The organism is Bordetella genomosp. 6 (assembly GCF_002119705.1).
Lineage (GTDB): Bacteria > Pseudomonadota > Gammaproteobacteria > Burkholderiales > Burkholderiaceae_B > Bordetella > Bordetella bronchiseptica_F.
In genome coordinates this window covers 4,048,934-4,103,922 of record NZ_CP021107.1, presented here as the reverse complement: position 1 = coordinate 4,103,922, position 54,989 = coordinate 4,048,934, and the positions used below count along the sequence as shown (strand labels likewise).

Genomic DNA, 54,989 nt, shown 5'->3' with positions numbered 1-54,989 from the left:
ACCAATCACAGGCTGTATGGCGAGGGGTGATTCTCCCGCGACGCCTCACGTGAACAGCGCCTGCTGCCCGAACCCGGCCGCCGGGCCGGGGGCGCGGGCCTGGCGCCGCGCCGGGCGGGGCGGCGGCGCCGGGCGCGGCGTGTTCGACAGGCGGCTCGCGTCGAGCAGTTCGCGGGTATAGGGGTGGCCCGGGCTGGCGAATACGCGGGCGGCCTCGCCGTGCTCGACCACGCGGCCGCGCCGCATGACGAGGATGTCGTCGACCAGCGACGCCATCACGCCCAGGTCGTGGCCGATGAAGACCAGCGTCAGGCCGTGCTGGTCGCGCAGCCTGGCCAGCAGCGCCAGGATCTGGTTGCGTACGGTGGCGTCCAGCGCCGAGACCGGTTCGTCGCAGATGAGCACGCGCGGCTGCATGGCCAGCGCGCGGGCGATGACCACGCGCTGGCGCTGTCCGCCCGAGATCTGGTGCGGAAAGCGCGCCAGCAGCTCGGGGGCGAGGCCGACGTCGTCGAGCATGGCGATGCAGCGCTCGCGCAGGCTGGCGCGCGGCAGCCCGCGCGCCAGCAGCGGCTCGGACAGGGCCTGCAGCAGGGTGCGGCGCGGGTTGAGGCTGCCCGACGTGTCCTGGAAGACGTACTGGCACGTGGCTGCGAATGCGCGCCGGCCGCGCCGGGCGGCGGGGTCCATGCCGAACACGCGCACCGAGCCGGCGCTGGGTTCGAGCAGCCCCATGATGGCCTGGGCCAGCGTGCTCTTGCCCGAGCCGGATTCGCCGGCGATGCCCAGCGTGGCGCCGGCGCGCACTTGCAGCGTTACCTGTTCGAGCGCGCGCCTGGGTTTCCAGCGTCCGTAGTCCACGCATACGCCGCTCAGTTCGATGGCGGTTTCGGCCGAGGCCGGGGCGTGCTGGCGCTTGAGCGGCTGCGGGGCGTGCGCGGCCATCAGGGTGCGCGTGTAGTCGTGGCGCGGGGCAAGCAGGACGTCGCGGGCGGGGCCCTGTTCGACCAGGCGTCCCGCGCACATGACGGCGACGCGGTCCGACATGGCGCGCACCGCGTCCAGGTCGTGCGAGATGAACAGCATCGCCATCCGCCGCTGGCGCTGGATGCCGCGCAGCAGGCCGAGGATCTGCGCCTGCGTGGTGACGTCCAGCGCGGTGGTGGGCTCGTCGGCGATCAGCAGGGCGGGCTCGGCCGCCAGGGTCATGGCGATCATCGCGCGCTGCTGCTGGCCGCCCGACAGCTCGAAGGGGTGGCGCGCGAGCATGGCGGCGGGGTCGGGCAGGCCGACTTCGTCGAGCAGCTTGATGGCGCGCGCGCGGCGGTAGGCGCGGCTGTCGCCCGGCATGGGCTTGAGGTTCTCCAGGATCTGCGCGCCCAGCGTCATGATGGGGTTGAGCGAGGCCATGGGGTCCTGGAAGACGATGCCGATCTTGCGCCCGCGCACGGCCCGCCAGCCGTCCTCGTCCAGCCGCATCAGCTCGATGTCCTGGTAGCGGATGCTGCCGACCGGGTCGATGCCGTCCGGCGTCAGGCCCAGGCAGGCCAGGGCGGTCAGCGACTTGCCGCTGCCGGACTCGCCGATCAGGCCCAGCGACTGGCCGGCCTGCAGGTCGAGGTTGATATCGTGCAGCACGCGCGCCGGGCCGTGGCTGGCGCAGAGATTGCGGATGGAGAGCAGGGGGGCGGGCATGGCGGTCCTCAGGCGGCGCGGCGCGCCAGGCGCGGGTCGGCCCAGCGTTGCAGCGCGGCGGCGGCGATGTTGACGAGGATGACGAAGGTGGCCAGGGCCATGACGGCGACCTGGATGACGGGATAGTCGCGGCTGCGGATGGCTTCCAGCGTCAGCCCGCCCAGCCCGGGCTGGGCGAACAGCGCCTCCATGGTGAGCGCGCCGCCCACCAGGCCGCCCAGGATGACGCCGGACAGCGCGATGACCTGCGACAGGCAGTTGGGCAGCACGTGGCGCCAGATGATGCGCCAGCTGGACAGCCCCTTGGCGCGCGCCGTGCGCACGAAGCCGGCGCGGGCCGTCTGCTTCAGTTCTTCGTGCAGGGGCTTGGCGATCTGGCCGGCGATGTCCAGGCCCAGGATGATGACGGGCAGCAGCATCTGGCCCCGGATGGGCAGCCATTTGAGCCAGATCGAGAAAACCAGGATGCCGAGCACGCCGGTACAGAAGCTGGGCACGGCGATCGACCAGATGTTCAGGCCCTCGATCAGCGCGCCCAGGCGCAGGCGCCCGAAGGCCTGCGCGGCGACGGCCAGCCCGACGCCCAGCGCCAGGCCGAAGGCCAGGCTGGCGGCGGCCAGCCGCAGCGTGTGCGGCACGGCCTCGGCCAGCATGGTGGCGACCGGCGAGCCGTAGCGCATCGATTCGCCGAAGTCGCCGTGCGAGGCGTGGGCGAGCCAGCGCTGGAATTGCACCGCCAGCCCGTGGTCCAGCCCCAGGTCGGCGCGCAGCTGGGTCAGCGCGGCGGCGTCGTAGTCGCCGCGCGCGGCGTAATAGTCGGTGATGTCGCCGGGCGCCGCGCGCACCAGCAGGAAGATCGTGAAAGCGATCGCGGCGATGGAGAACAACTGTCGCGCGGATTGCGAGGCGCAGGTCAGCAAGGCATTCACGGTCAGGCTCCGGCGGGGCGGGAAAGCGGATCGAAGCGGCGGCGCAGCCGGTTGCCGGCCACCGACAGGGCCAGTGAGGTCAGGGCGAGCGCGAGCACGGGAAAGAGCAGGGCGGTCGGCGCTTGCTCGGCATACGGTACGGCGGTGGCGATGATGCGGCCCCAGGTCGGCACGTCGGGCGCCACGCCCAGGCCGAAGAAGCTGAGCACCGATTCGGTGACCACGGCGCGCGGCACCACGATGGCCAGCTGGGTGAGCAGGGTGCCGGCGATGTTGGGCAGGATGTGGCGCCATGCGATGGCGGCCGGCGCCACGCCCAGCACGCGCGCGGCGCGCACGTAGCCCGACGCGGTTTCGCGCTCGTAGGCGGCCCGCGCGACATAGCCGAACAGCGGCATGAACGAAATGCCGACCGCGACGATGACCGAGCCCGTGCCCACGCCCAGCGCCACCATCAGCGCCAGCGACAGCAGGATGGGCGGCAGGGTGCGGATCAGGTCGAACGCCAGGTAGACCGCGGCGCGCACGGCGCCGCCCAGCGCACAGGCCAGCAGGCCGACGGCGGCGCCGCCCAGCAGGGCGATGGCGCCCGAGCAGAACGCCACCAGCAGGGTCAGGCGGGTGCCCATCACCAGGCGTGCGAAGACGTCGCGGCCGAAGTTGTCGGTGCCCAGCCAATGCGCGGCCGACGGCGCCAGGTTGCGCGCCAGCAGGTTCTGCGCGTAGGGGTCGTGGGACAGCAGGGCTGGGCCGGCCGCCGCCAGCAGCGCGGCGGCCAGCAGCAGCGCCCACGGCCAATGGCGGACCAGCCGGGCAGGCGCCGCCGCCATCACGCCGCCAGCCAGGCGCGGGCCAGCCCGCCGTCGACGCGGTTCTGGCTCCAGGTGTAGCCGGTGGCGTAGCCGCGCACCGCGGGCGCCACGCCGATGGCGTCGGCCGCGTGGCCGATCCCCACCGTGTACAGGCGCTCCATGACGTGCTGCCATGCCCGCAGGTAGCCGTCGCGCGCCTGCTGCGCGTTGGGGGCGGTGACGGCCGCGGCGATCCTGGCGTCGAGTTCCTTGTCCTGGATGCCGCCCCACAGCATGGGGCTGGGGCCGTCGGAGAGCAGGCGTGCGTAGCGCAGGTAGACGTCGGCGCGCGGGCCCGAGTGGAACGGCGCCAGGTCCCAGTCGTACAGGGCGAGGGCGCGCTGCGCGCCGATATCGTCGAGCGACTGGTGGTCGATCCTGAAGCCGAGCTCGCGCACCATCTGCACCGCGACCTGCGCGTAGTCGTTCTGCCAGGACACCAGCTTCAGGGTGTGCCGGGCCGGATCGACGCCGGCCTCCTGCAGCAACTGGCGCGCCCGCGCCAGGTCGGGCTTGGCGTAGGGGTCGCGCGCCTCGACGGCGCGGTCCCAGTAGAAGGTGTCGGGCCGCATCGGCTGGTTGCTGGTCAGGGCGCCCTTGAGCACGAAGTCCATGTAGACGCGCTTGTCCAGGCTCAGCGCGATGGCCTGGCGCACGCGTGCGTCCTGCATCAGCTTGCCGGGCTTGCGGTTGTTGAACGACATGAAGTACCAGGCGGTGTCCTTGAGGTGCTGCACCTCGATGTTCTCGGCGCGCAGCGCGGCCAGCTTGTCGTTGCCCACGTAGGCGACGTGCAGGTCTCCCGAGCGCAGCGACAGGCTGTTGTCGCGATCGCCGCGCAAGTCGAATTCCACCGCCTGCAGGTACGGCAGGCCGGGCTGCCAGTAGTGGTCGAACGCCGGCGCGTGAAAGCGCACGTCGGGCTGCCATTTGCCGAAGGTGAACGGGCCGGTACCGATGGGCTGGCGGATGGTGTCGTCCCAGCCGGGCGATTCCGGCGCGATGATCCACAGTTCGGAAAGCAGGTTGAGGAAGGGGGCGTAGGCCTCCCGCAGCTCCACCTGCAGGGTGTCCGGGCCGGCGACGGTCAGGCTGTTGACCTGTTTCATGGCGCCGCTCAGCCAGCCGCCCTTGATCTTGTCGCGCACACGCTCGAAGTTGGCCTTGACGTCCTGCGCGGTCAGCGCGCGGCCATTGTGAAAGCGCACGCCCTTGCGCAGCACGAAGGTGTAGCGGCGGCCGTCGGCCGACAGGTCGAAGCGTTCGGCCAGGAAGGGCTTGACGGTGCCGTCGTCGGCGATGCTGGTCAGCGTTTCGGCGTAGACCTGCTGCACGGCGATCGAGCCGGAGTGGCGGTGCGGATCGGAGGTGTCCAGGCCGAGCAGGGCGATTTTCAGCGTGCCGCCACGGCGCGGCTCGGCCGTCTGGGCGCGCAGGAAGGCGGGGTACATGCCGCCGATGCCGGCGGCGCCAAGAAGTTTGAGTAGGGTACGGCGTTGCATGTGCATGGGAATCGAGTGCGGGGTCAGAGGGCTCGATGAGCCGGGGAGGGGGCGGGGAATGAGTGGGGCAGCGGGCGGCCGTCCATGCCGTCGGCGGGCAGGCCGAGATGGCGCAGCACGGTCGGGGCGTAGTCGATCAGGCTGACCGCCTGGTCGCACACCGCGCCGGCGGCGAAGCCGGCGCCTTGCACGATGAGAAAGGGCGCCTGTTCGTTGGGGCCCAGGCCGCCGTGCTGGCCGCGGCCGTCGTAGCGCTTGGCGTCGCCGCGGTCGGCGGCGATCCAGGCGGCGCCGGGCACGCCATGGGCATTGGGGTCGGGGTCGTGGCGCATCGTCACGACCAGGGCGCAGGCGGGATCGTCCTGGGGCATGCCGATGCCGGCAAGGTCGGCGCCGCCGAAGACCTGGCCGCACCACGCCTGGCGGCGCAGGAAGGCTGCGACGGCGGCGGTGCGCGCCGCCGCGTCCGGCGCGATGCCGATCACGCACGAGGTGCCGTTGGGCGCGACCACCAGTTCGCGGCTGTCCAGGCTGTCTTTCAGCCCGGCCTCGACCAGCGCGGCGGCGACATCGATTTCGCCCAGCACGGTCTCCATGCCGTGGTCCGAGCCCACCATCAGCAGGATGTCCTCGCCCTGGGCGCGCAGCGCGTCGACCGTGACCAGCACTTGCGCCACGCAGCGCTCGGCGTGGGCGATCGCCTCCAGGTGGGCGGGGCTGCCCAGCGCATGGCCGTGCCCGGAGTGGTCGGGCTCGGACAGCCAGAGCGTGGCCATGGCCGGCGCGCCGGGCGCTTGCAGCATGGCGCAGAAGCGCCGCGTCATCTCGGCGTCGCCCGCCGCGCCGCTGGCGATTTCCAGCGCCTCGGCGCCGTGGTAGGGCCGGCGGCCGGGGCCATAGGAGCCGGCGCGGTGGTAGACGCGCCCGTGGCCGTCCGGGTCGTTGAAATAGGCGGCGCCCGGCGATACGTTGGAGTAGATGGCGGCGCCGCCGTGCGCGGCCAGCCGTTGCGCCAGGGTGGGCACGCGCAGGGCCTGCCCGGTGGCCGCGCGCAGGCGCTCGACGAAGCCGGGGTCGCCCGCCGAATGATTGGCCAGGCCGTCGGCCTCATGCAGCAGCATGCAGTTGCCGAGCAGGCCGTGGCGCGCCGGCCGGCAGCCGGTGGCGATGCTGGCCGAGCTGACGCGCGTGGTGGACGGAAACACGCTGCCGGCGCGGCTGAACCAGGTCGATGCCCGGGCCAGCCCGGTCAGCACCGGACAGGTCCGCGCGGTGACCAGGTCGCGGCGCAGGCTGTCGCAGATAATCAGGATTGCACGCTTGCTCTTCATGCCGAAAATAATAATTTTCCAGTGTTACCGTGCGATGACTCCGGACAAAATAAATCATCGCAACATGTTGTTTTTAAAAAGAAAAAGGCATTCCACGGAAAATGGAATGCCTTTACCCGGAAGGCCCGGGTATTAATCGCGCGGGGATACTCCTATGCGCTGGCCGCGGCCTGCGGCTGGACCCCGTTCAACGCAAAATCGAAGATATCGAAGTTGCGCAGGCCGCCTTGCGCGGCGCGCGCGCGATAGGCCGGCGACAGCGGCTGCGACAGGAAGAACGGCACCGGCTGTTCGGAGTAGCCGCCATGCGAGCGCAGCGGATGGTCGCCGACCGTGGACAAGTCATGTTCGTCGGCGCGCGAGCCCAGCACGTACGATTCGTGCGAGATGACGACGAAGTCGGCCTCGCGGTCCAGCGGCAGGCCCAGCCGCTGCGCGGCCTGCTCGCGCGACAGCACTTCCTGCACGCCGTCGATGGCGGCGGCCGCCTGCATCATGGGCGCGATGTCGGCGGGATTGCGGGCATACCCGCGCACGAACGATCCCAGTGCGCCGTGGTGGCGCACGAACGGATCGGTGATCGGGCAGATGATGCGCGCGCTGCCCGCGCCGAACCGGGCTTCGAGCAGATCCTGCAGGAAGATCGCGTTGGGCCGGCCCTGGGCGTCGGTCTTGTGGGACATGCCATGGTCGGCAATGCAGGCCACTACCGCGCCGGCGTCGACGAAGGCCTGCAGGCGGGTGTCGATGGCGCGCAGGAATGCATCGGATTCCGGCTCGCCGGGCGCGTGCTTGTGCTGGATGTAGTCGGACAGCGACAGGTACAGCAGCCGGGCGCGGCCCTGGCGCAGCAGGGCCAGGCCGGCGTCCAGCACGTACAGGGACAGGTCGCCGGAATACATGTCGGGCCTGGGCCGGCCGACCAGCGCCGCCACGTCGGCCACGCCGTGCTCGGCTTCGCTGCATTGGTCGGCCTTCTCGGACGAGAAGCAGATGCCTTGCAGGCCATGGCCCAGCACCTTGCGCAGCTTGTCCTTGGCGGTGATCGCGGCGGTGGGCACGCCGGCCTGCGACATCAGCCCCAGCAGGGTGTCGCCGCGCAGCAGGGCCGCGTCGGTCATCATGATTTCGCGGCCGGTGTCGCGGTCGAGGTAATAGTTGCCGCCGATGCCGTGCACCGCCGGCGGCGCGCCGGTCACCACCGAGACATTGTTGGGGTTGGTGAACGAGGGCATGACGCAATCGGCCACGGCGCCAAACCCTTCCTCGAAGAAGCGCGCGATGGTCGGGCAGACGCCGTCGGCGATGCCGCGGGCGATGTATTCCGGGTCGCAGCCGTCGATGCAGACGACGACGGTGGGACGTTGGGGCAAGGCGTAATGACGGCCGTGCAATGCAATGGGTGCGGACATGTGGGCGTGAAACTCATGAATCAGACAGTGCGCCCAGCATATCGTGCGTAAAATGGCTTTGCTGTGATAGGTTTTGCCGGTTTCGTGAGTTTTGCTCACGCCTTTGGTCATTGATTGGTCATATTCGCCGTTTCCGCCGATGTCGCGTATTCCCCCCTTGCCGGCGCTGCGCGCCTTTCTCGCCGCCTGCCGCCGCGGCAGCTATACGGCCGCCGCCGAGGAATTGAACGTCACGCATGGCGCCGTCAGCCGCCAGGTGCAGCAGCTGGAGGAGTGGCTGGGGCAGAAGCTGTTCGTGCGCACGGGCCAGCGGATGGCGCCGACGCCGCACGCGCTGGCGTTCGCGCAGGAAGTCAGCGCGGCCATGCAGCGCATCGAGGACGCCGCGCGCCGCTACGGCCGGGGCAGCGCGTCGCGCCTGCTGCGCGTCAATGCGCCCGCCACCTTCGCCATGCGCTGGCTGATTCCGCGCCTGCCGGATTTCTATGCGCGCAATCCGGACATCCTGGTGCAGGTGCAGACCGCGACCACGCAGCAATTGACGCTGGCCGGCAGTTTCGACGCGGCCATCCGCATCGGCCCGGTCAACGCCGGCCACTTCTCGGCCTTGCCGTTCCTGGACGAATGGCACACCGTGCTGGCGGCGCCCGCCCTGCTGGCGCGCCAGCCGTTGCACACGCTGGAGCAGCTGGCCGATCACGTATTGCTGGATACCGAGACGCGGCCCGGCATCTGGCAGCAATGGCTGAACGCGGCCGGCTGCGCCGGCGCGATGCCCGCGCGGCGCCAGCGCTTCGACCACTTCTACGTGACCTACAGCGCGCTGGTCGACGGCCTGGGCATCGCATTGGGGCCGCTGCCCACGCTGGACCACGATCTGGAAACCGGGCGGCTGGTGCAGCCGTTTCCCGATCTGCGCACCCCGCCCCAGCGCTATGCGTGCCTTACGCCCGCCGGCGTGGTCAAGACGGTCGCGCATCGCCGCTTCGAGGACTGGCTGCTCGAGCGCGGCGCCTTGCTGGGGCGGGACTGAAGGCCGGCCGGGCCGCGGCTCAGGCCGTCTCGTAGACCAGGATGGCGGCGGCCAGGTCTTCCGAGGCGGTGCCCACGGCCTTGTAGACGGTGATTTCGTCGTCCGAGCGGCGTCCCGGGTGCGCGCCGCGGCACAGATCCTCCAGCGTCGCCCGCAGCTTGCCGGCGTCGAACAGGCCCAGCGCCATGGGCGAGAGCAGGTCGCCCGATTTCTCCAGCGCTTCGCCGGTGTCGACGAAGACGGAAGTGTCGGCGAAGGTGGCGTCGTCGGCTTCGCGCATGCCGGGCTGGAAGCTGCCGATGAGATCCAGGTGCGTGCCGGGCCGCAGCCACTCCCGATGGATGAGCGGCGCGCGCGACAGGGTGGCGCAGGTGATGATGTCGGCCTGGCGCGCCGCCGGCTCGAGCTCGGCGACGCAGCGGGCGCGCAGTCCCTGGTCGCGCAGGCCGGCGGCCAGGGCCTCGGCCTTGCCGGGGTCGATGTCCCAGATCTCCACGGTGTCGATGGCGCGCACGGCGGCGTAGGCGGGCGCCAGCGCGCGCGCCACGTTGCCCGCGCCCACCACCAGCAGGCGGGCGGCGTCCTGCCGCGCCAGGTAGCCGGCGGCCAGCGCCGAGGCGGCGGCGGTGCGGCGCACGGTGATCTGGTCGCCGTCGATGATGGACAGCGGCCGGCCGTTGCGCGCGTCGAACAGCGTGTACGACGAGTGCAGGCCGGGCCAGCCCCGGGCGCCGTTCTCCGGGTAGATCGTCACGTGCTTGATGCCGAGGTAGCGGCCTTCCTGCCAGGCCGGCATGATGAGCAGCGTGTCGGCGATGTCCGCGCGCCGGGCCAGCGCGTGGCTGTGGCGGCGCGGCACTTCGCAGCCGTCGACGAACATCTGGCGCAGGGCGGGGATGAGGCGGTCAAAGGGCAGGCGCGCTTCGGTCGCCTTGCTGTCGAATGTCTTCACGAGTGTGCTTCCGTCTGGAGTGTGGCGGGCCGGGTCAGCGCAGCGTGGCGGTGGGCCGGTGGTGCTGGCAGAAACCGTCCAGGAAGGTGGCGAGGTTCTCGCCCAGTTCGTCGGACAGGTAGCCGCCTTCCTGGACCAGCACGGTGGGCAGCGCCATGCCGGCGATGGCCTGGCCGATACGGGCGAAGCCGGGGGTGGTGATGCGGAAGGCGTTCAGGGGATCGCCTTCGTAGGTGTCCAGGCCCAGCGCCACGACCACCACGTCCGGCTTGAACTCGAGCACGCGCCGGCAGGCGATGCGCAGGGCCGCCAGGAAGGCCTCGTCGTCGGTGCCGATGGGCAGCGGCAGGTTCAGGTTGCAGCCCGCGCCGATGCCGCGGCCGGTCTCCTGCGCGTAGCCGGTGAAGAATGGATAGAAGTAGGCGGGGTCGGCGTGCAGCGAGACGTGCAGCACGTCGTCGCGCTCGTAGAAGATGTCCTGGGTGCCGTTGCCATGGTGCACGTCCACGTCCAGGATGGCCACGCGCGCGACGTGATGGCGCAGCCATTGCGCCGCGACCGCGGTGTGGTTGAGAAAGCAGAAGCCGCCGGCGCGGTCGCGCGTGGCGTGGTGGCCGGGCGGGCGCGACAGCGAGTAGGCCGCCGGCGCGCCTTCGATCACCAGTTGCGCCGCGGTGCAGGCCGAGTGGCTGGCCGCCAGGGCCGCTTCCCAGGTGTGGGGGCCCATGGGGCTGGACGTGTCCGCGATATGGAAGCCGGCGCGGCCGATGATGTTGACGGGATAGCCGGACTCCTCGCGCGGCGGGTGGACGTGGGGCGTGATCTCCTGGCTGGCGCCGGGCAGCGCGCGCCATTGCGCATAGCCGTTCTTGAGGAAGTCGAGATAGCGCGGGCAATGCACTTCGGCCAGGATGGCCTCGCCGAAGTCGCGCGCCTCGACGCGCTCGTGGCCGCGGCGCTGCGCGGCCGCCAGCAGGCGGTCGGCGCGCTCGGGCTGCTCGGTGCTGCGGGTGATCTGGCCGCGCACGATGAAGAACTGCGGGTCATGGCGGCGGTGGGTTTCGCTGTGGACGAATTTCATGGCTTGGACCTGTCGAACGGGAAGGGCGGGGATGCGGGCGGATCACGCCGCCAGGGTTTCAAGGGCCTGCAGCACGGCGTCGGCCATGGCGCGGGTCGACAGCGCCGGCGCGGCCGCGCCGGCCAGCAGGTCGAGCGTGCGCGCGCCGCCGGCCAGCGCGCGCTCCACGGCGCGTTCCAGCAGGTCGGCCTCGGCCGGCTGGCCGAACGTCCAGCGCAGCGCCAGCGCCAGGCTCAGTATCGCGCCCAGCGGGTTGGCCACGCCCTGGCCGGCGATATCGGGCGCGCTGCCATGCACCGGTTCGTAGAAGCCGCGGCGGCGTCCGCCGTCGTCCGCGCCGAACGAGGCCGAGGGCAGCATGCCCAGCGAGCCGGCCACCGCGCCGGCGGCGTCGGACAGAATGTCGCCGAACAGGTTGTCCGCCAGCAGCACGTCGAAGCGCGCCGGGCGCAGGCACAGTTGCAGGGCGCAGTTGTCGACCAGGATGTGCTCAAGCGCCACGTCCGGATACTCGGCGTCGCGGCAGGCCTGGACTTCCTCGCGCCACAGCAGGCCGCTTTCCAGGACATTGGATTTGTCGACCGAGCAGACGCGGCCGCCGCGCGCGCGGGCCAGTTCGAAGGCCACCCGGGCGATGCGGCGGATCTCCCGGTCGTCGTAGCGCTGGGTATTGGTGCCGACGCGGCGGCCGTCGGCCGCCTGGGCTATGCCGCGCGGCGACGCGTAGTAGATGCCGCCGGCCAGTTCGCGCACGATCATCATGTCGACCTTCTCGACGCGCTCGGGCACGAAGGGGCACAGCTCGGCCAGGGCCGGCCAATAACGCACCGGCCGCAGGTTGGCGTACAGGCCAAGTTCGCGCCGGATGCGCAGCAGGCCTTCCTCGCGCACCTGCTCCAGCGGCAGCCGGTCGTATTCCGGCCCGCCGATGGCGCCGAACAGCACGGCGTCGGCTTCGCGGATCCGCGCCAGCGTATCGTCGGTCATGATATGGCCGGTACGGTTCAGCACCTCGACGCCGAACGCCGCCTGCCCGATCGACAGCGGCAGGCCGCGCCGGGCGGCGAACCATTGCGCGACGCGCCCGGCCTCGTGGACCACTTCGGCGCCCACGCCGTCGCCGCCGATCAGCAGCAATCGATTCTGCTCGCTCAACTTCTACTCCTGGATTTGGGTATCGTAGGCCCAGGGCGCGCGCGCCCGGTGGGCCTGCTGGAACGCGTCGATGCGGTCGCTCAACCGCAGCGTGCGCTGGATCTGGTCGGCGCCGGCCATGAGGGCCTGGCGCCAGAAATCGTCGATATCGAACGGCTGCGCCAGGCGCCCGGCGGTATCGGTGATGAGGCGCTGGCGCAGGTCCACCAGCAGCGCGTGGCCAGGGGCCGCCTCGGCCGCCCGCCGCACCCCGTCCAGCGCGACGGCGTCCAGGCTGATGGGCAGCACGCCGTTCTGCAGGCAGTTGGCGCGGAAGATGTCGCCGTACGTGGTGCCGATCACGCAGCGGATGCCGAAGTCGGCCAGCGCCCAGACGGCCGATTCGCGCGAACTGCCGCAGCCGAAATTGGGCCCGCACAGCAGGATGGAGGCATGCCGCCAGGGCTCGCGGTTGAGCACGAAATCGGGGTTCTCGCTGCCGTCGGCGCGGTAGCGCAGCACCTCGAAGGCATAGGGGCCGAACTGGCCCGGGTCCAGGGCCACCAGCCGCTCGACGCGCACGATCACGTCGGTGTCGATGTTGGCCATGGGCAGGCTGGCCGCCACGCCTTGGTGTTGGATGAAAGGAGTCATGTCAGGGATGGCCGCGGTGGCGCATGGAACAGGAGCGGGGTCAGGGCAGCGGCGCGGCGATCACGCCGGCGATGGCGCAGGCGGCGGCGGTGGCGGGGCTGGCCAGGTGGGTGCGCACGTCGCGCCCCTGGCGGCCGACGAAATTGCGGTTGGAAGTGGCCACCACGCGCTGTCCGGGTTCGGCCAGTTCGCCGTTGGCGGCCAGGCACATCGAGCAGCCGGGCTCGCGCCAGTCGAACCCGGCGTCGGTGAACACGCGCGCCAGGCCTTCGGCCTCGGCCTGCCGCTTGACCGCCTGCGAGCCCGGCACCACCCAGGCGGTCACGTGCCCGGCGACGCGGCGGCCGCGCACCTGCGCCGCGGCGGCGCGCAGGTCGTCGATCCGCCCGTTGGTGCACGAGCCGATGAAGACACGGTCCACCGCCAGGCCGGCCAGCGGCGCGCCGGGCGTGACGCCCAGGTAGGCCTGGCCGGCGGCGGCGGCGCGCTGCCGCGCCGGGTCGGCATAGCCGCGCGGGTCGGGCGCGACGCCGGTCACGTCCATGGCGTCCTGCGGGCTGGTGCCCCAGGTGATCTGCGGCGCCAGCGCGCCGAGGTCCAGGTCCAGCTCGCGGTCGAACACCGCGTCCGCGTCGCTGCGCAGCGTGCGCCAGGCGGCCAGCGCCTGCTGCAGCCGTGCGCCGCGCGGCGCGTGCCGGCGGCCCGCCAGCCAGGCGAACGTGGTTTCGTCGGGGGCGATCAGGCCGATCTTGGCGCCGAACTCGATCGACAGGTTGCACAGCGTCATGCGTTCTTCGATGTCCATGGCCGCGACGGCCTCGCCGGCATATTCGACCGCATGGCCGCTGCCGCCGGCCGCGCCGATGACGCTGACCAGGTGCAGGGCCACGTCCTTGGCCGTGACGCCGGGACGGCGGCGCCCGTGCAGCCGCACGCGCAACTGGCGCGGCTTGCGCTGCACGATGGCCTGCGTGGCCAGCACGTGCTCGACTTCGCTGGAACCGATGCCAAAGCCGATGGCGCCCAGCGCGCCATGCGTGCACGTATGGCTGTCGCAGCACACCACGATCATGTCGGGCAGGGTCAGGCCCTGCTCCGGCGCGATGACGTGCACGATGCCGTGCGCGTCGTCGTCGGCGGCGATGTAGCGGATGCCGGCGGCCTGGCAGCGCGCCTGCAGGTCGTCGACCAGGCGCAGCACGATATGCGGAATGGGGCTGACACGCCCCGGCCCGGTGGCCACGGTATGGTCGGGGATGGCCACGGTCAGGTCCGGCGCGCGCACCGCCAGGCCGCGCGCGGCCAGCGCCTTCAAGGCCGGCGCGCCGCCCAGGTCGTGCAGGTAGTGGCGGTCCACGTGCAGCACGTCGCCTTCCTCGGTGGAGGCGATGACGTGGCTGTCCCAGATCTTGTCGAACAGTGTGCGTGCGGCCATGTCGTCACGGTTTGGCGGCGGCCAGGCTGGCGGTTGCGCGCGTCACGAAGTCGTTGGTGTAGGTCTGGTGCAGATCGAAGTCGCCCGCCTTGGCCACGCTGTTGTCGAACTTCTTGAGCACGCGGTAGGCCGTCTCGGCGTCTTCCTGGCGCATCAGGCCATCGGGCGAGTACAGGTGGATGCTTTTCTCGATCACGGCCAGGTACAGCGCCTTGTCGCCCAGGTAGTAGTCCGACGGCATGGCGTCGACGATCTGCTGCGGCGTGGCGGCGGCGATCCATTGCAGGGTGCGCACCATGGCGCTGGCCAGCTTCTGCGCGACTTCCGGCTGCTTTTCCAGCAGGCCGTTGCGCGCGTAGAGCACGGCGGCCGGATAGATGCCGTCGTAGACGGCGCGTGTGCCGGCCTCGGTGCGCGTGTCGGCCACGACCTTGATGTCGCCGTCGCGCTCCATCATGGTGGTGACCGGCTCGACGTTGACCACCACGTCGACCTTCTGCTGCTTGACGGCCGCCACGACCATGGGGCCCACGCCCACCGCGACGATGGACGGCGCGTCCAGGGCGACGCCTTCCTTCTGCAGCAGGTAGTTCAGCATGAAGTGGGTGCTCGAGCCCGGGCCGATGACGCCCACGCGCGCGCCTTTCAGGTCCTGCAGGCCGCGGTACTTGTCGGCAAAGCCCTTGGTCACGCCCATCACCAGGCCGGGATAGCGGCCGGTCTGCACGAAGGCGCGGATATCCTGGTTCTTGGCGTGCATCTGGATGGTGTGGTCGTAGTAGCCCATGACCACGTCGGCGCTTCCGCCCACCAGCGACTGCAAGGCCTTCGAGCCGCTGGCGAAGTCGGTGATCTTGACGTCCAGCCCTTCGTCCTTGAAGTAGCCCAGCCGCTCGGCCAGGGTCAGCGGCAGGTAGTTGACGGACGATTTGCCGCCGACGGCCAGGGTCACGGCGATGGGCTTGGCGGCGCCGGCCGAGGCGGGCAGCAGCGCCGCGCCCAGCAGGGCGGTGCAGGCGAACAGGCCGCGGGCCATCCCGCGGCGCAATGGTTGGAGCAAGTCGTGCATGATGTGTTTTCCCTTGTTCTGCTCGTCATGGAAGGACGAGACGCGTTGGCGAGGGCCGCGACGGGGCAGCCCGCGGTGTTGCGGCAAGCCGGCGTCAGGGCCGGTTTGCGGGTTGCCAGCTGAGCAGGCGCTTTTCGGCGATCGAGACCACGAAATCCAGGATGACCGCGAACAGCGTCAGCACCACGATGCCGGCGAAGACGGTATTGATGTCGAAGACGCCTTCGGCCTGCAGGATCAGGTAGCCCACGCCCGCCGACGAGCCCAGGTACTCGCCGATGACCGCGCCGACGAAGGCCATGCCCACGGCGTTGTGCAGGCTGGAGAACAGCCAGCTGGTGGCCGAGGGAAGGTAGACGTGGCGCAGCAGGTCGCGCGGCCGCGCGCCCAGCATGCGGGCGCTGGCCACCACGTTGGGGTTGACGTCGCGCACGCCCTGGTAGACGTTGAAGAACACCACGAAGAACACCAGCGTCACGCCCAGGGCCACCTTGGAGCCGATGCCCAGGCCGAACCATACGGCGAAGATGGGCGCGAACACCACGCGCGGCATCGAGTTGATGGCCTTGATGAACGGGTCGAACACGGCGGCCCAGAACGGGTGCAGGGCCAGCCACAGGCCGACCGCCAGCCCCGTCACGCTGCCCAGCCCGAACGACAGCAGCGTCTCGGCCAGGGTGACCAGCAGGTGCGGATAGATCTCGCCGCTGGCGAACCAGTCGGCCACCGTGCGCGCGACTTCCACGGGCTGGCCGAAGAAGAACACGGGCAGCACGCCGGTCTCGCTGAGCAGGTGCCAGGCGGCCAGGAAACCGGCCAGGATGGCGAGCCGGGTGACGGCCACCAGCGTGGCGCGCCGGGCGGGGCGCGGCCGGCGCGCGGCCGGCAGGGATTCAGTGCGTGCGGCCAGCATAGGCTTTCAGGACCTCGTTTTTCATGGCGTCCCAGATCTTCCGGTGCAGTTCGGAGAACTCGGGGGTCAGGCGGATTTCGGACACGTCGCGCGGGCGCGGCAGGTCGATGGCGAATTCGGCGATGGGGCGCGTGGCCGGGCCGGCCGACAGCACCACCACGCGGTCGGACAGCGAGATCGCTTCCTCCAGGTCGTGGGTGACGAACAGCACGGTCTTGCGGCTGGACATCCACAGGTCCAGCAGCTCGTTTTCCATCAGCAGGCGGGTCTGCACGTCCAGCGCGCTGAACGGCTCGTCCATCAGGATGATGTTGGGATCGAGCACCAGGGTCTGCGCCAGCGCCACGCGCTTGCGCATGCCGCCGGACAGTTCGTGCGGCAGCTTGTGCACGTGCGCGGCCAGGCCGACGCGGGCCAGCCAGTCGCGGGCGCGCGCCTCGGCCTCGGCGGCCGGCACGCGGTGAAACGCCAGGCCTGCCTTGACGTTGTCCAGCGCGCTGCGCCAGGGCAGCAGGGTATCGGCCTGGAACAGGTAGCCGGCGCGCGTGTTGACGTCGGCCAGGGTTTCGCCGAAGACGCGCACGCGGCCGGCCGACGGCTGCATCAGCCCCGCCACCAGATTGAGCAGCGTGGATTTGCCGCAGCCCGTGGGCCCGACGATGGAAACGAATTCGCCCTGGGCGATCGATAGCGTGGTGGCGGCCAGCGCGGCGTAGTCCTTGGCGGGGGTGGAACCGAAGTAGGTTTTTTCGGCCCCCTGGAACTCGATGGCTGGGGTGGCGTCACCGGGCGTGCCGTTGACGGGCGTGGACATGGCGGAATCCCCTTGAGAAATGCTCTGGACGGCTGTTGCCGATCTCGGATGCAAATTCTAGGGAGGGCGCGGCGGCCCGGGTAGCGGTCTTGTACGAAGGCTGCTTCGCGGATCGCGCGACCCGGGTTTACCCTGATGGGCGCGCGCGGCCGCTATTCGACGCCGGCGAAGCGCTGTTCCTGCAGGAAGGTAAGCAGCATGCGCGCGGCCACGGGCAGGCGCTCCAGGTCCTTGACGCAGACGTACAGCTGGCGCGCCGCCCAGGGTTCGTCCAGGGGCACGGGCGTGACCGCGATGGAGCGGTTGATCTGGTTGAGGTAGTGGCGCGGCACCACGGCCACGCCCAGGTCCTCGTGCACCATCTGGCACAGCGTGTCGAACGCCGAGATGCGCATGCGCGGCTTGATGTCGCGGCCCAGCTCGCGGGCGGCTTGCAGGATGAGGGACTCCAGCGTGCTGCCCTTGCGCGGGCCGACGATTTCGTAGTCCAGCAGCTGTCCCAGCTTGAGCGCCGCGCACGAGGCCAGCGGGTGGTCGTCGGGCACCAGGGCGGTCAGCACATCCATGTGATAGGGGAACATCTGCAGGCCGGCCGTGTTGGCGCCGGCGAACATGATGCCCAGGTCCGCCGTCCCTTCGTGCACGGCATCGGCCACGATCTGGCTGACGTCTTCCTGCAGGTCCACCCGGATGCCCGGGTAGCGCTGCAGGAACAGCGCGAGCTCGCGCGGCAGGTACTGGCAGGTGGCCGCCATGGTGGTGATGATGCGCACGTAGCCCGAGATGCCGTTCTCGTCGCCATGGGCCATTTCGCTCATCTGCGCCAGGTCGCGCATGACATTGCGCACGTAGGGCATCATCTGCTCGGCCAGGGGCGTGGGTTCGATGCCGCGGTGGTTGCGGATGAACAGTTCCCGGTTGAGCATCTGCTCCATGTCGGTGATGCGCTTGCTCAAGGCCGACGGCGCGATGAACTCGCGTTCGGCCGCCTTGGACAGGCTGCGCTCTTCGTAGACGGCGACGAACAGGCGCAGGGTCACCAGGTCAAAGCGTAGCCTTTGCATTTCTTCGTTCCCATAAGCCATGACCCGGGCGCGCGGCGGCGGCCTGCGCGGCCCGGCATGGTTGGAAAGTATATCCGCCGGTCCGCGCGGCGCCGCCGCGCGCGCCGATACAATATCCGGCCCCACCACGTTTTTCCGCGGCATGCGCATCAGCGAGACATTGAAGGCCTGGGCCAGGCGCATCAAGCGCGACGGCGTGACGCTGTGGTTCGCCGTCAGGCACCCTGGCACGCCGTGGTACGCGAAAGCGCTGGGCCTGCTGGTGGTGGCCTACGCGCTCAGCCCCATCGACCTCATCCCGGATTTCATCCCCGTACTGGGGTATGTCGACGATGTCCTGTTGCTGCCCGGCCTGATCTGGCTGGCCATCCGCATGGTGCCGCCCGATGTGCTGGCGCAATGCCGCGGCCAGGCCGACGACTGGATGCGGGTGCGGGGCGGCAAGCCGCGCGTGCGCGCCGGCGCGGTGCTGGTGGTGGCGGTCTGGCTGGCAGTCGGCGCGGCGCTGTGGTGGTGGCTGGGCGCGTAGGCCGCGCATGCCGGAACGCCGCGCCTACGGGACGATGGCGTAGACCGCCGCCGATACGCGCGGCGGTCCCTGCCTTCAGTTCCCTGGCCGGCCGATCCACTTGCCTTCGCGCACCAGGCTTTCCACGGTTTCGACGATGAGCGATTCCATGGCCAGCGCGGCATTGGATGCCGGCGCGTTCTCCAGGCGGCACAGGAACACCTGCCGCTCGACCTGCGGGTTGACCAGCCGGGCGGCGCAGACGCGGCGCTGCAGCACGTCGGCGCGCACGGCGGGATACGACAGGATGGTGTAGCCCAGTCCTTCCGCGCACAGGGAGATCAGCTGCGGCACGGCGTCCACGTCGGCCAGCACGCGCATGCGGGTCTGGGCCTGGCTGGCGTGGCGCTCGATCAGCTGGCGCAGGCTGTGCCGATGCGATGGCAGGAACAGCGGCAGCGCCGCAATGTCGTGGAAATCGACTTCCCGCATCCGCCGGTGGTCATCGCGCGAGCCGTTTGCTCCGAACGCGCCGGGCGGGCCGAGCAACACCAGTTCTTCGTCGATCAGCTTGCGATACCGCAGGCCGCTGTTCCTCTCCCGCAGAAAGGTGATGCCCAGGTCGACATTGCGGTCCCGCAGATGGCCGGGCACGTGGCCGGTGGAGCTTTCGATGATCTGCAGGTCGAGCCTGGGCCAGCGCCGCAGCGCCTCCTGCACCAGGCGCACGGTCAAGGCCATGCCGGTCGATTGCGACATGCCGATGGACACCGGCCCGGTCGGCTCGCTGGCCGCGTCGCGCACATCGTCGCAGGCGAACTGCGCGCGCGCCAGCAGGTCCTGGCTGTGCGCCAGGAAGCGCTGCCCGGCCGTGGTCAGCACGATGCCCCTGGCCGTGCGTTCCAGCAGGCGCACGCCCAGCTCCTCTTCGATGCGCTTCATGTGCAGGCTCAGCGCAGGCTGGGCCACATGCACTTCGCCGGCCGCCTTGGAGATGGAGCCGCAGGTCGCGACCGCGACGAAATATCTGAGGTTTCGTAGATCGATGGGCATGCGGGCGTCCGCCGTTGCTCAGGGCCATAACGCTTCAATATACCTTTCATCCTGATTATGTATTGGCCTTATGGGTCGGGCAGCCCAGATAATCCGGTCCACAACAAAGGGACCAAGGAGACAAAGCATGCCCACCCGCCGTTCATTCATGCTGGGAGCCGGCGCGCTGCTGGCCGCGCCCGCCCTGGGCTCGCCCGCGTGGCCGTCCAAGCCCCTGCGCATCGTCGTGCCCTTTCCGCCGGGCGGGCCGACCGATTTCGTCGTGCGCCAGCTGTCGGTGCCGCTGGCGGCCGCGCTCGGCCAGCCCGTCGTGGTGGAAAACCGGCCCGGCGTCAGCGGCAACCTCGGCGCCCAGGCCGTGGCCGAATCGGAGCCCGACGGCTATACGCTGATCCACAACACCGTCGGGGTGCAGGCCATCAACCCGCTGATGTTTCCCAACGCCCGCGTCGATCCGCGCAAGGACTTCATCGGCATCGCGACGACGGCGACCATGCCGAACGTGGTGGTCGTCAATCCGGCCAGGCTGCCGGTCACCTCGCTGCGGGAGCTGGTGGAGCTGGGCCGCGCGCAGCCCAACCGGCTCAGCGTCGCCACCTTCGGGCCGGGCACCTCGGCCCACATATACGGCGCGCTGCTGCAGAAGATCGGCGGCTTTACCGCCGTCGAAGTGCCGTATCGCGGCAGCCCGCTGGCGCTGACCGATGTGATCGGCGGGCAGGTGGACTTCCTGTTCGACAGCATGACCACCAGCATCGGCCACGTACAGGCCGGCACGCTGCGCGCGCTGGCCGTGACGGCGCCGCAGCGCACCACGCTGCTGCCCGACGTGCCCACCATGGCCGAGGCGGGATTCGGCGGCATCGACCTGAAGTTCTGGTTCGCGCTCTATGCGCCGGCGCGCACGCCGGCGCCCATCGTCGAGAAACTGCGGGCAGCGATCTACAAGGTCGTGTCCGAGCCGGCCTATGCCGAAGGGCTGCGGGCGCGCGGCGCCGAGCCGCTGCTGGTCGCGCCGCCGGCGCTGGAGCAGTTCCTCGCCACCGACACCCAGCGCTGGTCGGACGCCGCGCGCCAGGTCGGCATCAAGGCCCAGGCATGACGGATGGCGCCATCGGCTACGGCGTCAACGAAGGCATCGCCGAAATCATCCTGGCGCGTCCGCCGGTCAACGCGCTGGACCTGGCCACCGTGCGCTTGCTCATCGCCGCGCTGGCGCGGGCGCGGCAGGACGCCGCGGTGCGGGCCGTGATCATCGGCAGCGCCACGCCCGGGCGGTTCTGCGCGGGGCTGGACCTCGGCCAGGTGCAGGGGCGCTCCACCCTGGAGATGCACGAACTGCTCTCCACCCTGTACGTGGCGCTGCATCAGGCGCAGGCCGGGCTGGGCAAGCCCTCGATCGCCGCCATCGATGGCGCGGCGCGCGGCGCCGGCATGACGATCGCGATCTCATGCGATGTCCTGGTGTGCGATGCAAGCGCCACGTTCGGCTATCCGGAGATCGACGTCGGGCTGATTCCCGGCATCCATTTCGCGCACCTGCCGCGCATCGTCGGCAAGCACCGCGCGTTCGAGCTGTTGTTCAGCGGGCGCGCCTTCGACGCCGCCGAAGCCGCGTCGCTGGGCCTGGTGAACCGGGTGGTGCCGGCCGGCCAGGCCATGGCGCAAGCCCGCGCGATGGCGCGGATGTTCGCCGCCAAGCCGCCGACCGTCATGCGCCTGGCCCGCGCGGCATTCGTGCGGACCGTCGACATGGGCTACGAGCGCAGTGTCGCCGAGGTGGTCGAAACCTTCTGCACCATCGCGGGCACGGAAGAGGCGCGCGAAGGCGTGGCGGCGTTCGCCGGCAAGCGCGCGCCCCGTTGGGCGAGGTAGGCGGCGCCGGCGGACGCCGACCGTGGCGAGCGGACGCTACTCGGCCGAAATCCCGGCTTCGCGGATCACGGTCGACCAGCGGGCCTGGTCCTGCGCGATCCGCTGCGCGGCCTGCTGCGGCGTCGAGGGGTTGACGCTGGCGCCGCGTTCGGCCATCAGCTTGCGGGTGGCGGGCTCGTCGATCGCCTGGCTGAGCGCCTGGGATATTTTCTGCACGACATCGTCAGGCGTTCCGGCCGGCGCCATGATGGCGCCCCACGATACGGCGGCGAAGTCCTTGGCGCCGCCTTCGGCCAGGGTGGGCACGTCGGGAAACTCGGGGTCGCGCTGCGCGCCGGAAACGCCCAGCGCGCGCAGCTTGCCGGCCTTGACCTGCGCGGCCGCCGAAGGAATGGAATCCAGCATGGCGTCCAGGCGGCCGCCCAGCAGGTCGGTCAGGGCGGGGCCGCCGCCCTTGTACGGCGCATGCAGCAGCTTGATGCCCGCGCTGTGCTGGAAATATTCCATGAACAAGTGGCTGCCGCCGCCCACGCCGGACGATCCATAGACCAGCTTGCCGGGGCTGGCCTTGGCCAGTTCGATGAACTCCTGCGTGGTCTTGGCCGGCAGATCGGGCCGCACCACCAGCATGTGCGCCGTTTCGTAGGTCAGCCCTACCGGCGTGAAGTCTTTCTGCACGTCGAAGTTGATCGATTTGTACAGGTACGGGTTGGCGGCCAGCACGCCCTGGGTGCCGTACAGCAGGGTGTAGCCGTCCGGCCGGGCGCGCGCCACCACGGAGGCGCCGATGTTGCCGCCGGCGCCGCCGCGGTTCTCCACCACGATGCTGGCGCCGAGCTTTTTCTCCAGCGCCTGGGCGACGATGCGCGCCGTGATGTCGGTCACGCCGCCGGGCGGGAAGGGCACGACCAGGGTGATGGGCTGGCTGGGGAAGGCTTGCGCGCCGGCCAGGGCAGGCGCCAGCGCCGCGGCCGCGAGCAGCGCGACGAATGATCTTCTGGTTGTCATGATGTCTCCGGTACTGGGCGCGGGACGACATGGACGGCGTCCCGGCTATGAAAGCAGGCGCCCATGCTGACAGCAGGGGGCGGCGCGGGCAAAGGATATTTTTGCGTGACACTGTTCCCCTGGCTCACAGGGGCCTGGCGTTGCTGTTCCCCGCGCGGCGTCGAAGTGGCATCCGCGAGAGAAAAATTCACAGCCTCGTTCGAAAAACTCGTTTGCGGCGATCATGCCGGCCTGGCTATCCTGCCAGGCTGCACATCGTGGCGCGCCGGGCATGGCGCGTCCGGTGTCCCCAATGCTGCAACAACGGAGACGAAACTATGAGCGACGCTGCGCTTTCGCGCATCGGCTTTATCGGGCTGGGCGCCATGGGAGGGCCGATCTGCGGCCACCTGGCCGCCGCCGGACATGACGTGGCGGCCTACGACATCCGGCCGACGGCGGTGGACGCGGCCGCCGCGCGCGGCGCGCGTCCCGCGGCCAGCGTGCGCGAAGCCGCCAGCGACGCGCAATTGCTCGTGCTCATGGTGCACAATGCCGCGCAGGCCGACGCCGTGCTGTTCGGCCAGGGCGGCGCGGCTGCCGCCCTGCCGGCCGGCGCCGTGGTGTGGCTGGCCAGCACTGTGGCGCCGGCCTATGCGCGGGGCCTGCAGGCCAGCTTGCGCGAACGCGGATTCGGCATGGTCGACGGTCCGGTCAGCGGCGGCGCCACGGGCGCGCAGGCCGGCACGCTGACGATCATGGTCTCTGGCGATGCGCCGTCGCTGCGGGTTGCCGAGCCGGCCATGCGCGCATGCTCCAGCGTCATCCACCAGGTGGGCGAGGAGGCGGGCGCGGCGTCAACGGTCAAGCTGGTCAACCAGTTGCTGACCGCTTCGCATATCGCGCTCACGGCCGAAGCCCTGGCGCTGGGCGCGCGCGCCGGCGTCGATCCCGACGTGCTGGTGGAAGTGATTTCGCAGAGCGCCGGCGCGTCGCGCCAGTTCGAGAAGCGCGCGCCGCGCATGGCGGCGGGCGATCATGCGCCGCAGTCCACCGTGGACATCTTCCTGAAAGACCTGGAGATCGCGCTGGACGCGGCGCGGGCGCTGCGCTTTCCCGTGCCCATCGCCGCCTCGGCGCATCAGGTATTCAGCATGGCGGCCGGCGCCGGCGACGGCCCGAACAGCGACACCACGGTGTTGCGCGTCTATGAACGCAACGGCGGGGTCGATGTGGCGGCCGCGCGCAAGGAGGCATGATCCATGTCGGAAGAATGCAAGCATAGGGTCGACGAGGGCGCGCCACGCGGCGCCGTCCTGCTGGCGCCCACCACCACCAAGCTGCCGGACGCCGCGCCGGGCGCGGTCATCGTGTCCGGTTCGCATGGCGGGCGGTATCCCGGCTACGCCGTGGCCAGCGCCGGCGTGCGCGCGGTCATACTCAACGATGCCGGCGTGGGCAAGGACGGCGCCGGCATAGGCTCGCTGCCCTACCTGGAGGCGCTGGGCATCGCGGCCGCGACGGTATCGCACGCGACGTGCCGCATCGGCGACGCCCAGGACATGATGGCGCGCGGCACGATCAGCCACGCCAACGCGGTGGCCGCCGCCTGCGGCGTCGCCGCGGGCCAGCCGTGCGCCGAAGCGGCCGAGCTGCTGCGCGGGGCGCCGCTGCGCCGTGTCGATCCGCCCCCCCTGGGCGAGGCGCGCTCGGAGGATGCACCGGCTGGCGCGGTGCGCCGCATCGTGCTGCTGGACTCGGCCGCGCTGGTGGAGCCCGGCGACGCCGGCCAGATCGTGGTGACGGGATCGCACGGCGGCCTGGTGGGCGGCGTGCCGGCCATGGCCTTGCGCACCGACGCCTATGCCGCGGTATTCAACGACGCGGGAGGCGGCGCCGACGACGCCGGCCTGACGCGCCTGCCGGCGCTCGACGAGCGCGGCATCGCCGCCTTCGTCGTGGCCGCTGGCAGCGCCCGCATCGGCGAGGCCGTGTCGTCGTACCGCGACGGCGTGATTTCGCGCGCCAACCAGACCGCGCAGCGGCTGGGCGCCGTGCCCGGCGCGCCGGCCCTGCAGGTGCTGCAGGCCTGGGCGATGGGCAACCCCTATCGGATCTGAACTTTCTTTCTAGCAGGTTGAACGATGTCCGCAGCAACATTCAAGGCCAAGCTGGCCGCCCGCCAGACGGCTTCGCTGGTCAACCCCGACCATCCCAGCAGCAGCCTGGTCAGCTTCATGTGCACGCTGGGCGTGGATGCCTTCATGCTCGATTGCGAGCAGGGCAGCCCCAGCTTCGAGAACATCGAGGACATGACGCGCGCGGCCAGGCTGGGCGGCGTGGCCTCGCTGGTGCGCATTCCCTCGCCCGAACCCTGGACCATCGAACGCTACATGATGCGCGGCGTGGACGGGCTGGTCGTGCCGCGCCTGGACGACGCCGCCACCGCGGCGCGCGTGGTCGACGATATCCGCTATTGCGCGCCGCGCGATTTCGACGCAAAGACGGTGATCGTGCAGATCGAGTCCGCGCAGGCGGTCGCGGGCCTCGATGACTTCCTGGCGGTCGATCATATCGACTGCTATTTCATCGGCGTGGTGGACCTGTCCAAGAGCATGGGCTTTCGTGGCGACTACAGCGGACCCGAGGTCATGGCGGCGCTGGACGATACGGTGGCCCGCATCCTGCGCGCCGGCAAGTGCGCCGGCATCATGGTCAAGGAGCGCGACCTGGCGGCCTGGGCCGGCAAGGGCGTGTCGATGCTGTACACCCACCTGAACGACTTCGCGGCGATGGGCGCGCGCAGCTGGCGCGCCCTGGCCGGGGTGGACGGCGTATGAGCCAGGGCGGACCGGTCTGCTTCTACGGCGACGATTTCACCGGCGCCACGGCGCACCTGGCCGGCTTCCACGAGGCCGGCCTGAATGCCCTGATGTTTCTGCGCACGCCCACGTTGCAGCAGGCGCGGCGCCATCTGCCCGACGAGGACGTCCTGGGCGTGGCAGGCATAAGCCGTTCGCTGGCGCCGGCCGCGATGGACGACGAAGTGCGCCCGGCGTTCGCACTGTTTCGCGAGCTGGGCGCGCGCCAGGCGCACTACAAGGTCTGTTCGACTTTCGACTCGTCGCCGCGCCTGGGCAGCATCGGCCGCGCCATCGAGATCGGACGCGCATGCTTCGGCGCGGCGCCCGTGCCGGTGGTGCCTGCCTGCCCGTCCTTCGGCCGCTATGTGGCGTTCGGAACCCTGTATGCGCAGGCTGGCGATACGGTCCATCGGCTGGATCGCCATCCCACCATGTCGCGCCATCCCGCCACCCCCATGAACGAGGCCGACCTGCGTCGCCACCTGGCCGCGCAGACGGCGCTTGCCGGCGCGCTGGTGGACTGGCGCGCGGTGCGCGCGGGCGGCCAGGCGCTGGCGCAGGCCTGGCGCGAGGCCGTGGCGGGCCAGCCGGGCATGGTCGTGTTCGACACCCTGGAGGATGCCGACCTGGATCGCATCGCCGCCATGCTGTGGGAGGTCTCGGCGGCGCAGCCGCTGTTCTGCGTGGCCGCCCAGGGGCTGGCCGAAGGGCTGGGGCGCCACCTGGCGCGCGCCATGCCGGCGCGGCGTGCGGCGCAGGCGCAGATCCTCGATGCCGGACCCATGCTGGTTCTGTCGGGCAGCGCCGCGCCGCAGAATGCCGCGCAGATCGCGCGCGCCCTGGCGGCGGGCTGGCAAGGCATTCGCGTCGATATGGCGCGCGCCCTCTCGGAAGCGGACCGTCCGATGCTGGCTCGCGAGGTGGGCGAGGCCGTGCTGGCGGCGTTGCGCGCCGGCCGCAGCGTGGTGGTGTACACGGCCCAAGGGCCCGACGACCCCGCCATCGGACAGGTGCGCGGCCTGGGCCTGCCGGACGAGGTTTCCGTGGCGGCCGTGACCGGCTCGCTGTTCGCGCAATGGGCGCGCCTGGCCGTGCAGCGCGCGGGCCTGCGCCGGCTGGTGCTGGCCGGCGGCGATACCTCCAGCCTGGCCATGCGCGGCCTGGACGCCTACGCGCTGCGCATCGCGGCGATCGCGCGCCAGGGCGGCCGCCTGTGCCGGCTGGTCGCCGAGCAGGACTGGCTCGACGGCGTCGAGGTGATGCTCAAGGGCGGCCAGGTCGGCGGGCCCGATGCTTTCGTCGATGCCGCGCGCGCCGCGGCATGGCGCGCATAGCGCGAGCGGCGCGCGCCGGCATGGCGGCGCCGGCCGCCCGCCTTCAGGCGGGGCGCACGGGCTTGCCGCGCGCCAGCGCCGCGGCCAGTTCCGGGCGCGATTGCGCATAGGCGCGCAAGTCCTGCCCGGCGATGGCCGCCTCCCATGCCTGGCGCAGGCTGGCGCAGCCGGCCGCCAGGCCATCGGGGTGGCCGAAGATGCCGCCGCCCGAGGCGAAGATCAGGTCGGTCGTGCCCACGCCACGGTAGGTAGGCGCCACGTCGAAAATGGTGGACCCGCCCGAGAACACGGGCAGGGCGCGGTCGTCCGCGGCGCCGGGCTGGGTGTCCAGCGGTGTCAGGCAATCGTGGGCCGCCTGCAGCACGCTGTCGGCATGTTCCCAGAACTTGCCGCCCAGGCCGCTGACATGCAGGTGATCGGCGCCGGCCAGCCGGTGCAGCAGCTGATACGGCTGGAAATCCATGCCCAGCGCCGGGCAGCGCGTCATCATGGCCCAGCCGGCGCGATGGCCATGGATGGGCAGCTGGCTGTGGCGGCGCAGCGCCAGCAAGGCGGACAGGCCGACGCTGTTGAGGTTCACCATGATGCAGGTGCCGCCCGCCTGCAGCACGGCGTCGTGATGGCGGCGCATTTCGTCCAGGCCGTCGGTGATGTTGACGGCGTACATGGCGCGCCGGCCGGTGCGCTGGGCCGCCTCGTCCAGCGCGCGCAGCACCAGGGCGGCGCGCCGGGCCACGGGCGAATAGGGCGGATTGGCCAGCAGCTCGTCGTCCTTGATGAAATCGACGCCGCCTTCGGCGAGCTGGCGCGCCATGGCCGCCGTCTGCTCCGGCGCCAGGCCGATGTTGGGCTTGACGATGCTGCCGATCAGCGCACGCCCGTGCACGCCGGCCAGGCGGCGCGTGCCGGCTATGCCGAAGGCCGGCCGCGGCTGCGCCGCGATGAAGGATCGCGGCAGCGCGACGTGTTCGAGCCGGATGCCGCTCAGGCGCCGCATGCCGGTCTGGTTGCCGAGCAAGGTGGTAAGCAGCATGGGCAGCGAGTCGCCGATGTTGTGCAGCGGCCAGGACAGCGTCAGGCGCGCCCGGTGCACAGGCTGCCCGGACGCATGGGGCACGGGCAGGCTGGGCGCCGCGGCCGGCGGCAAGGCCTCGATGCGCTCGACGCGGGCGCCGAAATCACGGATCAGGGCATCGGTTTCGCCCGGCATGCGCGTGGACGTGGCGGTGGATTGTTCGCCGGCCAGCTCCTGGGCGACGCTTGCGACGTCGTGGGGCGTCTCGATCAGATAGGTCGCTTCGAAGCGATCGGACATCTTGGATGTTTCCTTGTTGCGGACAGGGCGGCGCCGCGAGCGCGGGCGCGATGCCGACCATTGTCCCGGCGCGGCGCGGGGCGCGGCAAACGAGATTTGCGCGGCGACATGTGCGCTAAACTCACAGCTCCATCCTGTGCGCGCCGGTGCGGGCGCGCCGCCGGCTCTCCTGCCATGTCACGCATTCCTTCCTTTACAACCCTGCGGGCCTTCGAAGCGGTGGCCCGCCTTGGCAACATGACGCGCGCCGCCGAGGAACTGTCGGTGACGCACAGCGCCATCAGCAAGCAGGTCCAGGCGCTCGAAGAGGAGTTCGGCATCCAGCTGCTGCGCCGCATGCCGCGCGCCATCGAGCCCACGCCCGAAGGCGCGCGGCTGGCCGCCACGCTGGGCACGGCCTTCGGCCTGATAGAGGCCGGCATCAACCAATTGCGGCCGGGTCCGCTGTCGCTGTCGTGCTCGGCCAGCATCATGATGCGCTGGCTGATCCCGCGCCTGGCGAACTTCAAGAAAATGCGGCCGGACATCGACCTGCGCGTGTCGGCGGACCACGGGCCGGTGGATCTGCTGCGCGAAGGCATCGACGTGGCGATCCGCAACAACGTCGTGCCCACGCCGCAGGACGTCGTGATCAAGCCGTTGATGCGCGAATGGGTGGGGCCGGTCTGTTCGCCGGAATACGCCAGCTCGGTTCCCTTGCGCGCGCTGGCCGACCTGGGCGCGGCCCGGCTGCTGACGACGTCATCGCGTCCGGACGCCTGGTCCGACTGGGCGGCGCTGTCAGGCTGGACCGGCGAGCCGCTGGCCGAACACGAGTCGTTCGAACATTTCTACCTGGTGCTGCACGCCGCCGCCTGCGGACTGGGCGTGGCCATGGCGCCGCGCTTCCTGGTCGCCGACGACCTGGCGTCGGGCCGGCTGGTGGCGCCGTTCGGCTTCCTGGAGGGGCGGCGCACCGTGGTGCTGTGGATCACCCCGCAACTGCGCACGCGCGAGGACATCCGCGCGCTGACCGATTGGCTGCAGGCCGAGGCCTCGCAGGCGGACGCCGGCTGAGCCGGCGCGCAGCCGGACCCGGCCAGCCGCCAGGCGGCGTACCAGTCCATCGTCGATGCGCTGGAACACGCCGGGCGGCTGGCGGACGAGGGCTAGGCGCGTCAGCGCGCGGGGCGGGCCGGTTGCGACACGCTGGCCAGCGTGTCGCCGCCGCCGCCCGCCTTGACCGCCACGTCGCCCAGCGAGACCACGCCCACCAGTTGCTTGTCGCGGTCGACCACGATCACCCGGCGTATGCCGTTGTTCTCCATCTTGGAGCGCGCGTCTTCGACGCTGTCGTCCTCGTAGCACCAGACCGGATGCTCGGACATGGCCTCGCGCACGCTGGCCTTCTCGGGCGCGACGCCCTTGGCGGTGCAGCGCACCGTGATGTCGCGGTCGGTCACCACGCCGACCAGCCGCCGGCCGTCGCAGATCGGCAGTTCGCCGACGTCCAGGTCGGCCATCAGCTCGGCCGCCCGCCGCACGGTCTCCTGGTCGGTGAGATAGGCGGGTTCCTTGGTCATGATTTGGGATAAATGCTTCATCGAGATCTCCTGTCTGAACAGTGACGCATCCCGCTTGGCGCACGGCGCGGCGCGGGACCGGCGGATGCCGGCTGCGTCGTGCTGCGCAGCATGAGGCGTGCCAGGCAGCGCAGCGCCGCGCCTAGGCGCCGATTTCCTGCCGGACCACGCGGTGCCAGGCCTGGACGATGGCGCTGTCGCCATCCCCCTTGAGCCAGGCGCCATGCACGACGGATTCGACCGTGCTGTCTTCGATGGCGGAAAACCGTATGCCGGGCAGGTCCGCGCGCGACAGCGCGCGCGGCACCAGGGTGATGCCCATGCCCTTGGAGACGCACGCCACGACGGTCAGCCAGTGGCGGACCTGGTGCTTGATGTCGGGATGAAAGCCAGCCGCCAGGCAGCGGGCGACGACCTGGTCGTAGTACGACGGCGAGAACGTGCGGGAGAACAGCACGAAGGGCTCGGCGCGGAAGTCGGCCAGCTTCTGCCGGCGCCGATGGCGCGCCGGATGCTTCTCGGGCAGGCACAGCAGGAAGGGCTCGCGCAACAGTTCGCTGGCGGCGATTTCGGCCGGCAGCCGGGTGCTGTGCACGAATCCGTAATGGATGTGCCGGCGCAGCAAGGCCGGGATCTGGTCCGAGGTGCTGAGCTCCAGCAATTGCAGGTCTACGGTGGGGTACGTGGCGCGGAACCGGTCCACCGCGCGGTCCAGGCCCCGGTAGAGCATCGACGCGAAGAAACCCACGCACAGCACGCCGTCCAGGCCGCCATGCACGCGCGCCGCGACGTCGGCGGCCTGGCGCACCTGCGACAGGGCCTTGCATGCTTCGCCGTAGAACGCCGTGCCGGCCGGCGTCAGCCGGACGTCGCGCGAGGATCGCTCGACCAGCGCGAAGCCCAGCTGCTCTTCCAGCTGGCGGATGGAGACGCTGAACGGCGGCTGCGAAATATTGCAAAGCCTGGCCGCGCGCCCGAAATGCAATTCCTCCGCGAGCGCGGCGAAGTGCTTGAGATGGCGCAGTTCTATTCCGGTAGTCATTCGCGTGGCGTATCGATCGTTCCGGGAAAGATATTGGACGCAAGGCGGGTCCGTGGCCGACATTATGTCCCGATTCCCGCCGCGCCGGTCCATTCCGGAACCGGCCGCCGCGGCAAGAGGAGAACGGGATGGCGCAGTTCGTACAGTACGAAGTCGTGGAAGGGGTCGCGGAAATCACCATGAACCGCGGCCCGGTCAATGCGATCGACATGCAGCTGGCGCGCGAGGTGGTCGACGCCTACCAGCGCGCGCGGCATGACGACGCGGCGGGGGCGGTCATTCTCAGGAGCGCGCTGCCCACGGTGTTTTCCGCCGGCGTGGACCTGAAGGTGGCGCTCGAATTCGACGGCCAGGCGTTGCGCCGGCTGATCGAGGTCTTCTACTACGAGATGCACGAGGCGCTGTACCGCATGGGCAAGCCGGTCATCGCGGCGGTCAACGGGCACGCGCGCGCCGCCGGCGTGACCTGGGCGGTGTCCTGCGACATGGTGATCGCCGCCGAGGAGGCCGGGATGGGCTATCCGGAGATCGACGTGGGGCTGCTGCCGGCCATGCACCTGGTGCACCTGCCCCGCCAGGCCGGACGCCACCGGGCGGCGCAGCTGCTGTTTACCGGCGATATCGTCAGCGCGCGCGAGATGATGGCGCTGGGCGTGGTCAACGAGGTGGTGCCGCGCGACCAGGTGCTCGAGCGCGCCCGCGCGCTGGCCAGGCGGCTGGCGCGCAAGTCGCCGCTGGCGATGCGGCTGCTGCGCGACGCCTTCATGCGCGCCAATGACCTGGACTACCGGCGCGCCATGGAAAGCGTGGTCGAGACGATGTGCCTGTTGAAAGAGTCGGAGGATTCACGCGAGGCGCTCAGCGCGTTCGTGGAAAAGCGCGAGCCGGTATTCCGGGGACGCTAGTCCGCCGTTGGCGGGTCGATGCAACAACAAGACAAGGAGACAACCATGGTTGGAAAAACAGGGCTGGGTATCGCGGCGATGCTGATGGCCGTATCGTTGGGCGTGGCCCGGGCCGACGGCGCCTATCCCAGCCGGCCGGTCAAGATCGTGGTGCCGTTCCCGGCGGGCACGGCCACCGACACCGTGACGCGCATCATCGCCGGCGGGCTGGCGCAGTCGCTGGGCCAGCCGGTCATCGTGGAAAACCGCGCCGGCGCCGACGGCGCGATCGGGGCGGTGGAGGTGGCGCGGGCCGAGCCCGATGGCTATACGCTGCTGATGTCCACCAATGGTTTCTGCGCCGTGCCTTCGTTGCGCAAGAACCCCCCCTATCATCCCATCGACGATTTCTCGCGTATTTCCATGGTAGGGCGCTACTCGTTCTTCCTGTATGTGAATGAGGCGGTGCCGGCGCGTTCGCTGGCCGAGCTGCTGGATTATGGCCGCGCCCATCCCGGCAAGCTGAACTATGCCACCGGCAACCCGACCGGCATCGTGGCGACGGGCCAGATGCTTTCGCTGGCCAAGGTCGACATGATGCAGGTGCCCTACAAGGGCGAGCCGGCCGGCGTGGCCGATCTGGTCGCCAACCGGGTGCAGGTGATGTTCGCCACGCCCACCACGGCGGGCCAGTATGTCGCCCAGGGAAGGCTGCACATGCTGGCCACCACCTTGCCGGCGCGCAGCCCGGCGTTTCCCGATGTGCCCACCATGGCGCAGGCCGGCGTTCCGAAGTTCTCGGTGTCGTCATGGGCGGCCTTGCAGGGGCCGGCCCGCATGCCGGCGCAGCGGGTCGAGCGCCTGTCGCAGGCGGTGGCCCAGGTGCTGGCCCGGACCGACATCCAGGAGCAGCTGGCGCGGCAGAACTTCCTGCCGGCCAGCTCCACGCCCGCGGAACTGGAGACCTTCGTCAAGGAACAGCTGGTCGTCTATGGGGAAACCCTGAGGGAGGCCAATGTCCAGCCCGAATGAGGCGGCGTCCTCGGCGGGCGCGCCGTCCGGCGGCGCGCTCGACGGGATCGTGGTGCTGGACCTGACGCGCATCCTGGCCGGCCCGTGGTGCACCCAGATCCTGGCCGATTTCGGCGCCCGGGTCATCAAGGTCGAACGGCCCGGCGTGGGCGACGATACGCGCAGCTGGGGGCCGCCCTGGATGCCCGGCGCCGATGAGGGGCCGGCGCGCCATTCCACTTACTTCGCCGCCGCCAACCGCAACAAGCAATCGGTGTCGGTGGACATATCCACGGCCGAGGGCCAGGACATCGTGCGCGCGCTGGCCATGCGCGCCGATGTGCTGATCGAGAATTTCAAGGTCGGGGACCTGGCCCGCCACGGGCTGGACTACGCCTCGCTGTCGGCGGCGAACCCGCGCCTGGTCTATTGTTCGATCACCGGCTATGGGCAGACCGGCCCGTACGCCGAGCGCCCCGGATACGACCTGATTTTCCAGGGCGAGGGCGGCCTGATGAGCGTGACCGGCGAGCGCGACGACCGGCCCGGCGGCGGGCCCCAGAAGGTCGGCGTGGCCATTGCCGACATCGTGACCGGCATGTACGCGTCCAGCGCCGTGCTGGCCGCGCTGCAGCGGCGGACCGCCATCGGCGTCGGCCAATACATCGATATCGCGCTGCTCGATTGCATGGCGGCGTTCGGCGCCAACCTGGCGTTCAACCACGTGACGACCGGCGCGGTGCCGCCGCGCTACGGCAATGCGCATCCCACCCTGGTGCCGTACGAAGTGCTGGCCGCCAGCGACGGCCATGTCATCGTGGCCGCGGGCAACGACGCGCAGTGGCGGCGTTTCTGCGCCGCGCTGGGCCGGCCGGACCTGGCGGCGGATGCGCGCTACGCGACCGGCAGCGGCCGCATCGTGCATCGCGACGCATTGATGCCGGAGATCGCGCGCACGTTCGCCGCAGAGCCGGCGGCGCACTGGCTGGCGCGGCTTACCGAGCACGGCATACCGAACGGCCGCATCAACAATTACAAGCAGGTGTTCGAGCACCCGCAGCTGCTGCATCGCGGCATGCGGGTCGAGATGCCGGACGGCGACGGCAATCCGGTCGCGGGCGTGGCCAATCCGGTGAAGTTCTCCGCCTCGGCGGTGGCCTACCGGCACGCCGCGCCGGCGCTGGGTCAGCATACCCGCGAAGTCCTGTGCGGCCTGCTGCGCATGGACGAGGCCGGCGTGCAGGCGCTGGCCGAACGCGGCGTGCTCGCCGTGCGGTAAGGCGCCGGGCCTAGGCCGGCGCCCTGCCTCGGTTGCGCAGCGTGTTCTTCAGCCAGCGGCAGAACTGGCGGGCCTGCTGCACGTGCGTGCTGTGGGCGTTGACGTAGGCCACGTAGCTGGCGCCGGAGGCGATCGGGGGATCGGCCGAGGGCACCAGCGTGCCGGCGCCCAGGTGGTCCAGCACCAGCAGCTGCGGCGCGACCAGGAAGCCGGTGCCGCCGATCGCCGAGGTCACGGCCAGGAACAGATGGTCGTACGTGGCGACCACGTTGATGGCGTCGGGCGCGATGTCGTGCACCAGCGCCCAGGTCGCGATGAGGTCCGGGCGCGAGCGCGCCGCCACCATGGGCCAGTGCCGGGCCGATTGCTCGCGGTGCGCGTCGGCCAGGGCCGGCGCGCCCACGCAGATCAGTTCCTCGCGCGCCAGCTCCCAGCTTTCGGTGCCCGGCAGGCTGAGGTCGCGCGAGATCAGCACGTCGAATTCGTCCTGCGGCTGCGGCGGCGCCAGCGACGTGATCAGGTCGACCTGCACGCCGTGCGCCGCCGAGTACGTGCCCAGGTGCGGCACCACCAGCGTCATGGCGAAGCTGGGCATGGAAGTGCGCACCTTGAGGCGGTCGTGCCGGTGGCCGCGCTGCACCAGCAACTGCATGGTCAGCTCGATGGTGGACATGGCGTCCTTGACCGCCTCGTAGAGCTGCAGGCCGGCCGGCGTCAGCGCCACCGTCGAGCCCCGGCGGTCGAACAGCCGGCAGTCCGCATACGCCTCCAGCGTCGCGACGTGGTGGCTGACCGCGCCCTGGGTGATGCCCAGGGTGCCGGCGGCCTGCGTGAAACTTTCGTGGCGCGCCACGGCCACGAAGGCGCGCAGCGAGACCAAGGGCGGATTGGCAGTTTTCATTATTAGAAATACTGATCGGCGCATCAGGCAGGCGCATGGCGGGCATCGCCAGCGTCTTGCCGCCGCGAGCGCGGTCGTCAATCATAGGCGAACGTATTCCAACAGCCAACAAGGGGAAAAAAACATGCCACTCGCACTGTTTCGGATATTCGTATTCCTGATGATCCTGCCGGCCTGCGCGCGCATGGCGCTGGCCGCGGAGGTCGTGCTCTATTCATCCAACAACGTGGAAACGGTGAACGGCGTCATCGACGGCTTCGCCAAGGCGCATCCGGACATCAAGGTGTCGGTGGTGCGCGCCGGCACGGGCGCCCTGATGCAGCGCATCAAGGCCGAGGCGGCCAATCCGCTGGGCGATATTTTCTGGTCCGGCGGCCTGTCGACGATCAGCGAATTCCGCGACATGTTCGCGCCTTACCAGTCGCCCGAGGCGGCCGCCGTGCCCGCCGCGTACCGGCAGGCCGACGGGCTCTGGCTGGGCACCAATACCCATGTCACCGTGCTCATGACCAACCTGCGCCAGGCGCCGGGCGGCAAGGCCCCGCAGGGCTGGGCCGACCTGGCCGATCCGGCCTGGAAGGGCAAGATCGTCATTCCGGACCCGGAGCGCAGCAGCGCCTCGTTCGTGGCGCTCTATGGCCTGCGGGAACTGCTGGGCAAGGACATGCTGGCCAAGGTGGCGCGCAACGCGGTCATCGTCGGCACCACCTCGGCCGCCTACGAAGGCGTGGCCAAGGGCGAGTTCGCGGTGGCGGTCACCATGGAGTACGCGGGCTACGAGTACGTGGCGGGCGGCCTGAAGGAGATCCGCCTGGTGTATCCGCGCGAAGGCACGTTTCTCTCGCCCGAGGGCATGGCGCTGATCAAGGGCGGCAAGAACCCCGAGGCGGCGCGCAAGCTGTACGAGTACCTGGCCTCGGCGCCGACCCAGACCGAGGTTTTCAAGAGCGCCTATCGGCGGCCCCTGCGCGGCGACATCGACGTGGGCAAGTACGCCGACATCCCGGCCATGTCGGATATCAAGATCGTCGAGCTGGACAACGCCCGGATGGGCAGCGAGCGGGTCGCCTTCATCGCCGAATGGCGCCAGCTTGCCAACGCCCGCTGAGCGCGGCGCATCGACCAGGGTACGCGATGCAAGTATCTTTCCAAGCCATCCATCAACGCTACGGCGAGCAGACGCTGTTCGAGAACCTGGACCTGACTTTGCCCAGCGGCAAGTTCTTCACGCTGCTGGGTCCGTCGGGCTGCGGCAAGACGACGCTGCTGCGCATGCTGGCCGGGTTCATACGCCCCAACGACGGGCGCATCCTGTTCGGCGACACCGACGTGACCCACATTCCGGTCTACCGGCGCGACGTGGGCATGGTGTTCCAGGACTATGCGCTGTTTCCCGACCGCTCGGTGCTGACCAACGTCTGCTACGGGCTGGCCGCGCGCAACGTGCCGGCGCCGCAGGCGCGCGAGCGCGCCATGGCGATGCTCGAGCGCGTCGGGCTGGCGGCGTTCGCGCAGCGCTCGCCGGCCCAGCTGTCGGGGGGGCAGCGCCAGCGCGTCGCGATGGCGCGCGCGCTGGTGATCGAGCCCCGGCTGCTGTTGCTGGACGAACCGCTGTCGGCCCTGGACGTGAAGCTGCGCGCCGAACTGCGCGGCCTGATCCGCGGGCTGCAGGTCGAGGCGGGCATCACGACCGTGTTCGTCACGCACGACCAGGAGGAAGCGCTGGCCATGTCCGATTTCATCGCGGTGATGGATCGCGGCCGCGTCATGCAGGTGGGCGAGCCGCGCGAGATATACACGACGCCCGGCAGCAGCTTCGTGGCGGACTTCGTCGGCAGCGCCAACCTGATCGCCATCGAGCGCGAGCTCGCGTCCGCGCCCGGCGAACCCCGCCGCCTGGCCACCGGCGCGGGCGTGGTGCGCACGCGCAGCGCGGTCGCCTGGCGCGCCGGCGCGCTGCTGGCGGTGCGGCGCGAGGATCTGACGCTGGCCGAGGCGGGCTGCGCCGGGGAAGGGCATTTCCCGGGCGTGGTCGAGCATGTCGAATTCCGCGGCAGCGTGACCGGCTACGCGGTGCGCACCGCCGCCGGCCTGCTCAGGGTCGAGGCCCGCGTGCGCCCGCATGAGCCGTCCTACGCCCGCGGCCAGGCCGTCAGCGTCGGGATTCCGCTGCATTCGCATATCGTGGACGCATCATGATGCTGGGTACCTTGCGCAGAGATCCCGCCTGGCTGACGGTCGCGGTGCTGGCCATTGGCCTGCTGGGCGTATTCCTGGTCTGGCCGCTGGTGTCGATGCTGGCCAAGTCGTTCGTCGCCGCCGACGGCAGCGTGGGCCTGGCGGGCTACATCCGGTTCTTCTCCGAGCCCGCCTACCGCGAGGTGTTCGTCAACACCCTGATCCTGGGCGTGGCGGTCACCGCGACCTCGATGCTGGTGGGCGGCAGCCTGGCCGTGGTGGTGGCGCGCTGCAGCTTTCCGCTGGCCGGCCTGGTTACCGCCTTGCCGCTGGTGACGCTGGTCATTCCCGACGTGGTCGTGGCCGCGTCGTGGGTGCTGATACTGGGCCGGCAGGGCCTGCTCAATGGCTGGCTCGAGCCGCTGGGCATCCAGCTGCCGGCGCTCTACTCGTGGTGGGGGCTGGTCTATGTGATGACGCTCAACAACTACGTGTACGCCTTCGTCGCGGTACTGGTGGGCATGAAGTCCATGGACCGCAACCTCGAGGAAGCCGCGCTCAGCCTGGGCCGGCCCGAGTGGCGGGTGTTGCGCGGCGTCACCTTCCCGCTGCTGATGCCCTCCATCTTCGCGGGCGCGCTGATGGTGTTCACGCACGTGATCGGCAGCTTCGGGGTGCCCGCCATCCTGGGGGCGCGCACGCCCGTGCTCGCGGTCAAGGCGTACAACGAGTTCGTCAGCGAGATGGGCGGCAACCCGCAGATGCAGACGACCATGGCTTCGCTGCTGGTATTCCTGGGCGCCGGCATGCTGCTGATCCAGAAGCTGGTGGTCGAGCGCCGGCAGTTCCAGATGGAGGCCGGACGCAGCCCGGTGGCGCGGCCGGTGCGCGGCTGGCGCGCCCTGCTGGCGACCGGGTCGGTGTTCATCGTGGTGGCCCTGTCGCTGCTGCCGGCCGTCGTGGTGGTGGTGACGGCCTTCACGCCGTCCATCGGTCCGGTGCTGCGCTACGGCGGCTTCACGCTCGATCACTTGCGCCATGCGCTGGTGCGCGCGCCCGAGCCGCTCTACAACTCGCTGTTCCTGGCTTCCATCGCCACGGTCGCCGGCGTGCTGTTCTCGGTGGTGTCGGCCTACCTGATCGTCAAGCGGCGCGCCGCGCTCACGCATGCGCTGGACCTGCTGGTGATGCTGCCCCTGACGATCGCGGGTACCGTGCTCGGCATTGCCATGATCAATTCGTTCAACACGGGGTGGCTGGTGCTCACCGGCACCTGGGTCATCATGGCGCTGGCGTATTTCCTGCGGCGGGTGCCCACCAGCGTGCGCGCCGCCGTCGGCCCGCTGCACAACCTGCGCGATTCGATCGAGGAGGCGTCCATGAGCCTGGGCGTGGGCCCGATACGCAGCTTCTTCAAGGTCGTGCTGCCGGTCATCATGCCGGCGGTGGTCGCGGCGGCGGTCCTCATGTGGGTCACCACGCTGTCCGAGCTGTCGGCCACCGTGGTGCTGTATTTCGGCGGGATGAACACCATGCCGATCGAGATATTCCAGCAGGTCGACAGCGGCCGGCTGGCGCTGGCGTGCGCCTACAGCCTGGTCCTGCTGGTGACCATTTTCGTGCCGCTGGCGATCGCGCGCGGGATATTCAAACTGAAGGTAGGAACCATCGAATGAGCTCAAATGAACAGACCCGGCGCGGCTTTCTCGCCGAACGCGTGCTGGGCGCCAAGCCCTCGGCCACCAAGGAGATGACGCGGCTGGCCAACCAGCTGCGGCAGGAGGGGCGCGACGTCATCGCGCTGAGCCAGGGCGAGCCGGACTTCCCCACGCCCGAGCACGTGCGCGAAGCCGCCAAGGCGGCCATCGACCAGGGCGAGTCGCGCTATACGGAGGTGGCGGGCACGCTGGCGCTGCGCGAGGCGGTCGCGCGCAAGTTCGAGCGCGACAACGGCCTGGCGTATTCCCCCGAGCAGATCCAGGTCGGGTGCGGCGCCAAGCAGATTCTCTACAACGCGCTGCAGGCGACCATCAACCCCGGCGACGAGGTGGTGGTGCCCACGCCGGCCTGGGTGTCCTATCCGGAGATGGTCCTGCTGGCCGGCGGGCAGCCGGTCATCGTGCGCTGCGGCGCCTCCAGCGGCTTCAAGCTGAGCCCCCGCCAGCTGGAGGAGTCCATCACCCCGCGCACCAAGTGGCTGATGCTGAATTCGCCGTCCAATCCCAGCGGGGCGGTGTACTCGGCGGAGGAGCTGGCCGCCCTGGCCGAGGTGCTGGCGCGCCATCCGCAGGTCTGGATCATGGCGGACGACATCTACGAGAAGATCCGCTACGACGACACGCCGTTCGCCACGCCCGCGGCGATCGCGCCGGAGCTGGCCGCCCGCACCCTGACCATCAACGGCGTGTCCAAGGCCTATGCCATGACCGGCTGGCGGGTGGGGTTCGGCGCGGGGCCGGCCGCGCTGATCAAGGCCATGAACCTGGTGCAGTCGCAGTCCACCTCGCACACCAGTTCGATCAGCCAGGCGGCGTCGATCGCGGCGCTCGACGGCCCCATGGATTTCCTGCCGGCCTTCGTCGCCGCCTTCCGCCGCCGCCGCGACAGCGTGGTGGCGCGGCTCAACGCCATCGAGGGCCTGGCCTGCGACCTGCCGCCGGGCGCGTTCTACGCCTTTCCAGGCTGCCAGGCCCTGCTGGGCCGGCGCGACGCCTCGGGCACGCTGGTTTCCACCGACCTGGATTTCGCGCTCTATCTGCTGCGCGAGGCCGGAGTGGCCATCGTGCCGGGCTCGGCGTTCGGCCTTTCCGGGCATTTCCGCGTCTCGTACGCGGCGTCGGACGAGCAATTGGCCGAGGCCATGGCGCGCATCGCGGCGGCGTGCGCCCGGCTGTCCTGAGCGCCGCGGCAGTCCTTTCCCAATGACCGACGGAGTTTCGCAGTGACCAAGAATCGAACCCTACGCGCCGCGCTCGAAAGCGGCCAGCTCTTCACGGCCATGGCCGCGCACAATCCGTTGTCGGCCCGGCTGGCCGAGGAGGCCGGATTCGGCGGCATCTGGGGCAGCGGCTTCGAGCTGTCGGCCAGCTACGCCGTGCCGGACGCCAATATTCTTTCCATGGGCACGCACCTGGAAATGATGCGCGCCATCGCCGCGACCGTGGCCATCCCGCTGATCGCCGACATCGATACCGGCTTCGGCAATGCGGTCAACGTGCACTACGTGGTGCCGCAGTACGAGGCGGCCGGCGCCTCGGCCATCGTCATGGAGGACAAGACCTTTCCCAAGGACACCAGCCTGCGCGCCGAGGGCCGCCAGGAACTGGTGCGCATCGAGGAGTTCCAGGGCAAGGTCGCCGCCGCCGTGGCCGCGCGCAAGGACCCCGACTTCGTCGTGATCGCGCGGGTCGAGGCGCTGATCGCGGGCCAGGGCCAGGACGAGGCGATCCGGCGCGGCCTGGCCTACGAGGAAGCCGGCGCGGACGCCATTCTCATCCACTCCAAGCAGAAGACGCCCGACGAGATCCTGGCTTTCGTCGCCGCCTGGCCGGGCCGCAAGCCGCTGGTGCTGGTGCCCACCGCGTACCCGCAGCTGGGCGAGCGGGATATCGCCGCGCTGGGCAAGGTTGGCGTGGTCATCTACGGCAACCACGCCATCCGCGCCGCCGTGGGCGCCATGCGCGAGGTCTTCGCGCAGATCCGCCGCGACCAGGGCATCGGCCAGGCCGATGGCGGCCTGCCCACGGTCAAGGAGATCATCGCCCTGCAGGGCGATGCGCACATGCGCGAGATCGAGGCCCGCTACCTGAAGTAGGCCGCCCGGCGCGGGCGGCCGCGCGTCCTTACTTGGCGGTGATCTTCGCGTCGCGGATGATGCGCGCGAAGTTGTCCACGTCCTGGCGGAAGAACTTCTCGAAGCTGGCCTGGTCGCGGTACTCGACGCGCGCGCCGGTGCTTTCGAGCGACTTGACCAGCTCCGGGTCGGCCATGATGCGGCCCACCGCGTCCGACAGTTTCTTGACCACGGGCGCGGGGGTTCCGGCCGGCGCGAACAGGGCGATCCACGAACTCATGACGAAGTCCGGATGCCCCAGCTCGACCAGGGTGGGCAGGTCGGGGAAGGGCGCCAGGCGCTTGGACCCGGTGACGAACAGGGCGCGCACCTGGCCCGCCTTGACGGCCTGGGCCACCGAGGGCATGGCCACCAGCGAGGCCGGAACCGAGCCGCCCATCGTGTCGGCGAACGCCATGGAGTCGCCCCGGTAGGGGATGACCTGCATGTCGATGCCCAGTTCCCGCTTCAGGCGTTCGCCGGCGATGTGGGTGATCGAGCCGTGGCCCGACACCCCATAGCTGTAGTGGCCGTTCTCGCTCTTGACCAGCTTGATGAACTCGTCGGCGTTGTGCGCGGGCGAGCGGTTGTTGACGATCATCACCAGGTCGTTGGCGATGGCCTGGGCGACCGGGATGAAATCGGTCAGGGGATCGTAGGGCAGGGTCTGGAAGTTCTGCGGGATCGCCATGGCTCCCGAGGTCGCCACCATCAGCGTGTAGCCGTCGGCCGGCTGGGCCTTGAGGGCCTGCGCCGCCAGTACGCCGGCCGCGCCCTGGCGGTTCTCGACGATGAACGGCTGGCCCAGCTGCTTCTGCAGCCCTTCGGCGATGAGGCGGGCATGAAGGTCGGCGGCGCCGCCGGGGGCGTAGCCGACCAGCACCCGCACCGGCTTGGCGGGGTACTCCGCCTGGGCATGGGCCGAGGTGGCGGCACAGGCGCCCAGCGCCATGGCCAGCAAGGTCCTGAGAACGCGTTTCATGGGTAGTCTCCTGGTTTTCTCGGAATTATTGTGGGCCGCGCCGCGCTCAGATCTCGAACAGGCGCAGGCCGGGGCTGGCCCAGTCGATCTCGACCAGGCGGCCCGCATACGACTGGGTCACATAGGCCTTGCGCATGCCCTCGCCGCCGAAGCACAGGTTGGTGATGTGGGTGTCGCCCGCGACCGGGACGAAGCTGGCCGAGCCATCCGGCCGTACCGTGGTGATTCCGCCGCGGTCCAGCGTGCCGATCGCGACCGCGCCATCGGCCTGCACCGCCAGCGAGTCGAAACGCTGGTAGACCGGGCTGGCGTACGCCAGCCGGCTGCCGTGCGGCGAGGCAGGCGAGGCGGCGGCGGGCGCGGCGAGCCGGCCGGGGCCGGCCAGGTCCCAGGCCCACAGGCGGGCGGTCTCGGTTTCGGCCACGTACAGGGTCTGGCCGTCGGGCGACAGGCCGATGCCGTTGGGCTTGTGGATGGGGAAGACCTTCTCCTCGATGTGCGAGCCGTCGATGGCGGCGTAGCAGATGCTGCCGCGGTCCCAGTCGCGATGGCGCGTCTTGCCCGGGTCGGTGAACCAGATGCCGCCGGCGGCGTCGATCACCAGGTCGTTGGGCCCGCGGATGTTGCGCCCGTCTATCCTGTCGTACAGGACTTCGACCTTGCCGGTCTCGATATCGACGCGTTCGATGCGTCCGGTGCGGTAGTCCTCGGGCGTGCCGCTGGTGACCCAGCGGCCATCCTCGCGTTGCCGGAAAGCGAAGCCGCCGTTGTTGGCGACGTAGCAATACCCGTCGGGCCCCATCGCCGCGCCATTGGGGCCGCCGCCCAGTTCGGCCACGATGTGCTTGCGGCCGTCCGGGAAAATGCGCGTCAGGGTCTTGCGCCGGATCTCCACCACCAGCAGGCTGCCATCGCCCACCCACACCGGACCTTCCGGGAACCACAGATCTTCAGCCACTACTCGCATGCCAGCTCCTTGTGTAGTCTGATTGTGTCGCCGATCGCCGTCACGCGGCCGGCAGGCGCAGCGCGCGCAGCATGCGCGCGCGCCGCGTCGCCTCGGTCATCATGAAAGCCCATTCGTTGCCGCCGGTCAGGAAGCGTACGCCCAGCGCCAGCATGGATTCCATGACCTCGGGGTTGTTGCCCAGTCCGCCGCAGCCCGCCGCCAGGCCGTGGCGCTGGCAGGCCCGCGTTACCCGCGCCACGCATTCGGCGATGCGCGGATGGTCGAACTGGCCGGGAATGCCCAGCGCGTCGCACAGGTCCGAGGTGCCCACGTGCAGGATGTCCACGCCCGGCACCGCGGCGATCGCGTCGGCCTGTTCGATGGCCTGCGGGGATTCCAGCATGACGATGACCGTGGTGGCGTCGTCGAGCAGCTTGCGCGCGGTGGCGGCGGGGTACTTGCGGTAGCCCAGCTGCGGCCAGCTGCTGGAGACCGAGCGCTCGCCGGCGGGCGCGAAGCGCGCCGCGCGCGCCACCTGGCGCGCCTGGTCGGCCGATTCGACGTGCGGCGCCACGATGCCCTGGGCGCCGGCGTCCAGGATGCGGTTGATGGCGTGCGCGTCGTGGGTCGGCACGCGCACCAGCGGCGTGACGCCCATGCGCTGCGCCATCAGGCAGATCTGCGCGGCGGCCGACTCGGGAATCACCGAGTGCTCCAGATCGATGTTGATGGCGTCGTAGCCGGCCGAGTGCGCGGCGATGGCGATATCGACGCTTTGCACCTGCTTGACGATCATGGACAGGCCCAGGCCGCCGGCGCGCAGGCGCGCCATCAGCGGGTTGTCCAGCGCCACCGGCGCATCGGGCGTGGGGGCGGTGCTCATGGTTTCCTCCGGTCTTCAGAGACGATCAGGTCCTGCGCGGGCAGCGGCTGGCCGGCGACGAATCTTTCCAGGTTGCCCAGCACGTGGGCCGCCACCGGCGCGACGTTGTCGAACACGCCGCCGCCGGCATGCGGCGTGACGACCACCTGGTCCAGCGCCAGCAGCGGGTTGGCCGGGTCGGGCGGTTCGGGGTCGAAGGCGTCCAGGCCGGCGCCCAGCAGGTGGCCGCGTTGCAGCGCCTGGGCCAGCGCCGCTTCGTCGACCAGTTCGCCGCGCGCCGTATTGATGAGCACCGCGCCTTTCTTCATGTGCTGCAGCGCGGCGGCGTCGATCAGGTGCCGGGTGCTGGCGGTGTAGGGCAGGTGCAGGCTGACGATGTCGCTGGCGGCCAGCAGCTCGGGCAGCTCGACCCGGCGCGCGCCCAGCGCCCGTTCCACTTCGGCGGGGGCGGCCTGCTGGTCGCAGTACAGGATGGCCTCGGGCTCGAAGCCCGACAGGCGGCGGGCCAGCTTGCGGCCGATGTTGCCGAACCCCACCAGTCCGATGGTCTTGCGGTGTATCTGGAAGCAGGATTCGCGCATTTCCGCCTTGGGCCACTGCCCGGCGCGCATTTCGCGGTTGACGTAGTAAAGCCGCCGATACACCCCGAGAATCAGCGCCACCGCCAGTTCGGCGACCGGGCCGGCGTTCGAGCCCGCGGTGATGGCCAGCGGAATGCCCAGCCGCCGCGCCGCGTCGACGTCGATGCGGTCCACGCCTATGCCCCATTTGTGCACCGCGCGCACGCGCGTGGCGGCCTGCAGCATGCCGGCGGTCAGCCGCGCCCAGCCGGGCACCAGGAAGTCCGCTTCCCGGCACAGCGCCAGCTGGTGCCGGTCGTCGTAATTGGCCGCGAACCGCACCTCGAAGGGCGGCCGGAACACCGACAGGATCACGCGCTGCACCGCCGGGGCCAGCACGTCCATGAATGCGACGGTATAGGTGGTCGGCTGGCTCATGGCGTTCCCGGCAGTTCGATGGTCATCATCAGCGACGACAGCGACTTGCCGTGCGCGTCCTGCGCCAGCGAGCGCGTCACGCCGCCGCCCAGCGCGCCTTGGATGACGAAGTTGAGCGCCTGCAGGCGCGGCAGCTCGTAGCGGATCACGGGGCCGGTGGCCACGTGGGCGAAGGCCCGCGCGACGACCGCCTCGGTCAGCTGCTCGCGCAGGATCCGCCAGCCGGCCTCGTCGAAGGCGATGACGGAGATATTGGACGTATTGCCTTTGTCGCCGGCCCGTCCATGGGCCAGGTCATGGACGCGCATCATGTGCGGAACTCCCGGATGGTGACTTGGGGATCGACCTGGCCGCGCGGGATAAGGACCGATTGCACGGCCAGCACTTCCCTGACCACCGGGTCCGAACCGCCGGCGCCGCCGGCCGGGCCGTTGACATGCAGCGCGCGGGTCTCGAAACCGACCGCCTCGGCCGCCTTGCGGTCGGCCGTGCGGGCGGCGATGCGCAGCCGCACTTCGTACGGATCGGCGTCCAGGGTGCGCCGGGCGTGCAGGCTGTCGATGCCGATCAGGTCGATGCGCATCTCGCCATAGCGATGGCCGGCGTCGTCCAGGCGCTGGCGCACGGCGGCCGCGGCCATTTCGGCGCGCGCGACGGCGTCGATGCCGGCATAGGAAATCTGCCCTTCGCCGATGTATCCGTCGGTGTAGCCGACGGTCACCTTGTAGGTGTCGGTGCGCGGGCGCGCCCGGGCGCCCGAGATGCGCACCCGGTTCTCGCCCTCCTGGCGCATTTCCAGTTCGGTGATGTCCAGCACGCAGTCGGGCGTGATGTAGGCCGCCGGGTCGTGCACTTCGTAGATGAGCTGTTCCTTGCAGGTGGCCAGGTCCACGCGGCCGCCGCTGTCTGGCAGCTTGCTGACGACGAACGCGCCGTCGGGCCGCATGTCGACGTACGGGAAGCCCAGGCGGCCCAGATCGGGCACCGCCTTGCGGCCCGGCGCGGCGAAGCATCCGCCGCTGACCTGCGCGCAGCATTCGAGCAGGTGGCCGGCCGCCGTGCCCGCCGCCAGGCGCGCCCAGTCTGTGTACGACCAGCCGTAGTGGTGCATGGCGGCTGCCAGGTACAGGGAGGGGTCGGCCACGCGCCCGGTCACCACCAGCTGGGCGCCGGTCGCCAGCGCCCGCACGATCACGTCGGCGCCCAGGTAGGCGTTGGCGCTGACCATGCGCGGCAGCAGTTCCTCCAGCGGCGCGCCGGATTCCAGCAGCGGCAGGCCGGGCTGGCCGCGCAACTGCTCGGTGACGTCGTCGCCCAGCACGGCGGCCGAGTGCAGCGGGCCGAGCGGCTGGGCGCGCGCGAATTCGTGCACCAGTTCGACCGCCGCGATGGGATTGGCCGCGCCCATGTTGGTGATGATTTTCACGCCCTTGCGCAGCGCCACCGGCAGCACCTGGCTCATCCGGTCCATCAGCCTGGGCGTGTAGCCCAGGCTGGGGTTCTTCAGCCGCGACTGGTTTTCCCGCGCCACGGTGCGCTCGGCCAGGCACTCGAACGCCAGGTAGTCCAGTTCGCCGCGCTCGGCCAGCTCCACCGCCGGCGCGATCCGGTCGTCGGCGAAGCTGGCGCCCGCGCCGATGCGCAAGGGCCGCTCGCGGGCGGCGCTCATTGCAGCCCCTTGAGCGCGTCGCCCTTGAGCATCAGGCGATAGAGGAAGCGGAACTCCTGCGGGTCGAAGTCGGCGTTGGCCTGGTGCATGACGCTGCGGTTGTCCCACAGCACGAAATCGCCCTTGCGCCATTGGTGGCGGTACTCGTAGCGCGGCTGGGTGGCGTGTTCATACAGCATGTTGATCAGCGCGAAACCTTCATCTTCGGGCAGCCCGTCGACGCCTTCCATGCGGCCGGTGTTCAGGTACAGCGCGGGGCGGCCGCTGACCGGGTGCACGATCACCAGCGGCTGGTTCGACGAGGCGGCCTCGGCGCGCTGCTGCGGCGTCAGCGCCGCCATCTTGCGCGGGCTGCGGCTGCTCTCGTAGACGTGCTCCGAGCGCAGCGGCGCGATACGCGCCTTGGTCTGTTCGGGCAGGTCGTCGTAGGCGGCGCGCACATCGACGAACTGGGTGTCGCCGCCGTGCGCGGGCAGCTCGATGGCGTGCAGCATCGTGCCCATCGGCGGCTCGCGGAAATTCGAGTGGTCGGTGTGGTAGTTCTCGCCGCGCACATGCAGCTTGCCGTCGCGGATCGGCAGGTCGCGGCTGGAGATGGTGCCCACCAGCGGGTAGTCGGGCAGGGAGAACTTGCCCAGCTGCTGGGGCAGGATCTCGCCGAAGATGCCGGCCGCCCGCAGGAAGCCGGGCGGGTCCAGTTGCTGGTCGCGCACCACCAGGACCGCATGTTCGCTCCACAGCGCGCGCAGCGTTTCGGCCAGTTCCGCGGGGAGCTCGGCGCCGAGATCGACGCCGCGCACTTCGATGCCCAGTCCGTGCTGGGTAAGGGGGCGCGTCTGCAGGCGCGCCGGGTTCGGGGTGTTCATTCGTCCGTCCTCGTTTGGCTGGGGTTCGAACGAATTCTGGGCGCGCAGGGTATTTGTGGCCAATGAATATTTTTGGGTACTCTATCACTCAAACTGATGGGATGAGAGGGGAGCGCCGGCCATGAACCTGCGGCACATCGAAGTCTTCTACGCGATCATGCAGGCGGGGTCCGTGACCGGCGCAGCGCACCTGCTCAACGTGACGCAGCCGGCGGTCAGCAACGTGCTGCGCCATGCCGAACAGCAGCTGCGCCTGAAGCTGTTCGAGCGCATCGGCGGCCGGCTGCAGCCCACGCCCGAGGCCTATGACCTGTTTCCCGACGTGCAGGAGATCTTCGGCCGCATCGGCACGCTCAACCGGCTGGTCGAGGAAATGCGGGGCGGACGCACCGGGCGGCTGGCCATCGCGGCCTCGCCCACGCTGGTCAACGTGTACCTGGCCCGCGCGATCGCGCGGCTCAAGGCCCATGGCGGCGGCACCCAGGTCACCATCCAGTCGTTGCCCACCGTCATCGCCATCGAGAGGGTGGAGCGGCGCGAAGTCGATGTCGGGCTGGTCTACGGGCCGGTGACGGATCCGGGCGTGATCGTGGAGGACCTGGCGGGCTCGGACGTGGTCTGCGCCCTGCACCGCGAAGCGTCCCTGGCCCGGCGCAAGACGCTGGGGCCGGATGACCTGGCGTCGGCGGCGGTGGTGTCCACCGGCCGCACCACCCGCATCGGCGTGGCGGTCAAGCAGGCGTGCGAAGCGCGGGGCCTGCCCGTGCCCGAGGTGTCGGTGGAGGTGAACTCATCGCTGGCGGCCTGCCTGATGGCGGCCGAGCACGTCGGCATCGGCCTGGTGGACCTGGCCGCGGTGAACCAGTATGCCTTGCCCGACGTGGTGTTCCGGCCGTTCCGCCCCCGGGTGGAGCTGCGCCTGTGCCTGATCTACCCCAAGGATCGCCCGCGGTCGCGCGCCACCCTGCGCTTTACCGCGGCGCTGCGCGAGCTGTTCGTCCAGGGTGCGCCCGAGCAGCCCCGGCCGGCCGGGCGCGGCGCCCGCGCGGCCCGCGCGCCGCGCGCCGGCTAGGGCAGGCGCGCCGGCCGGCCGGGCCGCCGAAAACCGGGCGGTTGCCGGCATTGTGGGGTATGGTTACGTGCGCCTGCCACCGGGCGCCCGGACACGAGACAAGGGGCCGCTTCCGCGCGGAAGGGGCCCGGACACGACCCCGACACACACACCATCGATCCCGAGGAGCAAGAATGAGCGAACCGAAGCAACCCGGCTGGCGGCTGGAGACCATCGCCGTACATGGGGGCTACCGGCCCGATCCGACCACGCGCGCCGTGGCGGTGCCGATCTACCAGACCGTGGCCTATGCGTTCGACGATACGCAGCATGGCGCGGACCTGTTCGACCTGAAGGTGCCGGGCAATATCTACACCCGCATCATGAATCCCACCACCGACGTGCTGGAACAGCGCGTGGCGGCGCTGGAAGGCGGCGTGGCCGCGCTGGCGCTGGCCTCCGGCCAGGCGGCGGTGACCTACGCCATCCTGACCATCGCCGAGGCGGGCGACAACATCGTGTCGTCCAGCACGCTGTATGGCGGCACGTACAACCTGTTCGCGCACACGTTGCCGCAGTACGGCATCTCGACCCGGTTCGCCGATCCGCGCAACCTGGCGTCGTTCGAGGCGCTGATCGACGAGCGCACCAAGGCCATTTTCGCCGAGTCGGTGGGCAACCCGCTGGGCAACGTCACCGACATCGCCGCGCTGGCCGAGATCGCGCATCGCCATGGCGTGCCGCTGATCGTCGACAACACGGTGCCGTCGCCCTACCTGCTGCGCCCCATCGAGCATGGCGCCGACATCGTGGTGCAGTCGCTCACCAAGTACCTGGGCGGCCACGGCACCAGCCTGGGCGGGGCCATCATCGATTCGGGCAAGTTCCCCTGGGCCGAGCACAAGGCGCGCTTCAAGCGCCTGAACGAGCCCGACGTGAGCTACCACGGCGTGGTCTACACCGAGGCGTTCGGCGCGGCGGCCTACATCGGCCGCGCCCGCGTGGTGCCGCTGCGCAATACCGGCGCGGCCATCTCGCCGTTCAACGCCTTCCAGATCCTGCAGGGCATCGAGACGCTGGCGCTGCGGGTGGACCGCATCGTCGAGAACTCGGTCAAGGTGGCCGGCTACCTGCGCGAGCATCCCAAGGTGGAGTGGGTCAACTACGCCGGCCTGCCCGACCATGCCGACCATGCGCTGGTGCGCAAGTACATGGGCGGCAAGGCCCCCGGCCTGTTCACTTTCGGCGTGAAGGGCGGCCGCGAGGCCGGCGCGCGCTTCCAGGACGCCTTGCAGCTGTTCACCCGCCTGGTGAACATCGGCGACGCCAAGTCGCTGGCCACCCACCCGGCGTCCACCACGCACCGCCAGCTCAATCCCGAAGAGCTCGAAAAGGCCGGTGTGCGCGAGGAAACGGTGCGCCTGTCGATCGGCATCGAGCATATCGACGACCTGATCGCCGACCTGGAGCAGGCGCTGGCGCAGGTATAAGGCCAGCCGCGCGCGCCGGGCCGCCGCCCCTCAGCCGGGCGGCGGGCCGCCCGCGCCGGTCGCGGCCGGCGCGTGCCGGCGGATCCATTCGATGGCCTTCTGGGCCAGGTCCGACAGGCCGGACTCGTGGCGTGTGATCACGCCGATGGTGCGTTGCGGCGCGCCCTGCAGCGCAATGATGTAGAGCGCGCCGTCGAGCACCAGTTGCGCCGCCGAGCGCGGCAGGATGGCGATGCCGCTGCCGCGCTGCACGAATTTGCCGATGGTCGACAGGCCCTGGATCTCCAGGAAGGGGCGGAACTGCCGGCCCTGTTTCATGAAGGCCATGTCCACGCACAGCCGCGAGCCGGTGCCGCGCGGCATGGAAATCACGGGCAGGGCTTCCAGCGCCTCTTCGCGCCAGACGGTATCGTCGAGCCGGATCGGGAAGTCGTGCGAGGCCAGCAGCACGAAAGGCTCGCGCATGATCTCGGTGTACGACAGGTCGCGGTGCACCACGTCCAGCCCGGACAGGGCGAAATCCACCTTGCGCATGCGCAGCAGGTCCATGGCGGTGTCGTTGATCACGTCATGGATCTTGATGATGGCGCGCGGATGCTCGCCGCGTATGTGATTGACCAGTTGCGGCAGCACGATGGCGGCCAGCGACGGCAGGGCGGCGATCGACAGCCGCTGCGAGCGGCGTCGCGCGACCTCCGCCAGTTCGGTGACTCCCATGTCGAACTCGTCCACCACGCGCGAGGCCACCTCCAGCAGGTCGCGGCCTTCCGGCGTCAGCGACACGCTGCGCGTGCTGCGCTCGAACAGCTTGACGCCCAGCTTGTCCTCCAGGCCCCGGATCATCTTGCTCATGGTGGGCTGGGTGACGTAGAAGCGCTCGGCGGTCTGCCCGAAGTTCAGGGAGCCTGCCAGGGACACGAAGATCTTCAGTTCGCGGGGCGTCAGATTCATTCCTAGATCCGATCAATCACGTCAAAAGTGGAATCACCCTTCCGGACGAGTCCGGATACGCTTGTTGCACGCATCGCAACGCGTCTCAAGCGGAAGGGGAGAACATGCTCAGACTGGATGGCAAGGTGGCGCTGGTGACAGGCTGCGGCTCCACGGGAGAGGGTTGGGGAAATGGCCAGGCCATCTCCGTATTGCTGGCCCGCCAGGGCGCACGCGTATTCGGGGTGGACCTGCGCGAGGAGGCGCTCCGGAACACCGCGGACATCATCCGCCAGGAAGGCGGCGCTGTCGAGACGATGACCGCCGACGCCACGCGCGCGGCCGACGTGCAGGCCATGGTCCAGGCGTGCCTGCGCCGCTATGGCCGCATCGACATCCTCGTCAACAACGTCGGCCGCTCCGAGCCCGGCACGCCGGTGGACATGAGCGAGGCGACCTGGGACGAACAGATGGACGTCAACCTCAAGGCCGCCTACCTGGCCTGCAAGCACGTGCTGCCGGTGATGGAGCGCCAGGGCGCGGGCGCGGTGGTCAACGTGTCGTCGATCGCGGGGCTGCGCTACGTGGGCAAGCCGCAGGTGGCCTACGCGGCGGCCAAGGCCGCGCTGATGCAGATGACGCGCACCACCGCCGTCGTCTATGCGGCGCGCGGCATACGCCTGAATTGCGTGGTGCCCGGCCTGGTGTTCACGCCGCTGGTGCGCCGCCTGGCCGACAAGTACGCCCAGGGCGATTTCGACGGCTTCGTGCGCCATCGCCACGAGCAGGTGCCGATGGGCCGCATGGGCGACGCCTGGGACGTGGCGCATGCGGCGCTGTTCCTGGCCAGCGACGAGAGCCGCTACATCACGGCGCAGGAAATCGTGGTCGACGGCGGCATCACGGCCGCCACGCGCTGAGCGGGCGCGGCCATACCAGGGGAGGGCAGGGCATGTCGGGCAAGAGATTGGCGGGCAAGGTGGCGCTGGTGACGGGCGCCGGCTGCGTGGGGCCGGGCTGGGGCAACGGGCGGGCCATTGCGTATCGCTTCGCGCAGGAGGGCGCGCGGGTGTTCGCGGTGGACCGCGATCGCCGCGCCATGGACGAGACGCTGGAGAAGGTGGCGGCCATCGGCGGCGAGATCACGGCCTGCGAGTGCGATGTCACCGACGCGGCGGCGGTCGCGCGCATGGTGGCCGCGTGCCGCCAAGCCTATGGCGCGGTGGACGTGCTGGTCAACAACGTGGGGGCGCCGCGCCCGGGCGGCGCGGCCGCGCTCGAGGACGCCGACTGGGCGCAGCAGCTGGACCTGAACCTCACCACGGTGTTCTGCGTCAGCAAGCACGTCATCCCCGTGATGGCGGCCCGGGGCGGCGGCGCCATCGTCAATATCGCCTCGACCTCGGGCATACGCTGGACCGGGGCGGCGCAGATCGGCTATGCGGCCGCCAAGGGCGGCGTGATCCAGTATGGCCGGGTCGCCGCGGTCGAGCTGGCCGCGCAGGGCATACGCGTCAACACGGTGGTGCCGGGCCAGATGCACACGCCGCTGGTCGACGCGGTGCTGGCCAGGGCGCAGGCCGGCGGTGACGTGGCCGAGTTGCTGGCGCGGCGCCAGAAGCGCATTCCGTTGCCCTTCATGGGCGACGGCATCGACACGGCCAACGCCGCGCTGTTCCTGGCCAGCGACGAGGCCCGTTTCGTGACCGGCACCGAATTGATCGTCGACGGCGGCATGAGCGCCCGCTGCGACTAGGCCGCGCGGGGCGGCGCGCCGGCGCAGGTCCCGTCCATACCAAGAAGAAGACCGATCCACCCAAGGAGACAGCAATGAAACGCAAATGGTTTGCCACGCTTTGTGCCGCCCTCGTGGCGGCCGCGCCGGCCGCCGCAGTGGCGGCCGACCGGTTTCCGGCCCGGCCGATCCAGGTCGTCATTCCGTTCCAGCCCGGCGACACCGACAACATGCTGCGGCCCTTCCTGGAACGCATGCCCGAGTTCCTCGGCGAGCAGGTCATCCTCAACTACAAGCCGGGCGCGGGCGGCGGGATCGGCGCAGGCTTCGTGGCCGGCAGCGCGCCCGACGGCTACACCCTGGTGGGCACTTCGCCCGGCTCCATCGTCGTGGTGCCGCTGGCCAACCAGGACGTCAAGTACTCGCCGGACAACTTCGAACCGGTGGCCGCGCTGGCCGAAGGCGGGTTGATGATCGTGGCGCCGTCGAATTCGCGCTGGAAGTCGATCGACGAACTGGTCAAGTACTCGAAGTCCAACCCCGAGAAGGTCACCTTCACCAGCTCCGGCGCGCTGGGCATCACGCACCTGCTGGCCGAGGCCCTGGCGCATGACGCCGGCGTGAAGTGGCGCCACATTCCCTACAAGGGCAGCGCGCCCGCCATTACGGCCCTGCTGGGCGGGCACGTGGACATGGCGTCGACGGCCATCGCGCCGGCGCAGGCGCACATCCAGTCCGGCGCGCTGCGGGCGCTGGCCGTGTTCGGCGACGAACGCCTGAAGGCCTATCCCGACGTGCCCACGCTCAAGGAGCTGGGCTACAACATCGGCAGCCCGACCTACTACGGCATTTCGGCGCCGGCCGGCACGCCGCCCGAGGTCGTGCGGGCCATCTACGACGCGGCGCAGAAGGTCTCCGACAAGTACGGGGCCCAGATTGCGGAGAACCTCGCGGTGTTCGGCGCGCAGGCCAGGCTGCTGGACCCGGCGGACTACAAGCAGTACCTGGCCGGCCAGCGGGCCCTGTTCTCGCGCGCCATCGAGCAACTGGACTGAAGAGGAGGCGAACATGGCCGAAGCGCGCAAAGTCATCATCACCTGTGCCGTGACCGGGGCGATCCATACCCCCTCCATGTCGCCGCACCTGCCCGTCACCGCCGCGGAAATCATCGAGGCCTCGGTGGCGGCGGCCAACGCCGGGGCCGCCATCCTGCACCTGCATGCACGCGACCCCGAGGACGGCCGTCCCTCGCAGGACCCGGCGCATTTCCGGCCCTTCCTGCCGGCCATCCGCGACGCGACCGACGCCGTGATCAACATCACGACCGGCGGCAGCCCGCACATGACGGTCGAGGAACGGATGCGGCCGGCCATGGTGTTCGAACCCGAGGTGGCTTCGCTGAACATGGGCTCGATGAACTTCGGGCTGTTTCCCATGCTGCAGCGCTTTACGCAGCTGCGCCACGATTGGGAGCGCCAGCACCTGGAGAACAGCCGCGACCTGGTGTTCAAGAACACCTACCAGGACATCGAGGCCATTCTCGCCAACGGCTACCGCAACGGTACGCGCTTCGAGTTCGAGTGCTACGACACCAGCCACCTGTACAACCTGGCGCACTTCGCGCAGCGCGGCCTGGTGCAGGGCCGGCCGTTCATCCAGACCGTGTTCGGCATCCTGGGCGGCATCGGCCCCGAGGCGGAGGACCTGATGCACATGCGCCGCACCGCCGACCGCCTGTTCGGCACCCAGTATGAATGGTCGGTGCTGGGCGCCGGCCGTAACCAGATGCCGCTGGCGGCCATCGGGCTGGCCACCGGCTCGCATGTGCGGGTGGGGCTGGAGGATTCGCTGTGGATCGGCCCGGGACAGCTGGCCGTTTCCAACGCCGAGCAGGTGGCGCGCATCCGCCGCATCGCCGAGGCGCTCAACCTGCAGATCGCCACGCCGGCCGAGGCGCGCGCCATGCTGGGCCTGAAAGGCGCGGACAAGGTGGCGTTCTGAGGCCGGCGCGGGGCCGCGGCGCGGCCCCGCGCCCGGCGGCCTCTCAGCGCTGGTCGTCGCTGTGGATGCCGAAGGCTTCCAGAAAGCGCGACACCATGTTGTAGGCGGCGACGGTGGCCACCAGCTCGACGAGTTCCTGGTGGTCGAAGTCGGCGGCCAGCTGCGCCATCAGCGGCTTGTCGACGTGCACCTGGCGCGTCATCTGGTCCGTCAGGGCGAGCACGCGCCGCTCCTTGTCGCTGAACCGGCTGGAGGCCTCCCAGTCGGCCAGTTCGTCGATCTGCGCCTGGCTCACGCCTTCCTTGAGCGCGATGGGGATGTGCTGGTCGGCTTCGTACTGCGCGCCGTTGATCTGCGCGACGCGCACGATCACCAGCTCGCGCAGCGCGCCGCTCAGGCTGGCCTTCTGGCGCACCGCCGTCAGGTAGTTGAGCCAGCCCTCGGCGATGGGCGGGCTGTGCAGCAGCATCTGGTACAGGTGCAGGACGCTGCCGCGTTCGGCGACGATGCGCTCGACCAGCGGGCGCGCCTGTTCATTGCCGAGATCGGCGTACGGGATTCTTGCCAAGGCTTGCTCCTCCTCGTGATGGGTTGCCGTGCGCCGTCCACTTTACAGGCGGCGGCCGCGCGGCGGCATTCCCGTTTCGGCACGGGTTATTCATGGGACGCATGAATGATACCGTGGGCGCGCCGGCGCTCAGGGGCGCGCCTTGCCGTCCTGCCGGAACGCCGCCTCGCCGGCGTCCGACACCCTGACCCATTCACGGTCGGGCGGCGCGTCGGCCACATAGCTGTCGTGCCAGTTCCACCACTTGTAGGGCGGCGTCTGCGGATAGCCGGCCGGCGAGTCTTCCCAGTCTTCCTGGCGGCCCAGCGGCGTGATGTCGAGATAGTTCCAGGTGCCGCCCATCTGTTCGTCGCCGCGGCTGTTGACGAAATAG

Annotated in this window: 55 protein-coding genes (2 of these 55 running past the window's edge); 24 read left to right on the top strand and 31 right to left on the bottom strand. The window is 70.2% G+C overall.

Annotation, left to right across the window (positions count from 1 at the left end):
• Nucleotides 1-30: the end of a LysR family transcriptional regulator gene (locus CAL11_RS19350; RefSeq protein WP_086093902.1), read on the top strand. The gene continues 882 nt to the left of window position 1, outside the view; only the last 30 of its 912 coding nucleotides appear in the window; the start codon falls outside the window, past its left edge; its stop codon occupies nt 28-30.
• 15 nt (nt 31-45) lie between these two features.
• On the opposite strand, the gene CAL11_RS19345 is transcribed toward CAL11_RS19350, so the two are convergent.
• The 6 genes from CAL11_RS19345 to phnA all read right to left on the bottom strand — a co-directional run bounded on the left by CAL11_RS19345 (nt 46) and on the right by phnA (nt 7,720).
• Nucleotides 46-1,695: a dipeptide ABC transporter ATP-binding protein gene (locus tag CAL11_RS19345; RefSeq protein WP_086093901.1), complete on the bottom strand. Its 1,650-nt coding sequence runs from the start codon at nt 1,693-1,695 to the stop codon at nt 46-48.
• A gap of 8 nt (nt 1,696-1,703) precedes the next feature.
• Nucleotides 1,704-2,624 (bottom strand): ABC transporter permease, encoded by a 921-nt coding sequence (locus CAL11_RS19340; protein ID WP_086093900.1) that lies wholly within the window; start codon nt 2,622-2,624, stop codon nt 1,704-1,706.
• A 2-nt stretch (nt 2,625-2,626) separates the two neighbouring features.
• Complete coding sequence (locus CAL11_RS19335; RefSeq protein WP_086093899.1) at nt 2,627-3,454, bottom strand: ABC transporter permease; 828 nt, start codon at nt 3,452-3,454, stop codon at nt 2,627-2,629.
• Entirely contained in the window at nt 3,454-4,977 is a 1,524-nt protein-coding gene (locus CAL11_RS19330; RefSeq protein WP_244172839.1) for an ABC transporter substrate-binding protein, read from the bottom strand. Before CAL11_RS19330 ends, CAL11_RS19335 begins: the two co-directional genes overlap by 1 nt.
• A gap of 23 nt (nt 4,978-5,000) precedes the next feature.
• Nucleotides 5,001-6,308: an alkaline phosphatase family protein gene (locus CAL11_RS19325; RefSeq protein WP_086093898.1), complete on the bottom strand. Its 1,308-nt coding sequence runs from the start codon at nt 6,306-6,308 to the stop codon at nt 5,001-5,003.
• 152 nt (nt 6,309-6,460) lie between these two features.
• Nucleotides 6,461-7,720, bottom strand: coding sequence for a phosphonoacetate hydrolase (gene phnA / locus CAL11_RS19320; protein WP_086093897.1), 1,260 nt, complete (start codon nt 7,718-7,720; stop codon nt 6,461-6,463).
• 139 nt (nt 7,721-7,859) lie between these two features.
• On the opposite strand from phnA, the gene CAL11_RS19315 reads away from it, so the two are divergent.
• A complete protein-coding gene (locus CAL11_RS19315) occupies nt 7,860-8,753 on the top strand; it encodes a LysR substrate-binding domain-containing protein (protein ID WP_086093896.1) in 894 nt (297 codons plus the stop codon).
• Between the two features lie 19 nt (nt 8,754-8,772).
• Here the strand turns inward: CAL11_RS19315 and CAL11_RS19310 are convergent, their stop codons facing one another.
• From CAL11_RS19310 to CAL11_RS19270, 9 genes are all read right to left on the bottom strand, one after another.
• Nucleotides 8,773-9,705, bottom strand: coding sequence for an ornithine cyclodeaminase family protein (locus tag CAL11_RS19310; protein ID WP_086093895.1), 933 nt, complete (start codon nt 9,703-9,705; stop codon nt 8,773-8,775).
• 34 nt (nt 9,706-9,739) lie between these two features.
• Complete coding sequence (locus tag CAL11_RS19305; protein WP_086093894.1) at nt 9,740-10,786, bottom strand: histone deacetylase family protein; 1,047 nt, start codon at nt 10,784-10,786, stop codon at nt 9,740-9,742.
• Between the two features lie 42 nt (nt 10,787-10,828).
• Entirely contained in the window at nt 10,829-11,941 is a 1,113-nt protein-coding gene (gene leuB, locus CAL11_RS19300) for a 3-isopropylmalate dehydrogenase (RefSeq protein ID WP_086093893.1), read from the bottom strand.
• Nucleotides 11,942-11,944: 3 nt separating this feature from the next.
• Nucleotides 11,945-12,574 carry a 3-isopropylmalate dehydratase small subunit gene (gene leuD / locus CAL11_RS19295; RefSeq protein WP_086093892.1) on the bottom strand — a complete coding sequence of 210 codons (630 nt, stop codon included), beginning with the start codon at nt 12,572-12,574 and terminating at the stop codon, nt 11,945-11,947.
• 40 nt (nt 12,575-12,614) lie between these two features.
• Complete coding sequence (gene leuC, locus CAL11_RS19290) at nt 12,615-14,009, bottom strand: 3-isopropylmalate dehydratase large subunit (RefSeq protein WP_033461840.1); 1,395 nt, start codon at nt 14,007-14,009, stop codon at nt 12,615-12,617.
• A gap of 4 nt (nt 14,010-14,013) precedes the next feature.
• Entirely contained in the window at nt 14,014-15,078 is a 1,065-nt protein-coding gene (locus CAL11_RS19285; RefSeq protein ID WP_033461839.1) for an ABC transporter substrate-binding protein, read from the bottom strand.
• A gap of 94 nt (nt 15,079-15,172) precedes the next feature.
• Nucleotides 15,173-15,925: an ABC transporter permease gene (locus CAL11_RS19280; protein WP_080699687.1), complete on the bottom strand. Its 753-nt coding sequence runs from the start codon at nt 15,923-15,925 to the stop codon at nt 15,173-15,175.
• Between the two features lie 46 nt (nt 15,926-15,971).
• Entirely contained in the window at nt 15,972-16,805 is an 834-nt protein-coding gene (locus tag CAL11_RS19275) for an ABC transporter ATP-binding protein (RefSeq protein WP_033461838.1), read from the bottom strand.
• 152 nt (nt 16,806-16,957) lie between these two features.
• Nucleotides 16,958-17,869, bottom strand: coding sequence for a LysR family transcriptional regulator (locus CAL11_RS19270; RefSeq protein WP_033461836.1), 912 nt, complete (start codon nt 17,867-17,869; stop codon nt 16,958-16,960).
• Between the two features lie 142 nt (nt 17,870-18,011).
• Between CAL11_RS19270 and CAL11_RS19265 the strand changes: the two genes are divergently transcribed.
• The gene (locus CAL11_RS19265; protein WP_086094635.1) at nt 18,012-18,398 is read left to right on the top strand and encodes a YkvA family protein; all 387 of its coding nucleotides are present in this window, start codon (nt 18,012-18,014) and stop codon (nt 18,396-18,398) included.
• A gap of 75 nt (nt 18,399-18,473) precedes the next feature.
• Here CAL11_RS19265 and CAL11_RS19260 read toward each other — a convergent pair whose 3' ends face one another.
• A complete protein-coding gene (locus CAL11_RS19260; protein ID WP_086093891.1) occupies nt 18,474-19,430 on the bottom strand; it encodes a LysR family transcriptional regulator in 957 nt (318 codons plus the stop codon).
• A gap of 127 nt (nt 19,431-19,557) precedes the next feature.
• Here CAL11_RS19260 and CAL11_RS19255 point away from each other — a divergent pair, with 127 nt between their 5' ends.
• Nucleotides 19,558-20,532 (top strand): Bug family tripartite tricarboxylate transporter substrate binding protein, encoded by a 975-nt coding sequence (locus CAL11_RS19255; RefSeq protein ID WP_086093890.1) that lies wholly within the window; start codon nt 19,558-19,560, stop codon nt 20,530-20,532.
• Nucleotides 20,529-21,305: an enoyl-CoA hydratase/isomerase family protein gene (locus CAL11_RS19250; RefSeq protein ID WP_086093889.1), complete on the top strand. Its 777-nt coding sequence runs from the start codon at nt 20,529-20,531 to the stop codon at nt 21,303-21,305. Before CAL11_RS19255 ends, CAL11_RS19250 begins: the two co-directional genes overlap by 4 nt.
• A gap of 36 nt (nt 21,306-21,341) precedes the next feature.
• On the opposite strand, the gene CAL11_RS19245 is transcribed toward CAL11_RS19250, so the two are convergent.
• Entirely contained in the window at nt 21,342-22,313 is a 972-nt protein-coding gene (locus CAL11_RS19245; protein ID WP_086093888.1) for a Bug family tripartite tricarboxylate transporter substrate binding protein, read from the bottom strand.
• Between the two features lie 317 nt (nt 22,314-22,630).
• Here CAL11_RS19245 and CAL11_RS19240 point away from each other — a divergent pair, with 317 nt between their 5' ends.
• From CAL11_RS19240 to CAL11_RS19225, 4 genes are read left to right on the top strand one after another with little or no spacing between them, the layout of a single operon-like run.
• On the top strand, nt 22,631-23,551 hold the full coding sequence (locus CAL11_RS19240; RefSeq protein WP_086093887.1) for an NAD(P)-dependent oxidoreductase: 921 nt from the start codon (nt 22,631-22,633) through the stop codon (nt 23,549-23,551).
• Nucleotides 23,552-23,554: 3 nt separating this feature from the next.
• Nucleotides 23,555-24,412, top strand: a complete 858-nt coding sequence (locus CAL11_RS19235; RefSeq protein WP_086093886.1) for a hypothetical protein — start codon at nt 23,555-23,557, stop codon at nt 24,410-24,412.
• Between the two features lie 24 nt (nt 24,413-24,436).
• Nucleotides 24,437-25,132: an HpcH/HpaI aldolase family protein gene (locus tag CAL11_RS19230; protein ID WP_068925160.1), complete on the top strand. Its 696-nt coding sequence runs from the start codon at nt 24,437-24,439 to the stop codon at nt 25,130-25,132.
• Nucleotides 25,129-26,490 carry a four-carbon acid sugar kinase family protein gene (locus CAL11_RS19225; protein ID WP_086093885.1) on the top strand — a complete coding sequence of 454 codons (1,362 nt, stop codon included), beginning with the start codon at nt 25,129-25,131 and terminating at the stop codon, nt 26,488-26,490. The genes CAL11_RS19230 and CAL11_RS19225 overlap by 4 nt, the downstream gene beginning before the upstream one ends.
• Nucleotides 26,491-26,533: 43 nt before the next feature.
• On the opposite strand, the gene CAL11_RS19220 is transcribed toward CAL11_RS19225, so the two are convergent.
• Nucleotides 26,534-27,805 carry a ribulose-bisphosphate carboxylase large subunit family protein gene (locus CAL11_RS19220; protein ID WP_086093884.1) on the bottom strand — a complete coding sequence of 424 codons (1,272 nt, stop codon included), beginning with the start codon at nt 27,803-27,805 and terminating at the stop codon, nt 26,534-26,536.
• Nucleotides 27,806-27,979: 174 nt separating this feature from the next.
• Here CAL11_RS19220 and CAL11_RS19215 point away from each other — a divergent pair, with 174 nt between their 5' ends.
• Complete coding sequence (locus CAL11_RS19215) at nt 27,980-28,861, top strand: LysR family transcriptional regulator (RefSeq protein ID WP_086093883.1); 882 nt, start codon at nt 27,980-27,982, stop codon at nt 28,859-28,861.
• Nucleotides 28,862-28,962: 101 nt separating this feature from the next.
• Here CAL11_RS19215 and CAL11_RS19210 read toward each other — a convergent pair whose 3' ends face one another.
• Together CAL11_RS19210 and CAL11_RS19205 are read right to left on the bottom strand one after the other, a co-directional pair.
• Complete coding sequence (locus CAL11_RS19210; RefSeq protein ID WP_086093882.1) at nt 28,963-29,388, bottom strand: CBS domain-containing protein; 426 nt, start codon at nt 29,386-29,388, stop codon at nt 28,963-28,965.
• A 121-nt stretch (nt 29,389-29,509) separates the two neighbouring features.
• On the bottom strand, nt 29,510-30,409 hold the full coding sequence (locus CAL11_RS19205) for a LysR substrate-binding domain-containing protein (protein WP_086093881.1): 900 nt from the start codon (nt 30,407-30,409) through the stop codon (nt 29,510-29,512).
• 128 nt (nt 30,410-30,537) lie between these two features.
• Here CAL11_RS19205 and CAL11_RS19200 point away from each other — a divergent pair, with 128 nt between their 5' ends.
• The 3 genes from CAL11_RS19200 to CAL11_RS19190 are packed head-to-tail and all read left to right on the top strand — an operon-like array spanning nt 30,538 to nt 33,583.
• On the top strand, nt 30,538-31,314 hold the full coding sequence (locus tag CAL11_RS19200) for an enoyl-CoA hydratase/isomerase family protein (protein ID WP_086093880.1): 777 nt from the start codon (nt 30,538-30,540) through the stop codon (nt 31,312-31,314).
• Nucleotides 31,315-31,359: 45 nt separating this feature from the next.
• A complete protein-coding gene (locus tag CAL11_RS19195; protein ID WP_086094633.1) occupies nt 31,360-32,325 on the top strand; it encodes a Bug family tripartite tricarboxylate transporter substrate binding protein in 966 nt (321 codons plus the stop codon).
• 49 nt (nt 32,326-32,374) lie between these two features.
• A complete protein-coding gene (locus CAL11_RS19190) occupies nt 32,375-33,583 on the top strand; it encodes a CaiB/BaiF CoA transferase family protein (protein WP_086094634.1) in 1,209 nt (402 codons plus the stop codon).
• Between the two features lie 10 nt (nt 33,584-33,593).
• Here the strand turns inward: CAL11_RS19190 and CAL11_RS19185 are convergent, their stop codons facing one another.
• Nucleotides 33,594-34,484, bottom strand: a complete 891-nt coding sequence (locus tag CAL11_RS19185; RefSeq protein WP_033461805.1) for a LysR family transcriptional regulator — start codon at nt 34,482-34,484, stop codon at nt 33,594-33,596.
• Nucleotides 34,485-34,608: 124 nt separating this feature from the next.
• Between CAL11_RS19185 and CAL11_RS19180 the strand changes: the two genes are divergently transcribed.
• Genes CAL11_RS19180 through CAL11_RS19160 form a run of 5 tightly spaced genes read left to right on the top strand, consistent with a single transcriptional unit; the run spans nt 34,609 to nt 40,476 of the window.
• Nucleotides 34,609-35,592 carry an ABC transporter substrate-binding protein gene (locus CAL11_RS19180; protein ID WP_050458059.1) on the top strand — a complete coding sequence of 328 codons (984 nt, stop codon included), beginning with the start codon at nt 34,609-34,611 and terminating at the stop codon, nt 35,590-35,592.
• Between the two features lie 26 nt (nt 35,593-35,618).
• Nucleotides 35,619-36,683, top strand: coding sequence for an ABC transporter ATP-binding protein (locus CAL11_RS19175; RefSeq protein WP_086093879.1), 1,065 nt, complete (start codon nt 35,619-35,621; stop codon nt 36,681-36,683).
• Nucleotides 36,680-38,338, top strand: a complete 1,659-nt coding sequence (locus CAL11_RS19170; RefSeq protein WP_033461802.1) for an ABC transporter permease — start codon at nt 36,680-36,682, stop codon at nt 38,336-38,338. Before CAL11_RS19175 ends, CAL11_RS19170 begins: the two co-directional genes overlap by 4 nt.
• Nucleotides 38,335-39,561, top strand: a complete 1,227-nt coding sequence (locus CAL11_RS19165; RefSeq protein WP_086093878.1) for a pyridoxal phosphate-dependent aminotransferase — start codon at nt 38,335-38,337, stop codon at nt 39,559-39,561. Before CAL11_RS19170 ends, CAL11_RS19165 begins: the two co-directional genes overlap by 4 nt.
• A gap of 42 nt (nt 39,562-39,603) precedes the next feature.
• Nucleotides 39,604-40,476 (top strand): phosphonopyruvate hydrolase, encoded by an 873-nt coding sequence (locus CAL11_RS19160; protein ID WP_086093877.1) that lies wholly within the window; start codon nt 39,604-39,606, stop codon nt 40,474-40,476.
• A gap of 28 nt (nt 40,477-40,504) precedes the next feature.
• Here the strand turns inward: CAL11_RS19160 and CAL11_RS19155 are convergent, their stop codons facing one another.
• From CAL11_RS19155 to CAL11_RS19125, 7 genes are read right to left on the bottom strand one after another with little or no spacing between them, the layout of a single operon-like run.
• Nucleotides 40,505-41,476: a Bug family tripartite tricarboxylate transporter substrate binding protein gene (locus CAL11_RS19155; protein ID WP_086093876.1), complete on the bottom strand. Its 972-nt coding sequence runs from the start codon at nt 41,474-41,476 to the stop codon at nt 40,505-40,507.
• 46 nt (nt 41,477-41,522) lie between these two features.
• Nucleotides 41,523-42,443 (bottom strand): SMP-30/gluconolactonase/LRE family protein, encoded by a 921-nt coding sequence (locus tag CAL11_RS19150; protein ID WP_033449418.1) that lies wholly within the window; start codon nt 42,441-42,443, stop codon nt 41,523-41,525.
• Between the two features lie 40 nt (nt 42,444-42,483).
• The gene (locus CAL11_RS19145) at nt 42,484-43,308 is read right to left on the bottom strand and encodes an HpcH/HpaI aldolase family protein (protein ID WP_033449420.1); all 825 of its coding nucleotides are present in this window, start codon (nt 43,306-43,308) and stop codon (nt 42,484-42,486) included.
• Nucleotides 43,305-44,306 (bottom strand): 2-hydroxyacid dehydrogenase, encoded by a 1,002-nt coding sequence (locus CAL11_RS19140; RefSeq protein ID WP_086093875.1) that lies wholly within the window; start codon nt 44,304-44,306, stop codon nt 43,305-43,307. Before CAL11_RS19140 ends, CAL11_RS19145 begins: the two co-directional genes overlap by 4 nt.
• The gene (locus tag CAL11_RS19135; RefSeq protein WP_033449450.1) at nt 44,303-44,614 is read right to left on the bottom strand and encodes an AtuA-related protein; all 312 of its coding nucleotides are present in this window, start codon (nt 44,612-44,614) and stop codon (nt 44,303-44,305) included. Before CAL11_RS19135 ends, CAL11_RS19140 begins: the two co-directional genes overlap by 4 nt.
• The gene (locus CAL11_RS19130; RefSeq protein ID WP_086093874.1) at nt 44,614-45,975 is read right to left on the bottom strand and encodes an acyclic terpene utilization AtuA family protein; all 1,362 of its coding nucleotides are present in this window, start codon (nt 45,973-45,975) and stop codon (nt 44,614-44,616) included. Before CAL11_RS19130 ends, CAL11_RS19135 begins: the two co-directional genes overlap by 1 nt.
• Nucleotides 45,972-46,841, bottom strand: coding sequence for a TauD/TfdA dioxygenase family protein (locus tag CAL11_RS19125; protein WP_086093873.1), 870 nt, complete (start codon nt 46,839-46,841; stop codon nt 45,972-45,974). Before CAL11_RS19125 ends, CAL11_RS19130 begins: the two co-directional genes overlap by 4 nt.
• A gap of 121 nt (nt 46,842-46,962) precedes the next feature.
• Between CAL11_RS19125 and CAL11_RS19120 the strand changes: the two genes are divergently transcribed.
• Together CAL11_RS19120 and CAL11_RS19115 are read left to right on the top strand one after the other, a co-directional pair.
• Nucleotides 46,963-47,913: a LysR family transcriptional regulator gene (locus tag CAL11_RS19120; protein WP_086093872.1), complete on the top strand. Its 951-nt coding sequence runs from the start codon at nt 46,963-46,965 to the stop codon at nt 47,911-47,913.
• A 173-nt stretch (nt 47,914-48,086) separates the two neighbouring features.
• On the top strand, nt 48,087-49,382 hold the full coding sequence (locus CAL11_RS19115; protein ID WP_086093871.1) for an O-acetylhomoserine aminocarboxypropyltransferase/cysteine synthase family protein: 1,296 nt from the start codon (nt 48,087-48,089) through the stop codon (nt 49,380-49,382).
• Between the two features lie 30 nt (nt 49,383-49,412).
• Here CAL11_RS19115 and CAL11_RS19110 read toward each other — a convergent pair whose 3' ends face one another.
• Nucleotides 49,413-50,333, bottom strand: a complete 921-nt coding sequence (locus CAL11_RS19110; RefSeq protein WP_068925173.1) for a LysR family transcriptional regulator — start codon at nt 50,331-50,333, stop codon at nt 49,413-49,415.
• A gap of 104 nt (nt 50,334-50,437) precedes the next feature.
• On the opposite strand from CAL11_RS19110, the gene CAL11_RS19105 reads away from it, so the two are divergent.
• The 4 genes from CAL11_RS19105 (at nt 50,438) to CAL11_RS19090 (ending at nt 54,048) form a co-directional block, all read left to right on the top strand.
• A complete protein-coding gene (locus CAL11_RS19105) occupies nt 50,438-51,232 on the top strand; it encodes an SDR family NAD(P)-dependent oxidoreductase (RefSeq protein WP_068925175.1) in 795 nt (264 codons plus the stop codon).
• Nucleotides 51,233-51,264: 32 nt separating this feature from the next.
• The gene (locus tag CAL11_RS19100; RefSeq protein WP_086093870.1) at nt 51,265-52,068 is read left to right on the top strand and encodes an SDR family NAD(P)-dependent oxidoreductase; all 804 of its coding nucleotides are present in this window, start codon (nt 51,265-51,267) and stop codon (nt 52,066-52,068) included.
• 74 nt (nt 52,069-52,142) lie between these two features.
• Entirely contained in the window at nt 52,143-53,102 is a 960-nt protein-coding gene (locus CAL11_RS19095) for a tripartite tricarboxylate transporter substrate binding protein (protein ID WP_068925180.1), read from the top strand.
• A 13-nt stretch (nt 53,103-53,115) separates the two neighbouring features.
• Entirely contained in the window at nt 53,116-54,048 is a 933-nt protein-coding gene (locus CAL11_RS19090; RefSeq protein WP_033461785.1) for a 3-keto-5-aminohexanoate cleavage protein, read from the top strand.
• 43 nt (nt 54,049-54,091) lie between these two features.
• Here the strand turns inward: CAL11_RS19090 and CAL11_RS19085 are convergent, their stop codons facing one another.
• Together CAL11_RS19085 and CAL11_RS19080 are read right to left on the bottom strand one after the other, a co-directional pair.
• Entirely contained in the window at nt 54,092-54,616 is a 525-nt protein-coding gene (locus CAL11_RS19085) for a carboxymuconolactone decarboxylase family protein (protein ID WP_033461784.1), read from the bottom strand.
• Between the two features lie 129 nt (nt 54,617-54,745).
• Nucleotides 54,746-54,989, bottom strand: the end of a protein-coding gene (locus CAL11_RS19080) for a DUF899 domain-containing protein (protein ID WP_068925182.1). The gene runs 548 nt beyond the window's last position; the window shows 244 of its 792 coding nt (coding positions 549-792); the start codon falls outside the window, past its right edge; its stop codon occupies nt 54,746-54,748.

Excerpts from the sequence above, each read along its gene's own strand:
- CAL11_RS19345 (WP_086093901.1), bottom strand. The coding sequence starts at position 1,695 with ATGCCCGCCCCCCTGCTCTCCATCCGCAATCTCTGCGCCAGCCACGGC.
- CAL11_RS19335 (WP_086093899.1), bottom strand. The coding sequence starts at position 3,454 with ATGGCGGCGGCGCCTGCCCGGCTGGTCCGCCATTGGCCGTGGGCGCTG.
- CAL11_RS19330 (WP_244172839.1), bottom strand. The coding sequence starts at position 4,977 with ATGCAACGCCGTACCCTACTCAAACTTCTTGGCGCCGCCGGCATCGGC.
- CAL11_RS19325 (WP_086093898.1), bottom strand. The coding sequence starts at position 6,308 with ATGAAGAGCAAGCGTGCAATCCTGATTATCTGCGACAGCCTGCGCCGC.
- phnA (WP_086093897.1), bottom strand. The coding sequence starts at position 7,720 with ATGTCCGCACCCATTGCATTGCACGGCCGTCATTACGCCTTGCCCCAA.
- CAL11_RS19315 (WP_086093896.1), top strand. The coding sequence starts at position 7,860 with ATGTCGCGTATTCCCCCCTTGCCGGCGCTGCGCGCCTTTCTCGCCGCC.
- CAL11_RS19305 (WP_086093894.1), bottom strand. The coding sequence starts at position 10,786 with ATGAAATTCGTCCACAGCGAAACCCACCGCCGCCATGACCCGCAGTTC.
- leuD (WP_086093892.1), bottom strand. The coding sequence starts at position 12,574 with ATGACTCCTTTCATCCAACACCAAGGCGTGGCGGCCAGCCTGCCCATG.
- leuC (WP_033461840.1), bottom strand. The coding sequence starts at position 14,009 with ATGGCCGCACGCACACTGTTCGACAAGATCTGGGACAGCCACGTCATC.
- CAL11_RS19285 (WP_033461839.1), bottom strand. The coding sequence starts at position 15,078 with ATGCACGACTTGCTCCAACCATTGCGCCGCGGGATGGCCCGCGGCCTG.
- CAL11_RS19275 (WP_033461838.1), bottom strand. The coding sequence starts at position 16,805 with ATGTCCACGCCCGTCAACGGCACGCCCGGTGACGCCACCCCAGCCATC.
- CAL11_RS19270 (WP_033461836.1), bottom strand. The coding sequence starts at position 17,869 with ATGCAAAGGCTACGCTTTGACCTGGTGACCCTGCGCCTGTTCGTCGCC.
- CAL11_RS19265 (WP_086094635.1), top strand. The coding sequence starts at position 18,012 with ATGCGCATCAGCGAGACATTGAAGGCCTGGGCCAGGCGCATCAAGCGC.
- CAL11_RS19260 (WP_086093891.1), bottom strand. The coding sequence starts at position 19,430 with ATGCCCATCGATCTACGAAACCTCAGATATTTCGTCGCGGTCGCGACC.
- CAL11_RS19255 (WP_086093890.1), top strand. The coding sequence starts at position 19,558 with ATGCCCACCCGCCGTTCATTCATGCTGGGAGCCGGCGCGCTGCTGGCC.
- CAL11_RS19250 (WP_086093889.1), top strand. The coding sequence starts at position 20,529 with ATGACGGATGGCGCCATCGGCTACGGCGTCAACGAAGGCATCGCCGAA.
- CAL11_RS19245 (WP_086093888.1), bottom strand. The coding sequence starts at position 22,313 with ATGACAACCAGAAGATCATTCGTCGCGCTGCTCGCGGCCGCGGCGCTG.
- CAL11_RS19240 (WP_086093887.1), top strand. The coding sequence starts at position 22,631 with ATGAGCGACGCTGCGCTTTCGCGCATCGGCTTTATCGGGCTGGGCGCC.
- CAL11_RS19235 (WP_086093886.1), top strand. The coding sequence starts at position 23,555 with ATGTCGGAAGAATGCAAGCATAGGGTCGACGAGGGCGCGCCACGCGGC.
- CAL11_RS19230 (WP_068925160.1), top strand. The coding sequence starts at position 24,437 with ATGTCCGCAGCAACATTCAAGGCCAAGCTGGCCGCCCGCCAGACGGCT.
- CAL11_RS19225 (WP_086093885.1), top strand. The coding sequence starts at position 25,129 with ATGAGCCAGGGCGGACCGGTCTGCTTCTACGGCGACGATTTCACCGGC.
- CAL11_RS19220 (WP_086093884.1), bottom strand. The coding sequence starts at position 27,805 with ATGTCCGATCGCTTCGAAGCGACCTATCTGATCGAGACGCCCCACGAC.
- CAL11_RS19215 (WP_086093883.1), top strand. The coding sequence starts at position 27,980 with ATGTCACGCATTCCTTCCTTTACAACCCTGCGGGCCTTCGAAGCGGTG.
- CAL11_RS19210 (WP_086093882.1), bottom strand. The coding sequence starts at position 29,388 with ATGAAGCATTTATCCCAAATCATGACCAAGGAACCCGCCTATCTCACC.
- CAL11_RS19205 (WP_086093881.1), bottom strand. The coding sequence starts at position 30,409 with ATGACTACCGGAATAGAACTGCGCCATCTCAAGCACTTCGCCGCGCTC.
- CAL11_RS19200 (WP_086093880.1), top strand. The coding sequence starts at position 30,538 with ATGGCGCAGTTCGTACAGTACGAAGTCGTGGAAGGGGTCGCGGAAATC.
- CAL11_RS19195 (WP_086094633.1), top strand. The coding sequence starts at position 31,360 with ATGGTTGGAAAAACAGGGCTGGGTATCGCGGCGATGCTGATGGCCGTA.
- CAL11_RS19185 (WP_033461805.1), bottom strand. The coding sequence starts at position 34,484 with ATGAAAACTGCCAATCCGCCCTTGGTCTCGCTGCGCGCCTTCGTGGCC.
- CAL11_RS19180 (WP_050458059.1), top strand. The coding sequence starts at position 34,609 with ATGCCACTCGCACTGTTTCGGATATTCGTATTCCTGATGATCCTGCCG.
- CAL11_RS19175 (WP_086093879.1), top strand. The coding sequence starts at position 35,619 with ATGCAAGTATCTTTCCAAGCCATCCATCAACGCTACGGCGAGCAGACG.
- CAL11_RS19170 (WP_033461802.1), top strand. The coding sequence starts at position 36,680 with ATGATGCTGGGTACCTTGCGCAGAGATCCCGCCTGGCTGACGGTCGCG.
- CAL11_RS19165 (WP_086093878.1), top strand. The coding sequence starts at position 38,335 with ATGAGCTCAAATGAACAGACCCGGCGCGGCTTTCTCGCCGAACGCGTG.
- CAL11_RS19155 (WP_086093876.1), bottom strand. The coding sequence starts at position 41,476 with ATGAAACGCGTTCTCAGGACCTTGCTGGCCATGGCGCTGGGCGCCTGT.
- CAL11_RS19150 (WP_033449418.1), bottom strand. The coding sequence starts at position 42,443 with ATGCGAGTAGTGGCTGAAGATCTGTGGTTCCCGGAAGGTCCGGTGTGG.
- CAL11_RS19145 (WP_033449420.1), bottom strand. The coding sequence starts at position 43,308 with ATGAGCACCGCCCCCACGCCCGATGCGCCGGTGGCGCTGGACAACCCG.
- CAL11_RS19140 (WP_086093875.1), bottom strand. The coding sequence starts at position 44,306 with ATGAGCCAGCCGACCACCTATACCGTCGCATTCATGGACGTGCTGGCC.
- CAL11_RS19135 (WP_033449450.1), bottom strand. The coding sequence starts at position 44,614 with ATGCGCGTCCATGACCTGGCCCATGGACGGGCCGGCGACAAAGGCAAT.
- CAL11_RS19130 (WP_086093874.1), bottom strand. The coding sequence starts at position 45,975 with ATGAGCGCCGCCCGCGAGCGGCCCTTGCGCATCGGCGCGGGCGCCAGC.
- CAL11_RS19125 (WP_086093873.1), bottom strand. The coding sequence starts at position 46,841 with ATGAACACCCCGAACCCGGCGCGCCTGCAGACGCGCCCCCTTACCCAG.
- CAL11_RS19120 (WP_086093872.1), top strand. The coding sequence starts at position 46,963 with ATGAACCTGCGGCACATCGAAGTCTTCTACGCGATCATGCAGGCGGGG.
- CAL11_RS19115 (WP_086093871.1), top strand. The coding sequence starts at position 48,087 with ATGAGCGAACCGAAGCAACCCGGCTGGCGGCTGGAGACCATCGCCGTA.
- CAL11_RS19110 (WP_068925173.1), bottom strand. The coding sequence starts at position 50,333 with ATGAATCTGACGCCCCGCGAACTGAAGATCTTCGTGTCCCTGGCAGGC.
- CAL11_RS19105 (WP_068925175.1), top strand. The coding sequence starts at position 50,438 with ATGCTCAGACTGGATGGCAAGGTGGCGCTGGTGACAGGCTGCGGCTCC.
- CAL11_RS19100 (WP_086093870.1), top strand. The coding sequence starts at position 51,265 with ATGTCGGGCAAGAGATTGGCGGGCAAGGTGGCGCTGGTGACGGGCGCC.
- CAL11_RS19095 (WP_068925180.1), top strand. The coding sequence starts at position 52,143 with ATGAAACGCAAATGGTTTGCCACGCTTTGTGCCGCCCTCGTGGCGGCC.
- CAL11_RS19090 (WP_033461785.1), top strand. The coding sequence starts at position 53,116 with ATGGCCGAAGCGCGCAAAGTCATCATCACCTGTGCCGTGACCGGGGCG.